The organism is Thioalkalivibrio sp. ALJ24, assembly GCF_000377785.1.
Lineage (GTDB): Bacteria > Pseudomonadota > Gammaproteobacteria > Ectothiorhodospirales > Ectothiorhodospiraceae > Thioalkalivibrio.
Map to the genome: position 1 here is coordinate 1 of NZ_KB898730.1, position 54,647 is coordinate 54,647.

General features: G+C 68.5%; 58 protein-coding genes and 1 pseudogene. 35 read left to right on the top strand and 24 right to left on the bottom strand.

Translation table 11 applies throughout. The features are described 5' to 3' along the window. Positions 1-207 (bottom strand): transposase (locus D571_RS0109890; protein ID WP_018936301.1); only part of this gene is annotated, 207 nt, incomplete at its 3' end. Positions 208-374: 167 nt separating this feature from the next. Between D571_RS0109890 and D571_RS14585 the strand changes: the two genes are divergently transcribed. The 6 genes from D571_RS14585 (at position 375) to D571_RS0109925 (ending at position 5,168) form a co-directional block, all read left to right on the top strand. Further along, a complete protein-coding gene (locus D571_RS14585) occupies positions 375-497 on the top strand; it encodes a hypothetical protein (RefSeq protein WP_369773860.1) in 123 nt (40 codons plus the stop codon). A 310-nt stretch (positions 498-807) separates the two neighbouring features. After that, positions 808-1,941, top strand: a complete 1,134-nt coding sequence (locus tag D571_RS0109905) for a glycosyltransferase family 4 protein (protein ID WP_018936529.1) — start codon at positions 808-810, stop codon at positions 1,939-1,941. Positions 1,942-1,955: 14 nt separating this feature from the next. After that, positions 1,956-2,705 (top strand): hypothetical protein, encoded by a 750-nt coding sequence (locus D571_RS0109910; protein WP_018936530.1) that lies wholly within the window; start codon positions 1,956-1,958, stop codon positions 2,703-2,705. A gap of 23 nt (positions 2,706-2,728) precedes the next feature. Beyond that, positions 2,729-3,379 carry a sugar transferase gene (locus D571_RS0109915; RefSeq protein WP_018936531.1) on the top strand — a complete coding sequence of 217 codons (651 nt, stop codon included), beginning with the start codon at positions 2,729-2,731 and terminating at the stop codon, positions 3,377-3,379. Further along, on the top strand, positions 3,376-4,203 hold the full coding sequence (locus D571_RS0109920; protein ID WP_018936532.1) for an aldolase/citrate lyase family protein: 828 nt from the start codon (positions 3,376-3,378) through the stop codon (positions 4,201-4,203). The genes D571_RS0109915 and D571_RS0109920 overlap by 4 nt, the downstream gene beginning before the upstream one ends. Continuing rightward, positions 4,200-5,168, top strand: a complete 969-nt coding sequence (locus D571_RS0109925) for a D-2-hydroxyacid dehydrogenase (RefSeq protein WP_018936533.1) — start codon at positions 4,200-4,202, stop codon at positions 5,166-5,168. Before D571_RS0109920 ends, D571_RS0109925 begins: the two co-directional genes overlap by 4 nt. Positions 5,169-5,252: 84 nt before the next feature. Here the strand turns inward: D571_RS0109925 and D571_RS0109930 are convergent, their stop codons facing one another. Then, positions 5,253-6,227, bottom strand: a complete 975-nt coding sequence (locus D571_RS0109930; RefSeq protein WP_018936534.1) for a DUF2235 domain-containing protein — start codon at positions 6,225-6,227, stop codon at positions 5,253-5,255. A 303-nt stretch (positions 6,228-6,530) separates the two neighbouring features. Here D571_RS0109930 and D571_RS0109935 point away from each other — a divergent pair, with 303 nt between their 5' ends. Continuing rightward, positions 6,531-7,856: an MFS transporter gene (locus tag D571_RS0109935; protein ID WP_018936535.1), complete on the top strand. Its 1,326-nt coding sequence runs from the start codon at positions 6,531-6,533 to the stop codon at positions 7,854-7,856. A 21-nt stretch (positions 7,857-7,877) separates the two neighbouring features. Here D571_RS0109935 and D571_RS13705 read toward each other — a convergent pair whose 3' ends face one another. The 8 genes from D571_RS13705 to D571_RS0109975 all read right to left on the bottom strand — a co-directional run bounded on the left by D571_RS13705 (position 7,878) and on the right by D571_RS0109975 (position 13,572). Next, the gene (locus D571_RS13705; RefSeq protein ID WP_018936536.1) at positions 7,878-8,282 is read right to left on the bottom strand and encodes a DUF86 domain-containing protein; all 405 of its coding nucleotides are present in this window, start codon (positions 8,280-8,282) and stop codon (positions 7,878-7,880) included. Continuing rightward, a complete protein-coding gene (locus D571_RS0109945) occupies positions 8,275-8,697 on the bottom strand; it encodes a nucleotidyltransferase domain-containing protein (protein WP_018936537.1) in 423 nt (140 codons plus the stop codon). The genes D571_RS13705 and D571_RS0109945 overlap by 8 nt, the downstream gene beginning before the upstream one ends. 24 nt (positions 8,698-8,721) lie before the next feature. After that, positions 8,722-8,988: a hypothetical protein gene (locus D571_RS0109950; RefSeq protein ID WP_018936538.1), complete on the bottom strand. Its 267-nt coding sequence runs from the start codon at positions 8,986-8,988 to the stop codon at positions 8,722-8,724. A 62-nt stretch (positions 8,989-9,050) separates the two neighbouring features. Then, a complete protein-coding gene (locus tag D571_RS0109955; protein ID WP_018936539.1) occupies positions 9,051-9,245 on the bottom strand; it encodes a hypothetical protein in 195 nt (64 codons plus the stop codon). Next, a complete protein-coding gene (locus D571_RS0109960) occupies positions 9,229-9,447 on the bottom strand; it encodes an antitoxin VbhA family protein (protein WP_018936540.1) in 219 nt (72 codons plus the stop codon). The genes D571_RS0109955 and D571_RS0109960 overlap by 17 nt, the downstream gene beginning before the upstream one ends. 79 nt (positions 9,448-9,526) lie before the next feature. Continuing rightward, the gene (locus D571_RS0109965) at positions 9,527-10,954 is read right to left on the bottom strand and encodes a deoxyribodipyrimidine photo-lyase (protein WP_018936541.1); all 1,428 of its coding nucleotides are present in this window, start codon (positions 10,952-10,954) and stop codon (positions 9,527-9,529) included. Beyond that, on the bottom strand, positions 10,951-12,540 hold the full coding sequence (locus D571_RS0109970) for a cryptochrome/photolyase family protein (RefSeq protein WP_018936542.1): 1,590 nt from the start codon (positions 12,538-12,540) through the stop codon (positions 10,951-10,953). The genes D571_RS0109965 and D571_RS0109970 overlap by 4 nt, the downstream gene beginning before the upstream one ends. A 33-nt stretch (positions 12,541-12,573) precedes the next feature. After that, positions 12,574-13,572 carry a MerR family transcriptional regulator gene (locus D571_RS0109975; RefSeq protein ID WP_018936543.1) on the bottom strand — a complete coding sequence of 333 codons (999 nt, stop codon included), beginning with the start codon at positions 13,570-13,572 and terminating at the stop codon, positions 12,574-12,576. Between the two features lie 168 nt (positions 13,573-13,740). Between D571_RS0109975 and D571_RS0109980 the strand changes: the two genes are divergently transcribed. Continuing rightward, positions 13,741-15,663 carry a DUF255 domain-containing protein gene (locus D571_RS0109980; protein WP_051076179.1) on the top strand — a complete coding sequence of 641 codons (1,923 nt, stop codon included), beginning with the start codon at positions 13,741-13,743 and terminating at the stop codon, positions 15,661-15,663. Between the two features lie 34 nt (positions 15,664-15,697). Then, positions 15,698-16,684 carry a succinylglutamate desuccinylase/aspartoacylase family protein gene (locus D571_RS0109985; RefSeq protein WP_018936545.1) on the top strand — a complete coding sequence of 329 codons (987 nt, stop codon included), beginning with the start codon at positions 15,698-15,700 and terminating at the stop codon, positions 16,682-16,684. 31 nt (positions 16,685-16,715) lie between these two features. On the opposite strand, the gene D571_RS0109990 is transcribed toward D571_RS0109985, so the two are convergent. After that, complete coding sequence (locus tag D571_RS0109990; protein WP_018936546.1) at positions 16,716-17,807, bottom strand: GTP-binding protein; 1,092 nt, start codon at positions 17,805-17,807, stop codon at positions 16,716-16,718. Positions 17,808-17,959: 152 nt separating this feature from the next. On the opposite strand from D571_RS0109990, the gene msrP reads away from it, so the two are divergent. The 4 genes from msrP (at position 17,960) to D571_RS0110010 (ending at position 20,575) form a co-directional block, all read left to right on the top strand. Further along, on the top strand, positions 17,960-18,925 hold the full coding sequence (gene msrP, locus D571_RS0109995) for a protein-methionine-sulfoxide reductase catalytic subunit MsrP (RefSeq protein ID WP_018936547.1): 966 nt from the start codon (positions 17,960-17,962) through the stop codon (positions 18,923-18,925). Next, a complete protein-coding gene (locus tag D571_RS0110000; RefSeq protein WP_018936548.1) occupies positions 18,926-19,558 on the top strand; it encodes a sulfite oxidase heme-binding subunit YedZ in 633 nt (210 codons plus the stop codon). A 66-nt stretch (positions 19,559-19,624) separates the two neighbouring features. Then, complete coding sequence (locus D571_RS0110005; RefSeq protein ID WP_018936549.1) at positions 19,625-20,248, top strand: hypothetical protein; 624 nt, start codon at positions 19,625-19,627, stop codon at positions 20,246-20,248. Between the two features lie 12 nt (positions 20,249-20,260). Beyond that, complete coding sequence (locus tag D571_RS0110010; RefSeq protein ID WP_018936550.1) at positions 20,261-20,575, top strand: putative signal transducing protein; 315 nt, start codon at positions 20,261-20,263, stop codon at positions 20,573-20,575. Between the two features lie 16 nt (positions 20,576-20,591). On the opposite strand, the gene D571_RS0110015 is transcribed toward D571_RS0110010, so the two are convergent. Continuing rightward, positions 20,592-21,341 carry a lytic transglycosylase domain-containing protein gene (locus tag D571_RS0110015; protein WP_018936551.1) on the bottom strand — a complete coding sequence of 250 codons (750 nt, stop codon included), beginning with the start codon at positions 21,339-21,341 and terminating at the stop codon, positions 20,592-20,594. A 366-nt stretch (positions 21,342-21,707) separates the two neighbouring features. On the opposite strand from D571_RS0110015, the gene D571_RS0110020 reads away from it, so the two are divergent. Genes D571_RS0110020 through D571_RS0110030 form a run of 3 tightly spaced genes read left to right on the top strand, consistent with a single transcriptional unit; the run spans position 21,708 to position 23,654 of the window. Then, a complete protein-coding gene (locus tag D571_RS0110020) occupies positions 21,708-22,571 on the top strand; it encodes a biotin--[acetyl-CoA-carboxylase] ligase (RefSeq protein ID WP_018936552.1) in 864 nt (287 codons plus the stop codon). Then, positions 22,564-23,430 (top strand): type III pantothenate kinase, encoded by an 867-nt coding sequence (locus tag D571_RS0110025; RefSeq protein ID WP_038047039.1) that lies wholly within the window; start codon positions 22,564-22,566, stop codon positions 23,428-23,430. The genes D571_RS0110020 and D571_RS0110025 overlap by 8 nt, the downstream gene beginning before the upstream one ends. Then, entirely contained in the window at positions 23,427-23,654 is a 228-nt protein-coding gene (locus D571_RS0110030; protein WP_018936554.1) for a hypothetical protein, read from the top strand. The genes D571_RS0110025 and D571_RS0110030 overlap by 4 nt, the downstream gene beginning before the upstream one ends. 33 nt (positions 23,655-23,687) lie before the next feature. Here D571_RS0110030 and D571_RS0110035 read toward each other — a convergent pair whose 3' ends face one another. Continuing rightward, entirely contained in the window at positions 23,688-25,154 is a 1,467-nt protein-coding gene (locus tag D571_RS0110035) for a DUF255 domain-containing protein (protein WP_232196963.1), read from the bottom strand. Between the two features lie 285 nt (positions 25,155-25,439). On the opposite strand from D571_RS0110035, the gene D571_RS0110040 reads away from it, so the two are divergent. The 3 genes from D571_RS0110040 to lysS all read left to right on the top strand — a co-directional run bounded on the left by D571_RS0110040 (position 25,440) and on the right by lysS (position 29,087). Continuing rightward, positions 25,440-26,405, top strand: a complete 966-nt coding sequence (locus tag D571_RS0110040) for a hypothetical protein (RefSeq protein WP_018936556.1) — start codon at positions 25,440-25,442, stop codon at positions 26,403-26,405. A gap of 72 nt (positions 26,406-26,477) precedes the next feature. Then, positions 26,478-27,576, top strand: a protein-coding gene (prfB, locus tag D571_RS0110045; protein ID WP_156815773.1) for a peptide chain release factor 2 whose coding sequence is annotated in 2 segments (ribosomal slippage) — positions 26,478-26,549 and positions 26,551-27,576 — 1,098 coding nt in all. Because the reading frame shifts where the segments join, the coding sequence is not laid out codon by codon here. Positions 27,577-27,593: 17 nt separating this feature from the next. Beyond that, positions 27,594-29,087, top strand: a complete 1,494-nt coding sequence (lysS, locus tag D571_RS0110050) for a lysine--tRNA ligase (protein ID WP_018936558.1) — start codon at positions 27,594-27,596, stop codon at positions 29,085-29,087. 46 nt (positions 29,088-29,133) lie between these two features. Here lysS and D571_RS14450 read toward each other — a convergent pair whose 3' ends face one another. Both D571_RS14450 and D571_RS0110060 read right to left on the bottom strand, forming a co-directional pair. After that, positions 29,134-29,298: a hypothetical protein gene (locus tag D571_RS14450; protein WP_018936559.1), complete on the bottom strand. Its 165-nt coding sequence runs from the start codon at positions 29,296-29,298 to the stop codon at positions 29,134-29,136. Positions 29,299-29,301: 3 nt separating this feature from the next. Further along, positions 29,302-30,348 (bottom strand): folate-binding protein YgfZ, encoded by a 1,047-nt coding sequence (locus tag D571_RS0110060; protein ID WP_018936560.1) that lies wholly within the window; start codon positions 30,346-30,348, stop codon positions 29,302-29,304. A 111-nt stretch (positions 30,349-30,459) separates the two neighbouring features. On the opposite strand from D571_RS0110060, the gene sdhC reads away from it, so the two are divergent. Genes sdhC through D571_RS0110090 form a run of 6 tightly spaced genes read left to right on the top strand, consistent with a single transcriptional unit; the run spans position 30,460 to position 34,824 of the window. Beyond that, on the top strand, positions 30,460-30,843 hold the full coding sequence (gene sdhC, locus D571_RS0110065) for a succinate dehydrogenase, cytochrome b556 subunit (protein WP_018936561.1): 384 nt from the start codon (positions 30,460-30,462) through the stop codon (positions 30,841-30,843). Beyond that, on the top strand, positions 30,840-31,178 hold the full coding sequence (sdhD, locus tag D571_RS0110070; protein WP_018936562.1) for a succinate dehydrogenase, hydrophobic membrane anchor protein: 339 nt from the start codon (positions 30,840-30,842) through the stop codon (positions 31,176-31,178). The genes sdhC and sdhD overlap by 4 nt, the downstream gene beginning before the upstream one ends. Further along, a complete protein-coding gene (gene sdhA, locus D571_RS0110075; protein WP_018936563.1) occupies positions 31,175-32,950 on the top strand; it encodes a succinate dehydrogenase flavoprotein subunit in 1,776 nt (591 codons plus the stop codon). The genes sdhD and sdhA overlap by 4 nt, the downstream gene beginning before the upstream one ends. After that, positions 32,950-33,651: a succinate dehydrogenase iron-sulfur subunit gene (locus D571_RS0110080; RefSeq protein ID WP_018936564.1), complete on the top strand. Its 702-nt coding sequence runs from the start codon at positions 32,950-32,952 to the stop codon at positions 33,649-33,651. The genes sdhA and D571_RS0110080 overlap by 1 nt, the downstream gene beginning before the upstream one ends. A gap of 41 nt (positions 33,652-33,692) precedes the next feature. Next, entirely contained in the window at positions 33,693-33,905 is a 213-nt protein-coding gene (locus tag D571_RS0110085; protein ID WP_018936565.1) for a succinate dehydrogenase assembly factor 2, read from the top strand. After that, a complete protein-coding gene (locus tag D571_RS0110090) occupies positions 33,859-34,824 on the top strand; it encodes a NifU family protein (RefSeq protein ID WP_018936566.1) in 966 nt (321 codons plus the stop codon). Before D571_RS0110085 ends, D571_RS0110090 begins: the two co-directional genes overlap by 47 nt. Positions 34,825-34,830: 6 nt before the next feature. On the opposite strand, the gene D571_RS0110095 is transcribed toward D571_RS0110090, so the two are convergent. The 3 genes from D571_RS0110095 to D571_RS0110105 are packed head-to-tail and all read right to left on the bottom strand — an operon-like array spanning position 34,831 to position 38,824. After that, positions 34,831-36,906 (bottom strand): DUF3488 and transglutaminase-like domain-containing protein, encoded by a 2,076-nt coding sequence (locus tag D571_RS0110095; RefSeq protein ID WP_018936567.1) that lies wholly within the window; start codon positions 36,904-36,906, stop codon positions 34,831-34,833. Then, positions 36,903-37,928: a DUF58 domain-containing protein gene (locus D571_RS0110100; RefSeq protein WP_018936568.1), complete on the bottom strand. Its 1,026-nt coding sequence runs from the start codon at positions 37,926-37,928 to the stop codon at positions 36,903-36,905. Before D571_RS0110100 ends, D571_RS0110095 begins: the two co-directional genes overlap by 4 nt. Further along, positions 37,910-38,824, bottom strand: coding sequence for a MoxR family ATPase (locus D571_RS0110105; RefSeq protein WP_018936569.1), 915 nt, complete (start codon positions 38,822-38,824; stop codon positions 37,910-37,912). Before D571_RS0110105 ends, D571_RS0110100 begins: the two co-directional genes overlap by 19 nt. Positions 38,825-38,949: 125 nt before the next feature. Here D571_RS0110105 and D571_RS0110110 point away from each other — a divergent pair, with 125 nt between their 5' ends. From D571_RS0110110 to D571_RS0110140, 7 genes are read left to right on the top strand one after another with little or no spacing between them, the layout of a single operon-like run. Next, a complete protein-coding gene (locus D571_RS0110110) occupies positions 38,950-40,101 on the top strand; it encodes an ABC transporter permease (protein WP_026287769.1) in 1,152 nt (383 codons plus the stop codon). A gap of 3 nt (positions 40,102-40,104) precedes the next feature. After that, complete coding sequence (locus D571_RS0110115) at positions 40,105-40,899, top strand: ABC transporter ATP-binding protein (RefSeq protein ID WP_018936571.1); 795 nt, start codon at positions 40,105-40,107, stop codon at positions 40,897-40,899. Then, entirely contained in the window at positions 40,896-41,927 is a 1,032-nt protein-coding gene (locus D571_RS0110120; RefSeq protein WP_018936572.1) for an MlaD family protein, read from the top strand. The genes D571_RS0110115 and D571_RS0110120 overlap by 4 nt, the downstream gene beginning before the upstream one ends. Next, a complete protein-coding gene (locus D571_RS0110125) occupies positions 41,927-42,565 on the top strand; it encodes an ABC-type transport auxiliary lipoprotein family protein (protein WP_018936573.1) in 639 nt (212 codons plus the stop codon). The genes D571_RS0110120 and D571_RS0110125 overlap by 1 nt, the downstream gene beginning before the upstream one ends. Then, positions 42,562-43,074, top strand: a complete 513-nt coding sequence (locus tag D571_RS0110130; RefSeq protein WP_018936574.1) for a glutathione peroxidase — start codon at positions 42,562-42,564, stop codon at positions 43,072-43,074. Before D571_RS0110125 ends, D571_RS0110130 begins: the two co-directional genes overlap by 4 nt. Next, positions 43,071-43,598, top strand: coding sequence for a tRNA adenosine(34) deaminase TadA (tadA, locus tag D571_RS0110135; protein WP_018936575.1), 528 nt, complete (start codon positions 43,071-43,073; stop codon positions 43,596-43,598). The genes D571_RS0110130 and tadA overlap by 4 nt, the downstream gene beginning before the upstream one ends. Next, positions 43,595-43,966, top strand: coding sequence for a hypothetical protein (locus tag D571_RS0110140; RefSeq protein ID WP_018936576.1), 372 nt, complete (start codon positions 43,595-43,597; stop codon positions 43,964-43,966). Before tadA ends, D571_RS0110140 begins: the two co-directional genes overlap by 4 nt. Positions 43,967-44,037: 71 nt before the next feature. On the opposite strand, the gene D571_RS0110145 is transcribed toward D571_RS0110140, so the two are convergent. The 6 genes and pseudogenes from D571_RS0110145 to D571_RS0110170 form a co-directional block, all read right to left on the bottom strand. Continuing rightward, complete coding sequence (locus D571_RS0110145; protein ID WP_018936577.1) at positions 44,038-45,294, bottom strand: FAD-binding domain-containing protein; 1,257 nt, start codon at positions 45,292-45,294, stop codon at positions 44,038-44,040. Further along, positions 45,291-46,250 (bottom strand): NAD(P)/FAD-dependent oxidoreductase, encoded by a 960-nt coding sequence (locus D571_RS0110150; RefSeq protein ID WP_026287771.1) that lies wholly within the window; start codon positions 46,248-46,250, stop codon positions 45,291-45,293. The genes D571_RS0110145 and D571_RS0110150 overlap by 4 nt, the downstream gene beginning before the upstream one ends. Positions 46,251-46,256: 6 nt before the next feature. Further along, a pseudogene (locus tag D571_RS13710) lies at positions 46,257-47,031 on the bottom strand (SDR family NAD(P)-dependent oxidoreductase). A gap of 272 nt (positions 47,032-47,303) precedes the next feature. Continuing rightward, positions 47,304-48,203, bottom strand: a complete 900-nt coding sequence (locus D571_RS0110160; RefSeq protein WP_018936580.1) for a histone deacetylase — start codon at positions 48,201-48,203, stop codon at positions 47,304-47,306. A 16-nt stretch (positions 48,204-48,219) separates the two neighbouring features. After that, positions 48,220-48,978, bottom strand: coding sequence for a bifunctional 2-polyprenyl-6-hydroxyphenol methylase/3-demethylubiquinol 3-O-methyltransferase UbiG (gene ubiG / locus D571_RS0110165; RefSeq protein ID WP_018936581.1), 759 nt, complete (start codon positions 48,976-48,978; stop codon positions 48,220-48,222). A gap of 230 nt (positions 48,979-49,208) precedes the next feature. Next, positions 49,209-49,748, bottom strand: coding sequence for a PH domain-containing protein (locus D571_RS0110170; protein WP_018936582.1), 540 nt, complete (start codon positions 49,746-49,748; stop codon positions 49,209-49,211). 247 nt (positions 49,749-49,995) lie between these two features. Between D571_RS0110170 and D571_RS0110175 the strand changes: the two genes are divergently transcribed. The 3 genes from D571_RS0110175 to D571_RS14455 all read left to right on the top strand — a co-directional run. Next, complete coding sequence (locus D571_RS0110175; RefSeq protein WP_018936583.1) at positions 49,996-52,146, top strand: type I secretion system permease/ATPase; 2,151 nt, start codon at positions 49,996-49,998, stop codon at positions 52,144-52,146. A gap of 1 nt (position 52,147) precedes the next feature. Further along, positions 52,148-53,572: an HlyD family type I secretion periplasmic adaptor subunit gene (locus D571_RS0110180; protein ID WP_018936584.1), complete on the top strand. Its 1,425-nt coding sequence runs from the start codon at positions 52,148-52,150 to the stop codon at positions 53,570-53,572. Between the two features lie 74 nt (positions 53,573-53,646). Further along, the coding region (locus D571_RS14455; protein ID WP_018936585.1) for a hypothetical protein at positions 53,647-54,647 on the top strand (1,001 nt) is incomplete at its 3' end.

Here is a 54,647-nt window from a genome sequence, read left to right on the forward strand (position 1 = left end):
CATCTGCTTGAGCCGGCGGTTCTCCTCCTCCAGCTCCTTGAGGCGCTTGAGGTCCGAGGCGGCCATGCCGCCGTACTTCGACTTCCAGTTGTAGAACGTCGGCTGGCTGATCCCGTGCTTGCGGCAGATCTCCTTAACGGACTGCCCGGCATCCGCCTCCTTCAGGATCGACAGGATCTGGTTCTCGCTGAAGCGTGACTTCCGCATGGCTCCCCTCCCGGCGGCTCGACCTCGATTGTGCCAGAGCACTCTAATAACCACTGGTCCTCGTGGATGGGAAGCTTACGGATACGGCGGAGGCGCTCGAGCGATATGCCCTGGAACTGCTGGAAGGCGAGCCGGATGACGGCGCGTAGGATACAATGGAGCCGGTCGTGCCGCACCGGGAGTTCTTGGCGCTGGGCGGCGAGGGCGTGCGTCGCCTGGGACGCGAGAATGCGGTGGTGTTCGACGTGAAGTCGGCTTTGCCGCCCGAAGGGACGGATCCACGCCTGTAGGAACGTGCTTGCACGCAAAACCCGCGTCATCGCGCCGTTCGCGCCCAAGGCCGCTTCCACACGGTGCCGCCGTAGAAGGGGGTTTTGTGAGCATGCCCGCCCCCCCGAACGTTATGTGTCATCAGTGCGGATGCCGGGTTAGGGTCGGCCCAAAGACGAGTGCAATGGACAGGACCGTGTCGACAAGACTAGTTGCTTTTGCGGTCGTCAAGGGCGGATCACTGGGTTCGACCCCGAAATCGGCCAGGGAGGGGGCGTGAGCGATAACAAACATATGGATGGAAGCCAGCCCTCACGGTGCGTTGGGCGCATGGCCGTGGTCTCGGCCCATGCGCGCTCTCTTACGAATTTTCGGGGGCCGTTGATTCGGGCACTCCGTGACGCCGGGGTTGAGGTCCACGCTCTGGCGCCGGAGGTGACTGGGAACGAGGGGGTACGCGCCGAGCTGGAATCGTGGGGTGTTCACCTCCACGAGGTTCCTCTGAGCCGTACGGGGTTGAGCCCGCTTGAAGATGTTCGGGCCCTGTTCAACTTGCGCCGAAAACTTCGGTCGATCGCCCCTGACGCGGTCTTCAGCTACAACATCAAGCCGGTGATCTACGGGACGTTGGCCGGGAGTATGGCGCGGGTGCCGCGTCGTTATGGCCTGATTACGGGGCTTGGTTATGCCTTCTCCGAGAACCCTCGCGGTAAGCGGTTGGTGATTCAGAAAGCGGCTCTGGCGTTGTATAGGTTGGCCGGTGCACGTATCTCGACCATGTTCTTTCAGAATCCTGATGATAGGGATGCGTTTCTGAACTGGAGGATTCTTGATCGGCCGGCGCAGACGTGTCTGGTCAATGGCTCCGGGGTCGATTTGGCGCACTTCACCCCCAGACCACCCGGAACCGGGAAGATCCGCTTTTTGATGCTTGCCCGGCTCCTGGGCGAGAAGGGGGTTCGGGAGTTCGCGGGCGCAGCTGCCCGAATCAGGGAACGGTTCCCGGATGTCGAGTTTCGGTTGGCGGGTGATCTGGACGCGAATCCCAATGCAGTGTCCCAAGCCGAGCTGGATGAGTGGGTAACGAATGGGACGCTAACGTATCTGGGTCGAGTGTCCGACGTGCGCCCCGAACTGGAGGCGGCCACTGTTTTCGTGCTTCCCAGCTACTACCGAGAAGGCACTCCGCGTACGGTTCTTGAGGCCATGGCGACTGGCCGACCGGTGATCACGACCGATGCCCCGGGGTGCAGAGAGACGGTCGAGCATGGTGAAAACGGTTTCCTGGTTCCCGTCAAGGATGTCGATGCCCTTGAGGCGGCGATGGAACGGTTCGTTCTGGATCCGGGTCTGGCCAGGCACATGGGGCAAAAATCCCTGCAGATGGCGGTTGAGAAGTACGACGTACACAAGGTCAATCAGGTCATGCTCCGCCGGATGGGAGTGGAGTCGGCCGAGGGGTGAGAAGGATTTTGGCGATGGGGAGACTCAAGGATCTTGGAACACTGCTGTACGCGGGAGCGATGCTTCCGGCGCTGGCCTGGAGTGTCCGTCACAGGCAGGGACTACACCGGAAGCTGATGCGGCCGTTGTTGACTGGTCCGTACCAGGGAGCGGTCGTTTGGGACATCCAGGACGTGGTCTATGAATACGAACGAGGCGAGCTGTCGCACGAGGCCTTCATCACCAGGGTGAATCAGCGTATGTGCGCTGCCGTGGAGAACGGTGAACTGGATGCGTGGCTGAAGCAGCCGGTCGGGCCCGACGAAAACCGCGACATCGTTCTGGCCCGTTGCCTGGGCTATGCGCCGCTGAGATGGTGGTACCTCAAGGTGCACTATATGGCGAAGGACAATGTCCACGGATTGCATGCTCACCGGAACGTGCTGTCGACACAGGTGGTGGCCAGTGGTTCTCTGCATGTTCAGGAGTTCGATCTTGAGGGCTCTCTGGACGCAAACCCGACGCGACTCCGACAGCGAACGGATGCCGTTGTGGGTGCGGTGAACGGGTTCATCACGACCGATGACGTGTGCAACGTCCATGGATTTGCGCCCGTTGAAACACCGGCGGTCCGTTTTCAGTTCTACCTGAGAGGCCATACCGGCGTGAAAGCGATGCTGCGTCCCCGGCGTGGACGGCTGTACGTCCACCTGGATGGTGAGCCGGCGGCAGATGGGTCCGTCACCGCCACTCTGGGGCGGGCCGGCAAGGCCGGGGAGTCCTGAGCGGGCCTGGGAGAGATGGATTGATGGGTGATGCCGGCAAACGTCTGTTTGATCTGCTGTCCAGTGGTCTGGCGCTGGTGCTGCTATCGCCCTTGCTGCTGGGGATCGCGGTCGCCATCAAGCTGGATTCGCGCGGCCCGGTGCTGTTCCGGCAGCAGCGGGTCGGACAGAGTCAGCGGCCCTTTCGGGTGTTGAAGTTCCGGACCATGGTGGATCGCGATCCCGATGCGATCGATCAGCACAGCGAGCGGGTGGTGAGCGAGGGCGAGGATCCCCGGATCACGCGGATGGGGCGCTTTTTGCGGGCCACCAGTCTGGATGAGCTGCCGCAGCTGTGGAACATCTTCCGCGGCGACATGAGCGTGGTGGGGCCACGGCCGGTGTTGCCGGAACAGGTGGAGGTGGTGCCGAGCGAATTCATGGCGCGGTTTGAAGTGCGGCCCGGCCTGACGGGGCTGGCGCAGGTTCGCGGGCGCCGCACGCTGGGGTGGCTGCAGCAGCTCGAGGCGGATGCGGAATACGTGTCGCGACGCGGAGTGCTGTACGACCTGTGGTTGATCCTGCGTACGATCCATGTGGTCGCGACCGGCCGCGGGGTGTATGGCACGCCCGGGCAGAACTGGCGGGCCTATCGCGACTCGCTGCGACAGGACGGGGGGCGGGACGACCAATGAAGGGCGATCCGTTGCGTTTCATGCTGATCACCGGTGAACCGGAAACCGGGCGGGCCGCGGAGCTTGCCGGAGTGGACCGGGTGTTCGTGGACATGGAAACCCGAGGGAAGCAGGAACGCCAGGGTCACCTGAACACCCATCGGGCCAGTCATACGCTGGAAGACGTGGAACGGGTGGCCGCGAGCGTGGAGCGGGCCGAAGTCATGGTGCGCGTGAATCCGCCCGGCCCGGGGACCCCGAATGAGGTCGAGGCGGCGATCGAAGCAGGTGCGCAACGTCTGATGCTGCCGATGTTTGTTTCTGTCGGCGAGGTCGATGCGTTCCTGGAGCAGGTGGATGGTCGGGTTCCGGTCACATTCCTGGTGGAGACGCCGGCGGCACTGGCGCGGCTGCCGCTTTATCTGGATCGCCTGGGCCCGCGCGATCACGTGCATATCGGGCTCAACGATCTCAGCCTGGCGGCCGGACTCGATTTCCTGTTCGAGCCGCTGGCGGGGGGCATGCTGGAAGAGCCGGCGCGCCTGTGTCGTGAGGCCGGGGTCGTGTTCGGTTTTGGCGGGGTGGGGCGCATCGGCAATGGCGACGTGCCGGCGGAGTGGATCCTCGGTGAACACCTGCGCCTGGGTTCGAGCTGGGTGATCCTGTCGCGGAGCTTCCGCGGGGCCGATGGAGAAGGAGACCGTCGGCCAGAACCGGAACGACTGCGCGAAGAGCTGCAGCGGCTGCGTGACTGCGAGGCTGCCCTGCGCCGCGAAGGTCCCGACTTCTTCGAACAGAACCGGACCCGCCTGCGCGACCGGGTCTTTGCACTGGCGGCGGCATGAATATCCGGCGGATCCTGGTGTTGCAGAAGGCCGAGGTGCTGGAGGGGCAGGCGGAATCGATTCGCCGGCACCTGGAGCATGCCCTGCCGGATGCGCAGGCCGTGATGGCCGGGCGTCCGGAGGACGTGCCGCAGGGGGAATCCTTTGATGCGGTGATCGCGCCCACGCTGCCGTGGCTGGCACCGGCACTGAATCGCCTGGGAGGGTATCGGTGGATCCATTTTCTCTCGGCGGGGGTGGAGAAGATCTGGGACATGCCCTTCGACCGGCAAGGCGTGATCCTGACCCGCAGCAGCGGCGTCCATGGCGCGCCCATGAGCGAATACGCGCTGGGGGCGATGCTGCACTTCGCCAAGGGCTTCGATCGCTTTGTGGAGCAGTCCCGGGAGCATCGCTGGGAGCGCGCCTGGCTGGACGAGCTGACCGGCCGCACGGTGATGATCCTGGGGATGGGCCATATCGGGGAAATGGTGGCCCGCCGCGCCGGTGCCTTCGATATGCGGATCATCGGGGTGCAGCGCCGCCCTCGCGCGTCGGAGGCGGCGGAGCGGGTGGTTGCGCTCGACGAAGCGGGTGACTGGCTCGGGGAGGTGGACTACCTGGTGGTCTGCCTGCCGTTCACGGGGGCAACCCGTCATCTCGTGGATGCTGGCTTCCTCGCCCGGCTGCCGGCCCACACGGTGCTCATCGACATCTCGCGGGGCGGGGTAGTGGATGACGGTGCCGTGGTCGAGGCCCTGGATGCCGGGCGGCTGCGCGGCGCCGCACTGGATGTGTTCGAGGAGCAGCCCCTGCCCCCGGAGTCGCCCCTGTGGGCGCGGCCGGACGTGCTGCTGACGCCCCATGTCTCGGGGACCTCGCCGCACTACATGGAACGGGCACTCCAAGTCTTCGCCCGCAATGCCCGCGCCCTGCAGGCAGGGGAGTCGCCGGTCACGCCGGTCGACCCCGAAGCCGGCTATTGATCCTGCTCCGGGGTTGCGGCGGAGGCCGCTTCTGCATCCCGATCCGGTACCAGGTTCGGGCCGATTCGCCAGGGGGCGGGCCTCCTACGGCGGGGTGTGCTGGGTGAAGAGCTCGGGGCGGTAGTCGAGGGCCTGGTGGCGGGCTTTGGCGGAGGGGTGCAGGGCGTCGGGCGGTACGTCGCGCGGGCGGTCGCCGAGGTGCAGCAGGCGCAGGGTGCGGCCGGCCCAGGTGTTCCAGGGTTCGTGGATGGGGCCGGCGGGGTCGGGGGCGACGGGGGGTTCATGGGCGTCTTTGACGATCAGGCCGGCCTCGGCGGCTTCTTCGAGCATCCATTGCAGGGCGATCTCGGCGAGCTGGCGCTGTTCGTAGCCGCCGCCGACGTCGGCGTGGGCGCCGGGGAACCAGAGTTGCTTGAGGGTCTGCCCGGGCTCGGCGCGGGATTCGTCCCACAGCAGCGCCTCGAACTTGGGGCGGCGTTCGTCGATGGCCAGGGCGTGGCGGGCGTGGGTGACTTCGGGGCTGAGCCGGGTGTCGAAGAAGCGGCGGTTGCGGTAGAGGTAGCCGAGTGAGCCGACGGTGTCCCAGGCGCCGATGAAGTGCACCGGGCAGGGTCGGGTGTGCTGCTTGCGAAAGCGTGCGGCCGCGTCTTCGTTGTCGTGCCCGGTGTACAGCTTCGAGGCCTCGGCGATGAGATCTTCCCGCCCGGGATGCAGCAGCCCGCATTTGCGCAGCATGCCGGAGAGCGCGCGCACGGCATACGCGCCGCGCGAGAAGCCGAACAGGTACACCCGGTCCCCTTCCCGCACCTGCTGCATCAGGAAGCGGTAGCCGTTCTCGATGTTGGCGGTGAGTCCGTGGCCGAACAGCTTGCCCAGGCTGGTGCCGATGATGTTCTCGCGCCGCATGCCGAACGGGGAGAAGGTGCCCACGCCGGGCTCGTAGGCCGAGACCTGACAGGCGGTGGTGGGGATGCGCCGGATCAGGTGCACCACGTTGGTGTTGACCTTGCCCTTCTGGTTGGCGGTGCCGTCGCAGCAGAAGACGATGTTCCGTTCCATGGAAACCCTCATGCGGTGTGTGTCATCAAGGGGGATTGTAGGTCAGGATGGGTGGCGCTGGGGGCGTCCGGCGAGGCGGATCGGCCGGGGGCCGGCCTCCTGCGGGGGGTAGGGCCGGCGCTTCGGCCGATTGGGCGTGGGCTGGCATTCATGACGGCGGCGATTTGTTAGGATCCGGGGGTGTTGCCGGCCCGAGTGGATGTCCATGCAACCCATGCAGGCGTTGATTGCAGCCCGAGCGTCGGGCCGCGTTGCGGTGGCCGGCGGCGATGAAGCCCCCGCGCCGGCGCGTCGGGTGTTTCCGTGGCGCTGATCCGGCGCTATCCGCCGAAGGCTCCGGCGCCCCGCCGGGAGATCTTCGGCTGGGCGATGTTCGACTTCGCCAATCAGGCGTACACCCTGCTGATCATCACCGTGATCTTCGGCGATCTGTTCACCCGCGTGATCGTGGGGGACGGGCCGGATTACCGCCTGGGCAACCTCCTGTGGAGTGTGGCGCTGGCGGTGAGCTACGGGATGGTGGTGGTGCTGGCGCCGCTGGCGGGGTCGATCATGGATGCCACGGCCACGCGCAAGCGCTTCCTGCTGGCTTCCTGGGCCCTGACCGTGGTGACCACGGCGCTGCTGTATTTCGTCGAGCCGGGGCTGATCTGGTTCGGCATGGCGCTGATCATCGCGTCCAATTTCGGTTACGCCATCGGCGAATCGTTCATTGCCAGTTTCCTGCCGGATCTGGGCCCGCCGGAGCGGCTGGGCTGGATCTCGGGGCTGGGCTGGGGTCTGGGCTATCTGGGCGGGCTGGTGGCCACGGCGTTTGCGCTGGGGCTGCTGGGCGAGGTGAGCGAGGAGAACTTCGACCGCATCCGCTGGGTGGGGCCGTTCGCCGCGGCGTTCTTCCTGGTCTCGGCGTTGCCGACCTTCCTGTTCCTGAAGGAGCGCGGCACCCGCCGCGAGCTCGCGCGTCGGGTGCAGCTGGGGCTGGGCTGGCGCCGGGTGGTGCTGGCCCTGAAACGCCTGGGCGAGGACCGCGCGCTGCGCAGCCTGTTCGTGTCGATCTTCTTCCTGATGGCGGGGATCTACATCATCATCGCCTTCACCTTCATCTACGGCTCGCAGGTGATCGAGTGGGATGAATCCACGCGAGTCACGATGTTCGTGATCACCCAGATCACGGCGATCGTCGGGGCGATGGGGTTCGGCTGGCTGCAGGACCGAGCGGGGCCGGTGCGGATCTACCGTCTGACGCTGATCATGTGGTGCCTGGCGGTGCTGGCGATCTACGCCACGCCGACGGTGGCGGACGCCCTGGCCGCGCTGCTCGGCCGCCCGGTGGAGGCGCAGGAGGTGTTCCTGGTGGTGGGGGCGGTCGCCGGGCTGAGCCTGGGGGCGGCGCAGTCGGCCGGCCGCGCGCTGGTGGCGATCATGTCCCCGCCGCGCGAGGCCGGGCGCTGGTTCGGGTTCTGGGGGCTGGCGGCCAAGGCGGCGGCGATCTTCGGCCTGCTGGGGCTGGGCCTGCTGCAGACCTGGCTGGGGCTGGCCAACGCCATCCTGTTCTGCCTGGTGCTGTTCGTGATCGCCCTGATTGCGTCTGCCCCGGTGCGCACACCCGACCACATCGCCGGCGTGTAAAGCACTGCGGGGCGAGGGGCCTCAAGACGGATCGATCATCCGCCGGCCGAATTCCAGCAGCACGCGGTATTTGCCGGTGGTCACGACTTCGGCGATCCGTTCCGGGTTCAGGTCGAGGTAGTCGTGGATCAGCGCATTGCGCATGCCGACGATGCGGTTCCAGTCCGCGTCAGTGGGGTCCAGATCATGGGTGCGCAGGCGCGAAAAGACCCGCCGGGCTTCGGTGGGCACTTCGGCCCCGTGATCCTTGAGCGCCCTGCGTGCGATCCCGATGCAGGCCTCGATCAGCAGCTGCAGATTGCGTTCCGTAGCGCGGTAGAGGATGGCCGAACGTTTCCCCTCCTGCAGCTGCCCCGCGATCTCCTCGAGTTCTTCGGCCAGCTGCGCGAGATGTTCGCGCATGGCGTCGCGATAGGGGTCATCCATGGCGCTGTTGTTGCTGGTATTGGTGGTCGAGTTCCCACATGGATGCGATCCGGTTTTCTTCGCGGGCCAGGCGCAGCGGGTCGCGACAGAACAGGACCTGACCGCCGGTCACGATGGCACGCGCCAGCGGCAGGGGGGCCTGGTTGATGTCCACCACGGAGAGCCGGTCGGATGGCAGCTCCAGCGCCTCCGCCCAGTCCATCGCCAGCAGTTCCGGCTGCAGACGACGCTCCCAGGCATCCTCCGGAAACTGGTTGAAGGCGACCGCAAGGTCGTAGTCGCTGTCCGGGCGCGCCTCGCATCGGGCGCGGGACCCGTACAGCCAGAGGATATCGACCCGCGGGTCGTCGTCGGCGAGCCGTTCGAGGGTCCCGGCGTCAAGCGTTCCGGGGTCGATCAGGGGCGTGGGCTCCATCGGGCCGCGGTCGCGGTGTCCGGCTCAGTGCGCGTGGTGGCCCTGGTGCAGGTATTCCACGCCGTCGAGGCTCTGCAGCTGGATCTCGCGCACCGGGATGAAACGGTTGCTGCCGGGGGTCACGATCTCTTCGGTCACGCGCACGCGATAGGGCGGCTCGTGGTTGAGCAGCTGGCCCACGTAGCGCTTGCCTTCGGCCTCCACGCGCACCGGGGTGGTGTCTTCGTACTGGCTGAAGTTGTAGGTGACTTCGCGCGGGTACTGCAGGTTGCCTTCCGAAAAGGTGCTCATCGCCGGATTCTCGCTGTTGGGTGAGTGAGATGGCGCTACTTTACCCGGCAAGAGCGGTGTTGTCAGGGCCTGAAGGCGCCATGGGGCCGGTTCTGTTCGAGGTCGAATGTGGCGGGGCGGTGGGGTCGATCCCGGTACTCTTCGATGCGGACCCAGGTGAGGGATGCTTCGGCTTCGGCAAGTTCCCGGCGGTCTTTCAGGCCGAGGTGGTTGATGTAGACGTTGGTGCCGGGCCAGGTTTCAGGTTCGACCGGCATACCAGGAACGGATCTCGCCAACGGCCTTGTCGGCATTGATCTCCCCGCGAGCCATGGCGGCGACCAGGGCTTCGGTCCGCGGGTCGGCTTGCAGTCCCTCAAGGCGGATGTTGGCGCGGGATCGCCGCACGCGCTCAACCGGGTCGTGTGGCCCGAGGGGCTGCAAGCTAAGGCGCGGTCTCTTGATCGGCTTCATTTCCATTCTCAATCCAGAAACACTCTCTAACGGTTCAGTGTAGCACCGTGCGTTTCGCCCGGTCTGCCATGACGAGGACGGTGCCTCAACCATGGTCGGGCCTCGGCGGGTTCTTGATGGTGGCGAAGGCATCGAGGGCGGCCTGGCGGCTCTGTTTCAGGTCGACCATGGGGGCGGGGTAGTCGACGGCGAGGCCGGGGCGCAGCTGGTGGATGTCGCGGGCGGGGGCGCGGGCGAGTTCGGGGACGAAGCGCCGGATGTAGGCCGCGTCGGGGTCGAAGCGTTCGCCCTGGCGCTGCGGGTTGAAGATGCGGAAGTAGGGCGCGGCATCGGCGCCACAGCCGCCGGCCCATTGCCAGCCGAGGGTGTTGGCGGCGAGGTCGGCGTCGACCAGGGTGTCCCAGAACCAGCTGGCGCCCGCGTGCCAGTGCAGCCGCAGGTTCTTGGTCAGGAAGGAGCCGACGGCCATGCGCATGCGGTTGTGCATCCAGCCGGTCTCCCACAGCTGGCGCATGGCGGCGTCGATCACCGGGATGCCGGTACGACCCTGCTGCCAGCGCTCCAGGTCTTCCGCCGACTCGCGCCAGGGGAAGGCCTCGAAGCGCGGGTTCAGGGGCTGCTCCGGGGTGTGGGGGAAGTGGTAGAGCACGTGGTGGGCGAAGTCGCGCCAGCCGAGTTCGCGCACGAAGGGCTCGGCCGGGCCGTCGGTTGGCTCGTGCCCGGCCTGGCGCAGGGCGCGCAGGATCTGCGTCGGGCTGATCTCGCCGAAATGCAGATGCGGTGACAGCCGTGAGGTGCCGTCGGTGTCGGGGCGTTCGCGGCGTTCGGTGTAGGCGCCCAGGCCGCGTTGGATGAAGCCCTGCAGACGTTCCAGAGCGGCGCGCTCGCCGGGGTCCCAGGCCGCGGCCAGCCCACTGTCCCAGCGGATGCGCGGCAGCAGGTCGAGGGCCTCCAGCGGTTCCGAGGCCGGGGGCGACGGTGGCGCGGGGATGCGGCTCGGGGCCGGCAGCGGGTCGCGTTCCACCCCGCGCTTGCAGGCGGCGCGCCAGTACGGGGTGAAGACCCGGTAGGGCGTGCCCTGGCCGGTGGCCAGTTCCCAGGGTTCGTGCAGCAGGGCGGCGGCGAAGCTGTGCACCTCCAGGCCGTCCTCGCGCAGCGCGGCCTTGATGGTGGCGTCGCGCGCGGTGATCACCGGTTCGTACAGGCGGTTCCAGTAGACCGCGCCGGCGCCGGTCTCGCGCACCAGCGCGCGGAGCTGTTCGAGGCTGGAGCCCCGGCGCAGGGTCAGCCTGGCCCCCAGGGCTTCGAGCTCGTCCCCCAGCGCCTGCAGGCTGTGATGCAGCCACCAGCGTGACGCTGCGCCGGGGGCCCAGGGCGCTTCTTCGTGCGGGGCGTGGATGTACACCGGGATTACCGGGCCGCCGCGGCTGAGGGCGGCGTGCAGCGCGGGCTGGTCGGCCAGGCGGAGGTCGCGGCGCAGCCAGACGAGGGCGGGGGACGACGGGGTACTCACAGGCGGTCTCCTTCGCGCAGGCGCCGGCGCAGCTCGCCCGCGCGGTCGCGGATCTGCTGCAGGCGCTCGGGGTCCATGCGTTCGACGTGCTTCCACTGCAGCGCGGTGCGCGGGTGGCGGGCGAAGCGCTCGCGGTGGCGGTCGAGGAAATCCCAGTACAGGGTGGTGAACGGGCAGGCACGCTCGCCGGTGGCCTCGCCCGGGTCGAAGCGGCAGTGGCGGCAGTAGTTGCTCATGCGCTGGATGTATCGCCCGGTGGCCACGTAGGGTTTGGAGGCCATGCGCCCGCCATCGGCGTACTGCGACATGCCGAGCACGTTGGGCAGCTCCACCCATTCCACCGCGTCCACGTAGATGCCGAGATACCAAGCGTGGATCGCGCGCGGTTCCACGCCCAGCAGCTGGGCGAACAGCCCGGTCACCATCAGGCGCTGGATGTGATGGGCGTAGCCCAGCCGCAGGGTCTGGCCCACCGCCTGCGCCAGGCAGGTCATGTCGGTGTCGGTGTCCCAGTACAGCCGTGGCAGCGGTTCGTGGGCGTCCAGCGCGTTCCAGGCGTGCCAGTCGTCGCCGAAGTGGAAATACAGACCGCGCACGTACTCGCGCCAGCCGAGGATCTGGCGGATGAAGCCCTCCACCGCCTCGATGGGCGCGTGTCCGTCGTGCCATGCGGCCTCGGCCTCGCGGATGGCCGCGCGTGGATCCAGCAGGTGCAGGTTGAGCGCGGCGGAGATCCGCGCGTGGTAGAGCCACGGCGCATCGGTCCACATCGCGTCCTGCCAGGTGCCGAAGGCGGGCAGGCGGTTCCGGATGAAATCCTCCAGCGCCGCCTGCGCGTGCTCCGGGGTGACCGGCCAGTCGAAGGCCTCCAGCTCGCCCGGCAGGTGCGGCAGGTGGGTGCGCACGTCGTCGATCGCCCCCCGGGTGATGGCATCGGGCGTGAAGCCCATCGGCTCCGGGATCAGGCCGGGTCCCTGACGGCCGAAGCTGCCCCGGTTGCTGGCGTCGAAGTTCCACGCGCCGCCGGCGGGCGCTTCGCCGTCCATCAGGACGTCGTGCTCGCGGCGCAGCTTGCGGTAGTAGTGCTCCAGGCGCAGCTCGCGGCGCGACCCGGCCCAGCGGCCGAAGGCCTCGGGGGTGTCGATGAAATGCGGGTCCTCGCGGATCTTCAGACGCAGCCCGTGACGAGCGGCGGCGTTTTCCAGGCCCCGCTGCACGCGCCGTTCGCCGGGCTGCAGTACGCACAGGTTCTGTGGCTGCAGGTACGCGAGGTCGTGTTCCAGCGCGCCGCCGAGGTGTTCCTGTTCCGGGCCCTGAGCGGAGTCGAACGTACGGTAGTGCACGGTCAGCCCGGCCGCGCGGCGGCGCTCGGCGAACTGGCGCATGGCCGCCAGGAACAGCGCGCTGCGGGCCCGGTGTGAGGGGACATGCGTGGATTCCGCGGTGACCTCGGCCATCCACAGGGCATCCTGTGCCGGGTCGAGGGTTGCGAGGACCGGGTGTTCGGGGGAGAGCTGATCGCCGAGGACGATCAGCAGGGTGCGTGGCCGGTGCGCGGCGGTCGCCTCGTCGTGGCAGGGCGTCATCGGCGGTGACGGGAGCGCGGGGACACCGCGGCCTCAGCCGCGGCCGAGCCGTTGCCACAGCAGGTCGGCGGCTTCCAGCGGCGCGCCGGGCAGGACCTCCACCGGGCGCTGGCTCTCGACCTGAGCGAGTTTCGGTGCGGCGGAGCCGGCGATATAGACCGGCACGCCGGGGCTCTTCAGGATCGCCTCGACCTGGTTGAGTTCGGGGCTGCGCAGCAGCTGCGAGGAGCCGTGCAGGATGACCCCGCGTGCGGAACGGGTCTGTACCAGGGATTCCAGTGCCTTCGCGCTGGTCGCGTCGAACAGCGGCAGGGTGGACAGTCCGCGCCGCGCGCAGCTGACCTGCAGCAGCATTCCACCGACCTGCTGATGGCCGCCGCCCAGGACCAGGCAGGGCGCTGCCGGGCCTTCGCAGGCGCGCAGGGCGGTGCGCAGCTGGTCGGCCAGGGCCGCGGTCGCCCAGGCCGAGAATACCGCCAGGCGCACCTCGCCTTCCGGCGTGTGGCGGGACTCCTCGCGCAGCTGGCGGTAGACCTCGAGGAACGCACGTTCGTGTACCCCCTCCCAGCCGTGGCGCATCACCAGCCGCGTGTAGGCGCGGTCCAGCTGTTCGACGTCCAGCGCATCCACCGCGTGGCAGAGGGCGTTGGCGATCGGGTCGGCGGTGTGCGGAGCGACGCCCGGTCCGCTGACCGCCGGGCGGCGACCGGGGGCAGGGGAGGAACCGTCGTCGGCGGGGGTGTCGTCGGCCTCCGCGGTCGCGTCCTCGTCTTCGCGCTGGAGTACGCGATGGACCTGCGAGACGGGGATGCCCTGATCCAGCAGTTCCATGATCCGCTGGATCCGCTGGATGTCTTCCTCGCTATAGAGACGATGCCCCTTGGGCGTGCGCATCGGGCGGATCAGCCCGTACCGACGTTCCCAGGCGCGCAGGGTGACATCGTTGATGCCGGTCTCCGCACAGACATGACGGATGGGATAAAGCCCCGCCTGCGGATGGGTAGTGGCGTCGTTCTCGGTCGCGTTAGCCATGCTCCGGACTATACAGGAACTGTACAAATCATGTACGAAAAGGCGGCAGATCGGCCCGGGGCTTTCGTCATGGAATGGTTGGGTCGCGTTAATGGTCTCACAGATACGACTCGTTCTGGTGCAGAGGTGCCCATGATTTACGGCGATTCCCCGCACTCCGGCCTGCACATGGGCCTGCGCATTGGCAACCGGATGCGGTCCGGGCTGCTGGCGGGCCTGATTCCCGGTCTGATCCTGGGTCTGGCCGCGGCCGGTCCGCTGGCCGCGGAGCCGAAAAATCCGGAGATGGCCGACAGCATCTCCCCGTATCTGCGCCTGCACGCGGAGGACCCGGTGCAGTGGCGCGCCTGGGACCGGGATCTGCTGGACCAGGCCCGCGAGAGCGGCCAGCCTCTGCTGATCTCCAGCGGCTATTTTTCCTGCCATTACTGCCACGTGATGCACGAGGAGAGCTTCCTCGACGAGGGCATCGCCGAGCGGCTCAACGAGCACTTCATCCCGGTCAAGCTGGATCGCGAGGTGCACACCGCGCTGGATACCTATCTGCTGGAGTTCCAGCGCGCCACCGGGGGCAGCGCCGGCTGGCCGCTGAACGTGGTGGTGATGCCCGAGGGCCATGCACTGACCGGGATCGTCTATGCGCCGCGGGATGGCTTTGCCGACTTCCTGGATGGGGTGGTCGAGCGCGTGCGGGCGGACGAGGAGCGCCTCGCGGAGCTGGCTGCGGCGGGCTCGCGCGAGCTGCAGGAGCGGCTGCGCGCCGACGAGGAACCGCTGTCGACGGAGCGCGCCGGGCGCCTGCCGGATGTGCTGTGGAACCGCATGGAGCGCGAGGCCGATGATCTGGGCGGCGGTTTCGGGCAGGAGACCAAGTTCCCGCACTCCCCGTATCTCGAAGCGCTGCTGGACGCGCACGCGACCGACCGCGCGCCGGCGTGGACGGAAGAATTCCTCGCGGTGACGCTCGAGGAGATGGCCGGTTCCGGGCTGCGGGACGTGCTGGGCGGCGGCTTCTTCCGCTACTCCGAGACCCCGGACTGGGGCACCCCGCACTTCGAGATCATGCTGGAGGACCAGGCGCAGCTGGCGCGCGTGTACCTGCGGGCCGGCGAGCAGTTCGGACGCGGGGACTGGACGCGCCTGGGTCTGGAGACCCTGGATTTCGTCGGTCGCGAGATGGCACTGCGCGAATCCGACCCGGGCACGGTCGAGGCCCCGGAAGGCGATTTCCGTGGGTTTGCCTCCAGCCTGTCGGCGCTGGATGACGAGGGCCGCGAGGGCGGTGCCTATCTGTGGCCGGGCTCGGAGCTGGAGGCCGCGCTGGAGGATCATCCGGAGCCGGACCTGGTGCGAGCACGCTTCGGCATGGACGGCTCGCCGTCGTTCAGCGACGGTCACCTGCCGGCCGATGGCACGGATACCGCGGCGCTGGCCGAGCGTTTCGACCTCGACCAGGAGCGGGTGCGCGAGTACGTCGATCGGGGCCGCGAGGCGCTGATCGAGGCGCGTCAGGAACGCGGCCTGCCGCGCGACGAGAAGGTGCTGACCGGCGCCCACGGCCTGCTGCTGTCGGCGCTGGCCGAGGCGGTGCGCCAGGACCTGGGCGAGGAATACGAGGCCATGGGCCGTGACGTGCGCGACTGGCTGGCGGCACGCGCCGACGCGCCGGAGGATCTGCCGGCGCTGCTGGGCCTGCCGGCCGAGGAGGCCGGCCCGGCCACGCTGCCGGATTATGCGTACGTGGCCCGCGGCCTGCACGACTGGGACGCCGCCACCGACAGCGGTGACGGCGAGCGGGTGCGCGCCCTGCTGCGTGCCGCCTGGGAGCGCTTCGCCGGCGAAGACGGCTTCCGCACCACCGAGGACCCGCCGCTGCCGGGCATGATCGCCGAGCGTTTCCATCCGGCCGTGCACCGCCCGTCGGGTACCACCGCCGTGCTGCAGCTGACGGCCGAACACGCCGCCGCGGATGCGGATCTGGAGACGGCGCTGGCGGACTATGCGCTGGAGCCGGGACAGGGCATCGAGAGCAATCCCCTGCATCACGCGGGCCTGATCCTGTGGCTGGAGGAACGCCGGGACGAAGGCTAGACTGCGCGTTTTCCACGCAAGCAGGAGTGCGCGCATGTCCGCCCAGCCCACTGCGCTGAAATCCGTCACCTTCCACGGCCTGGAGCCCGGGCCGCGCCTGATCGTGCTGGGCGCGGTGCACGGCAACGAACTGTGCGGCACCGAGGCGACCGAGCGGCTGCAGGCGGAACTGGAGGCCGGCGAGCGCGAGCTGCTGCGCGGTACGCTGACGCTGGTGCCGCGCACAAACCCGCTGGCGGTGCAGCGCAACCAGCGCATGGGCGAGCGCAATCTCAACCGCAACCTGCGGGTGACCGAGGATCCGCAGGACTTCGAGGACCGCATCGCCAACCGGCTGTGCCCGCTACTGGCCGCGCACGACGTGCTGCTGGACCTGCACTCGTTCCACACCGGGGGGCAGCCGTTCATCATGCTCGGCCCGCGCGACAACAATGGCGACCTGGAGCCGTTTGCGCAGGCCGCCGAGGAGCAGGCGCTGGCGGCCTGCCTGGGGCCGCGGCGCATGGTGGAGGGCTGGCTGGACACCTATGCGCGCGGGGTGGAGAAGCGCATGAAGAACCCCAACGCGAGCCACCGGGCGCAGATCCTGTCCACCGATCCGAGCTACGGTATCGGCACCACCGAGTACATACGCAGCCAGGGCGGCTACGGGGTGACCCTGGAATGCGGCCAGCACGACGACCCGCAGGCGCCGGAGGTGGCCTACAACGCCATCATCAACGCGCTGGCCCAGCTGGACATGCTGCCGCAGCGCGCCACGCCCGGGCAGGCCGAACCGGAGGTGCTGCGCCTGGTGGAGGTGATCGACCGGGATCATCCGGACGATGCCTTCGCCCGCGAGTGGAAGAGCTTCGATCCGCTGACCCGCGGTGACCTGATCGGTGTGCGCGCCGATGGCACCGAGGTGCGCGCACCGGAGGACGGTTTCATCGTCTTCCCCAACCCCAACAGTCTGCCGGGGAACGAGTGGTTCTACCGCGCGGAGTTCAGCGACCGCGAGGTGCCGCCCGGTCCGCAGTAGGCCCCGAGGCTGCAGCGGGCCCCGGAGCGGCTCAGTCGCCCGCGGGCAGTCCGGCGGCGCGCTGCAGGGCGCGGTCCATGGCGTTGAGCGCCTCGAGCTCGTTACGGCCGCCACGGTCGCCGCTCTCGGCACGAATCAGTTCCAGGCGGGGCGGGGTGGTGTCCGGGGGCGCCGCCAGGGCTTCGAGGCCGCCATCGCGCTCCACCCGGTTGATCTGCTGCCAGCCGCGTTCGGTCTGCAGCACCCCCTTGAGGCGGTCCGCGTCCTGGTCCCGGATCAGGGCCTCCAGCGCCGCGTGATCGAACACGGTGGAGGCCGGGAAGCGCCATGAACGGCCGACGAATCCGTCGCCGCGGTTGTCGATCACGACCCAGTCACTCGCGTCGGATGCGGGCGCATGGCCGTGTTCGTGCTCATGCTCGTGTTCGTGGCCGTGGTCATCGCCATCGTCCGCGTTCGCGGACAGGTACGCCCGGGCTTCCGGGAACAGGGCGCCGCCGTGCTCCAGCCGCGCGGCATCCAGCAGCGCCACGTCGATGTGCCCCTTGCGGGTCTCGATCACCTGCGGGCGCGGGGCGGGAAGACTGGCCACGAACGCATGCAGGGCCTCGCGGTCGGCCTCGCTCCAGGCGTCGGCCTTGTTCGCGATCAGCACGTCGGCCACCGCGATCTGGTCGTTCCAGTTGGGGTGCTCGCGGTGGCGCGGCGAGGCCAGGTGGCGCGCGTCCATCACCGTGACCGTCGCGCGCAGATCCAGCGCGGTGTCGTAGGGCGGGGCGGTCAGCGTACGGATGATCTCGGCCGGATGCCCGAGGCCGGTGGGCTCGATCAGGATGCGGTCGGGGCGCTGCTGGCGGATCAGGCGGTTCAGGCCCACGGTGAACATCTGCGCGGAGACGCAGCACAGGCAGCCGCCGGGGATCTCCTCGGTGCGCACGCCGGTGTCGGCCAGCAGGCCGCCGTCCACGCCGATCTCGCCGAACTCGTTGACCAGTACCGCCCAGCGTTCGTCCTGCGGACGCTGCGCCAGCAGCGCGCGGATGGTCGTGGTCTTGCCGACCCCGAGGAAGCCGGTGACGAGGTTGACCGGGATGTCCCGGTGGGCGGGTTCTGCGCGGCTCATGGCGGTCTCCGTGGTGCGACAGTGATACATGATAACAGGGGTGGCTGCCGATCCCCGATGCATGCTGGTTCGGGACGGGTCGCACCCGGGCGCCCGAACTCCGTCGCCGCTGCGGGGTCGATTGGTTCAGATCCCCGGACGAGGAGTGCCCCATGCTGATTCGTGTTCGCCGGCGCAGTGACATCCCGCGCAGCGAGGTGACCCCCGAGGCGGTCTACCGGCGCCGCCGCGAGTTCATGAAGGGCGGCCTGGCGCTGGGGGCGGGGTTCGGCCTGGGGGCCCTGGGGCTGGCCGGACCGGCGGCCGCCGACCTGCGCGACGAACTGGAGCCGCTGGAGGCGGAGCCGGGCGAGTTCTCCACCGACGAGACCCTGACCCCGTTCGAGGACGCGACCACCTACAACAATTTCTACGAGCTGGGGACCGGCAAGGAGGATCCGCATCGTCTGGCCGACCGGCTGCAGACCGATCCCTGGAGCATCCGCGTGGAGGGGCTCTGCGACAACCCCGGGGAGTATGCGCTGGAAGACTTCATCGATCCCTGGTCGCTGGAGGAGCGGATCTACCGCCTGCGCTGCGTGGAAGGCTGGTCGATGGTGATCCCGTGGATCGGTTTCGAGCTCAACCGCATCATCGACCGTGCCGAGCCGACCGGCAGCGCCCGCTACGTCGCCTTCGAGAGCATCCACGACCCGGACAACCTGCCGGGGCAGCGCCGCAGCGTCCTGGAATGGCCGTACGTGGAAGGGCTGCGCATGGACGAGGCGCGGCACCCGCTGACGATCGTCTCGGTGGGGATGTACGACCATGTGCTGCCGAATCAGAACGGGGCGCCGATCCGGCTGGTGGTGCCGTGGAAATACGGTTTCAAGAGCATCAAGTCGATCGTGCGCATCCGCTTCGTCGAGGACGAGCCGCCGACCTCGTGGAATCGCATGCAACCGAACGAATACGGTTTCTACAGCAACGTGAACCCCGATGTGGACCACCCGCGCTGGTCGCAGGCCACCGAGCGGCGCATCGGCGAGTTCCGCCGCCGTCGCACCGAGATGTTCAACGGCTACGGCGAAGAGGTCGCCTCGATGTACGAGGGCATGGACCTGACCGAGAAGTACTGAATGGCAGGACGCCGGCGCGCATCGGCCCGCCCGCCGCGCGGGGTGTGGACCCTGGTGCTGGCGGCCTCGCTGGCGCCGGGGGTGTGGATCGCGTTGCGCGCGGCCGGGTGGTTCGGCGGGCTTGGGGTCAATCCGATCGAGCGGCTGCTGGAGGATACCGGCACCCACGCGATGATCGCGCTGCTGGTGGCGCTGGCGGTCACGCCGTTGCGCCAGTGGACGGGTCTTGCCTGGATCAGTGCGCTGCGGCGGATGCTCGGGCTGGTGGCCTTCGCCTGGGTCAGCGCGCACCTGCTGGTCTGGGTCGGACTGGATCTGTTCTTCGACTGGGTACTGATCCTGGACGACATCCGCCACCGGCCCTATGTCACGGTCGGGTTCGCCGCCTGGCTGATCCTGCTGGCGCTGGCGCTGACCTCCACGCGGGGTGCGCAGCGGCGGCTGCGGCACTGGTGGCCGCGTCTGCACCGCCTGGCCTACGCGGCGGGCGTGCTGGCCATCCTGCACGTGCTGTGGCTCACCCGCGGCGCGGACTACATCGAGGTCGGGATCTATGCCGGCGTGCTGGCGGTGCTGCTCGGCTGGCGGCTGTGGCGGGCCCTGCAGCCGGTGCGAAGGCCCCGGGCGGGATGAAAGATCTCCACGCGCCGCGTGCGTGCTGGCTATAATCTGCATCAGAACCTTATTTGGAGCAGCCCCTTGGCCACCTTTACCCTCACCCTGCATGCCCCCGACGCCGAGCAGCCCGAACTGCAGACGGTCTCGGTGGACGAATCCGGCGACGAGCTGCCCGAATACGGGCAGGTCTGGGTGTGGGACATCCTTTACGCTCAGCAGCTGTTCGCGCTGGGTGATACCGGGTCGGCACAGGAACTCAAGGAGATCCTCGAGCTGTGGGCGGTGAACATGTCCAGCAAGGTGTTCCAGCCGCACCAGCACATCCTGAACAAGGGTTATCTGGATCTCTCCGAGAACCTGAAGCTCGTGACCGACGAGGCGGAGCGCCCGGCGCCGGCGGACGGCGACCGTGTGATCGAGGTGCAGGTCACCGGGCAGGTCGGGCAGATGCCGGAGGTTTCCGTGTCGCCCGAGTCGCTGGAGGCGACCGATCGGGTGAATCTGGTCCTGGGACTGGCGCAGCACTTCAACTATGCCAACGACAAGTTCGGCCGCGAACTGCCGATCCATGTGCTGGCGCTGCGCAAGTACCACGCGGACATCCAGCTGCCGCATACCCGCGAGGCGATGGAGGACGGCCCGATGTATGCTATCCAGAAGGCCATGGAGTATTTCCAGGCTGCCAACGAGGGGACGGTCCAGTAGCGCCGGACTGGCATGAAGACCGTCTATCACAACGCCGATCCGGTGATGGCCGAGTTCATCGGCGGCATGCTCAACGATGCGGGTATCCCTGCCCATGTGCATCAGGCCGGGCTCTACGGCGCCTCCGGAGAAATCCCGCCCAACGAGTGCTGGGCGCGTATCGTGGTGGTCCACGAGGAGCAGGCCACCGAGGCGCGGGAAATGGTGAAGGAATACCTCGAGGGTGACCCGGTGGGCGATGCCACCGAATGGACCTGCCCGAGCTGCGGCGAGCGGATCGAGCCGCAGTTCACCCAGTGCTGGAACTGCGGCCGCGAGCGGCGCTGACCCGCCGATCGCGGCCTCAGCCCCCGTCGATCGCCGTGCGCGGATCGGAGCCGTTGTACAGGTTGCCGATGCGGCGCAGGTATTCCTGCGTCTCCGGGTACGGCGGTACGCCCCCGTGCTGTTCCACTGCACCCGGTCCGGCGTTGTAGGCGGCCAGCGCCAGGTCCAGATCCCCGTCGAACAGGTCGAGCATGGCGGCGAGGTAGCGCACGCCGCCGCGGATGTTCTGCACCGGGTCGAAGCGGTCGCTGACCCCCAGCTCCTCGGCGGTGCCGGGCATCAGCTGCATCAGGCCCCGGGCGCCCACGCGTGATACCGCCTCGGCATCGAAGCACGACTCGACATGGATCACCGACAGCACCAGATCGCGGTCCACGCCCTCGCGGGCGGCCGCATCGCGGATGATGTCGGCGTATTCTCCGCCGCCGCTGGCCAGCGCTCGTTCCGCATGGCGGCCGCAGCGGGCGCGCGCCGGTGGCCGGCCGTACTGCGCGACGAGTTCCATGCCCGGACCCTGGTTGCGCAGGTTGGTGACCAGGCGTTCGCCGTCGGGGCCCTCGAATACGAAGATCTCGGTCGGGGACCAGCCATCGTCGTGACCGCCGGCGGAGGCCGAACCCGAGCCGCCGGAGGAACCCGAGGGGTTGGGAACGGCCTCGTAGTCGCCGTGTTCCGGGGGTTCGTCACTGATCACGCGGGAGCCGTCGGCACCGATCCAGGTGTAGTAATCGGCCTGGACGGTCGGTGCCAGGCCGAGGGCCAGCATGCCTGCGGCGGCGAGCAGGGCGGACAGGCCCGGCCGGAACCTCGTAACATGATGGCCCGTGTTCAAGACGACTCTCCCGTCGATGCGACGATCCCTATGGGAAACACTGTTCAATATACACGTTCGCGTTGGTGCCCCGGGTTTTCCGAGACAACGCGCGTCGTGCAGCGGGTAGTGGTTCTACCCGCAAGCGGCGCAACGCCGGATCGGGGAACCCGGGGCGCCAACCCCGAAGGGGCTCGGCCGCTTTTGAGCGTGCCCGGCGTTGCGGCTCCCTTGTGCAGAATGACTGCACCGTGGTCACCGCGCCTTGTTCGCACGCAAAAGCGACTCGAGCGCGAACGTGTAGATTGAGCAGTGTTTCCCATGACCGCGCTTCCCTCGACTGCCGACATTATGGCGCCGGAAACCCCGCTGCTGGAAGGCCTGTTGCGGGATCGGCTCGCAGCCGACCCGGCCGGGCCCGATACCGGGCCACGCGTCGAGGTGTTCGCGCGTCTGGCCTCGACCAGCCGTCACCTGCTGGAAGCCGTCGCCGACGACGATTTGCCGGCCCCGGGGCGGGTCTGCGTGGCGCACGAGCAGACCGCCGGGCACGGCAGGCGCGGGCGCAGCTGGCGGCTGCGTCCCGGGGACGGTCTGGCGCTGTCCGTGGCATGGCCCCTGAAACCGGGGCAGCGGGTGCCGCCACGCTGGCCGGTGGTGGCGGGCCTCGAGCTGAGCGAGGCGCTCCGCGAGCTGGGCTACCGGCAGGTGGGGCTCAAGTGGCCCAACGATCTGGTCGCCGACGGCGCCAAGCTGGGCGGGATCCTGGTTGAGCAGCGTGCGCCGGGTGGCCCGGGCGGTCCGCGCGGGCGCCTGGTAGTCGGTGTCGGAATCAATCGGGCCGGTGCGGCACGGCTGGGGCTGGAGCGTGCGGTCACCGATCTCTCCGCACTGCGCCCGGAGCCCCCGCCGGACTGGCTGGAGCTGGCCGCCCTGGTGGCGGCCCGCCTGATGCGGGTGCATGTCCGGGTGATGGCAGGCGGGCCGTCCGATCTCGCCGCCCGCCTGCCAGCGGTGGACCGGCTGGCGGGGCGGGCGGTGGAATGCATGGAGAGCGGCCAGGGTTTTCACGCCCTGGGCATCGATCCCGTGTCCGGGACCCTGCGGGTGCGTCCGGAGGACGGCGGGCCGGAGCGCGCGCTGCATTCGGGCGAGGTCCGGCTGCGTGGACGAGACGATGGCTGAGAGGACGCCGGACCTGTACTTGCTGCTGGATCTCGGCAGCAGTCGCCTGAAATGGTCGCTGCGCGATGCCGACGGACATGAACGTGCGCGCGGGGCCGAGGCCGGGATCGCGACCGGGGTCGCGCGCATGGTCCAGGACGTGCCCCGTGTGCCGGCCGGCGCGTGGCTGGCGCGGGTCGGGGCGCCGGAGCGTTCGCAGCGGTTGCGCGAGGCGCTGGCTACCGCCTGGCCCGGACTGGAGGTGCGCGAGGTCGCGCCGCAGCTGGTGCCGGCGCCGGACGGTACGGACGCCGAGGGGACGTTCGGGCCGGAGAGCGGCGCGTTGCGTTCGGCCTATGCCGACGGGCAGCTCGGCGTGGACCGCTACTGTGCCCTGCTGGCGGCGCGCGCACGCTGCCCGGGGCGGCCGGTGGTGCTGGTGGACGCGGGAACCGCGGTGACGGTGGACGTGCTGCGGGCCGACGGCGTGCATGCCGGCGGCTATATCCTGCCGGGGCTGTACATGGCCCGGGAGCGGATGCAGCGGCTGTTGAGCGACCGTGTGGCCCCGCTGGCGCCGGGCGAGGGTTTCGACCCCTGGCCGGTCACGGATCCCGGACGCAACACCACCGAGGCCCTCGACCGGGGCTGGGCGACGGCCTGGGCCGGCGGGGTGGCCGCGGTGGTGACGCAGGCGCGCGCGGCTGCGCACACGGCCGGGCCGGTAGCCTGCCGCCTGGCAGGGGGCGACGCCGCGGCGCTGCGGGCGTATCTTGATGCCCCGGTGACGGACGACCGGGGAGCGGTGCTGGACGGGCTGGCGGTGCTGGCCGGTCTGGCGCTGCCGGAGACCGGGGAGGGGGAGGACACCGATCCATGATGCGCTGGACCATCTACGCGCTGCTGCTGGCCAACCTGGGCTATCTGGCCTGGGCCTGGCAGGACGGGCAGCTCAATCCCGATCCCTGGGCGGATGCCCCGCCACCCGAGGCGGGCGGCGGCTCGATCGAGGTGCTGGAGGTGCGTACCGGTGCCGATGCGCAGGAACTGCGTGAACGGCTGCGCGAACACGAGGCGGATCCCGCCGAGCCGGTTCCGGAGTAGGATCGGGCGGAACAGGCCCGGATCCGGAACGGCTCATTCCTCCCCGGGGAGGCCGCGTTGCAGGGCGAAGAAGCCCAGCGCGACATCGTCCGGGTCCGCGCCGGGCCGTATCTGCAGCTGGGTCCGGACGGCTTCGGGGTCGACGTGGCTGGCCGCGACGTCCTCCGCCGGCAGGTAGTGCAGCCACCAGGCGAGCGCCGCCTGAGTCGGGACCTCGGTCCACGGATCGAGTTCATCGTCCAGCCGTTCGGCGTGGGCGTTCAGGTCCTCGTCGAAGAACGCTTCCAGACGGTCGAGCCGGCCCTGAGGGTCGAGGTTCGCGGCGGCGGTGTCGGCCGGGTCGCGGTCCAGCGCACGGGCGGCCTTGTGCAGCTCCTGGCGAGCGATCTCCGGCCAGATCTGCGCGGGCAGATAGCCCTCCATCTCCTGACGGCCGTCCGCATCCACCGCGTGCAGGAAGCCGGCAGGGAGGCCCAGATAGGCGTCCACCCCGCGCAGTGCGGTGTTGGCCAGCTCCAGCCAATCCTCGTCCTCGAAGATGCGCGCCCCGGCGGCCAGTGCCGCGATCGCCTGGCCCGAGGTGTGGGCGAAGGTCGTACGGTCGACCCGCGGCGGGTCGGTCGCTTCGCGCTCCTCGGGATCCAGTCGGTAGTACTCGTTGTCGGCGTACTGCGAGTTGCCGAAGCGGCGCTGGTCGGGGTCCCACATCTGCTCGCGCATCCAGCGGGCGATGTCCTCGGCGATGTCGCGGTAGCGCTCCTTGCCGGTGGTTTCCCAGGCGCGGGCGAACATCCACAGGAAGGCCGCGTTCTGGTCCAGGCGCTTGGAGGTCTCCAGTGCCCGGTCGGGGTCGCGCTGGTCGAAATCGAAGAAGAAGAAGAAACCGCCGTCCACCGGGTCGAACAGGTCATCGGCGACCTGATCGAGCATGCCGGGCATGCGTTCCTGCCATTCCTCCTGCGTGAGCAGGAAATGGTAGGTCCAGGGCTGCGGGCGCTTGCTCAGGGTCCCGAACAGCCCGCTGCCGCTGAGCCGGTCATCGTCGGCGACGTAGACCTGATCAAGCATGTCGAGGAAGCCGTCGATCGAGTCGATGGGCTCCTCGTCCGGGGTCTCCTCGCGCCCGGTGACCGACACGACCCGCTGACGCTCTTCCAGGATCCGGTAGAGGGAATCGGCGCGGATGTGGCCGGTGAAGCGGGAGATCACGTCGTCTTCCGGGGTGGTGATGACCACGAACGGCAGCCCGCGGCCGCCATAGCGGGTGAACAGATCGGCGCGGCGGTCCAGATCCACCAGTATCGGGACGTACTCCTCGTTGAGCTGTTCCACCACCATCGGGTTTTCCAGCGATTCGTTCTGGAAATCGATGCACCAGGTGCACCACTGGCCGTGGAAGTAGAAGAACAGCGGCCGGCCCTGCTCCTCGGCCTCCTCGAACAGCTCGGAATCGAACTCGTTCCAGTCGATCTGCGACCCCTCGGGATAGTCCTCGGACATCGCGGGTGCGGTCAGCAGCCACAGCGCCGCGGTGATCAGGGTGGCCAGCAGCCCCCCCGGGTGACGGTGAACGCAGCGGTGGCCTGAGATGCGGAACATGATGCCTTCCTGTCGCGTGGGCGCGCACGTTTTCTTCGAATATAGACCCCGCGTACAGGCCTCGCTGACAGGGCCGGGATGGTCTCTCCATCGACGGCGGAGCAGCTGCTACCATGCGGTTTCCCGTCACGGAGGTCTTTCCATGTTTGACGAAATCGGGCCCGGCGGTGTTCCGGGGTGGCCGGCATGAGCGAGGTGCGGATCCTGGTCCCGGGACTGCGTGATGCACTGGTAGCCGCGCGCGCGGCTACCGGCGGCGGGCTGGCCCTGCGCCTGCTGCGCCAGCTGCTGGCGCGTTCGCAGCCCGGGCCGGCGCCCGAGGGTACCGCCTCCGACCGGCCATCGGGCTGGGAGCCTGTGCTGGCGCAGGCCCTTGGATATCGTCCGCCTGCGCCGGATGCGGCGGCCTCCGCGCGTACGTGGCTCGCCAGCCCGGTGGCGCTGAATGCCGGGATGCAGGATCTGACCGCGCAGCCGGTGGACGGCATCGATGACGCGGACCGCGAGGCCCTCTGGGCTGCGGCCGAGCCCGAGCTGGAGGCCCACGGGGCGCGGCTGGAACGCTCGCCGCAGGGACTGTGGCTGCTGACCATGACCGCGGCCGGCCCGGATGGCACGGCCAGCCCTTCCGCCGGCTGGGGCCGGCCGATGCCGGCCTCATCGCTCGACAGCGAGGCCGCCCGCAGCCTGCAGGTGCTGGGCAACGCCATCCAGATGGCCTGGTTCGATCACCCGGTCAACCAGCGTCGCGCGGAACACGGGCAGGCGCCGGTGCAGGGCCTGTGGTTCTGGTCGCCGGGCGAGGCGCCGGCCACCGCACCGGCGCTGCGGGTGGCCGGCGGCGGGATTCACGGCCGCTGGCTGGCGGAAAGCGCCGGCGCGCAGTGGGAGCCGGATCCGGCGGCCGGCGGCGACGTGATCGTGATGGATGCGCTGCAGGGGCCGGCGACGCCGGAGCGCATGCTGGAGCTGCTGACCTCGCTGGTGCTGGAGGTGATGGCGCCGCGCGCCGCCGGCCTGCGCTTCGGCCGCATGCGCCGGCTGGAGATCGAGGACCCGCTGCTGCCGCCGTCCGAGGCACCGCGCCGGGTACTGCGCGGACGTGACACCTGGGCGCTGTGGCGCCGTCGCGCGCCCTGGCCGGGACTGTGAGCGTCGCGGCCGGATACCACCGGCCGGCCCCGGATTGATATACTCCTTCGCTTTTTCCGCAGGGGAAGAACCATGGAACTGAGTCCGCTGTACAGCCGGATCGAAGACCTGCAAGGCCGCATCGACGGCCTGAGGGGGTACCTTTGACTATGCCGGCAAGGAAGAACGGCTGGAAGAAGTCCAGCGCGAGCTGGAAGAAAACCCCGACATCTGGAACGACCCCGAGAAGGCCCAGGCGCTGAACAAGGAGCGCGCCCAGCTGGAGGGCGTGGTCCTCAACATCCGCGAGATTACGGATGCGCTGAACGACAGCTACGAGCTGCTGGAGATGGCCGAGGCCGACGAGGACGCGGAGACCGTGTCGTCGGTGGAGGCCGATGTGGCCGGTCTGACCGCGCGGGTCGAGGCGCTGGAATTCCGCCGCATGTTCTCCGGCGAGATGGACGAGGCCAACGCCTACGTCGACATCCAGGCCGGCTCCGGCGGCACCGAGGCGCAGGACTGGGCCAACATGCTGCTGCGCATGTACCTGCGCTGGGCCGAGAGCAAGGGCTTTCGCACCGAGGTGACCGAACTCTCCGAGGGCGAGACCGCGGGGATCAAGAGTGCGACGGTGCGCGTGGAAGGCGATTACGCCTTCGGCTGGCTGCGCACCGAGACCGGCGTGCACCGCCTGGTGCGCAAGTCGCCGTTCGACTCCGGCAACCGCCGCCACACCTCGTTCGCGTCGGTGTTCGTCTCGCCCGAGGTGGACGAGAACATCGAGATCGAGATCGATCCCTCGGATCTGCGTGTGGATACCTACCGTTCCTCCGGGGCCGGCGGGCAGCACGTCAACACCACCGACTCGGCGGTGCGCATCACCCACGAGCCCACCGGCATCGTGGCCGCCTGTCAGGCCGGGCGCTCGCAGCACAAGAACCGCGAGATGGCGATGAATCAGCTGCGGGCCAAGCTGTACGAGCAGAAGATCCAGGAGCAGAACGCGGCCAAACAGGCGGCGGAAGAGACCAAGGCCGACATCGGCTGGGGCAGCCAGATCCGTTCCTATGTGCTCGACCAGTCGCGGATCAAGGATCTGCGCACCAGCGTGGAGATCGGCAACACCCAGGGCGTGCTCGACGGCAACCTCGATCCCTTCATTGAAGCCAGCCTGAAGAGTGGGCTGTAACCCCCGGGAAACCCTCGATGACCGAAACCACCGACGAGAACAAGCTGATCGCGCAGCGCCGCGCCAAGCTGGACGCGCTGCGCGCCGATGGCCAGGCGTTCCCCAATGATTTCCGCCGCGACGCGCTGGCCGGGGAGCTGCACGCGGCCCACGGCGAGACCGACGGCGAGGCGCTGGAGGCCGAGGGCATCGAGGTCCGTGTGGCCGGGCGCATGATCGGCAAGCGCGTGATGGGCAAGGCCAGCTTCGTGCGCCTGCGCGACATGAGCGGCGACATCCAGCTGTTCGTGCAGCGCGATGCCCTGCCGGAAGGGGTGTACACGGCGTTCAAGCAGTGGGACCTGGGCGACATCGTCGGCGCGCGCGGCACGCTGTTCCGCACGAAGACCGGCGAGCTGACCGTCAACCTGAGCGAGTTCCGGCTGCTGACCAAGGCCCTGCGGCCGCTGCCGGAGAAGTTCCACGGCCTGACCGACCAGGAGGCGCGCTATCGCCAGCGCTACGTGGACCTGATCACCAGCCCGGAATCGCGCGAGCTGTTCCGGCGGCGCTCGCGGATCCTCCGCTTCATCCGCGACTACTTCGAGGATGCGGGCTTTCTCGAGGTGGAGACCCCGATGATGCAGGTGATCCCGGGCGGGGCCGCGGCGCGCCCGTTCGTCACCCACCACAACGCGCTGGACATGCCGCTGTACCTGCGCGTGGCGCCGGAGCTGTTCCTCAAGCGCCTGGTGGTGGGCGGGTTCGAGAAGGTCTTCGAGATCAACCGCAATTTCCGCAACGAGGGGCTGTCCACCCGGCACAACCCCGAGTTCACCATGCTGGAGTTCTACGAGGCCTTCGTGGATCACCACGCGCTGATGGATCGCACCGAGGCGCTGCTGCGCGGGCTGTGCGAACACGTGCTGGGGACCACCACCGTGGAATACCAGGGCGTGACCTACGAGTTCGGCCGGCCGTTTGCGCGCATGACCGTGCGCGAGGCGATCCTCGCCCATAACGACGACATCGCGGATGCCGACCTCGACGACATCGAACGCGTGCGCGCGCACTGCGAGCGCAAGGGTATCGAGGTGAAGCCGGGGGTCGGGCTTGGCAAGCTGTGGACCGAGCTGTTCGAGGCGACCGCCGAGAATCAGCTGCACGATCCGACGTTCATCACCGCCTATCCCACCGAGGTCTCGCCGCTGGCCCGGCGCAACGACGACAACCCGTTCGTCACCGACCGCTTCGAGCTGTTCGTCGGCGGGCGCGAGATCGCCAACGGGTTCTCCGAGCTCAACGATGCCGAGGATCAGGCCGAGCGGTTCCGCGAGCAGGTCGCGGAGAAGGAAGCGGGTGACGACGAGGCGATGCACTTCGACGCCGACTTCATCCGCGCCCTGGAGCACGGCCTGCCGCCCACCGCCGGGGAGGGCATCGGCATCGACCGTCTGGTGATGCTGCTGACGGATTCCAGCTCCATCCGCGACGTCCTGCTGTTTCCGCACATGCGCCCGGAGGCCGGCTGAGCCGGCCCGGACGCCGGCGGGGCGGCGTCAGTCAGTCACCCCGTCGTCATATCACCCCGTCGAGCCGCAGGTAGCCGATCAGGAACAGGACTGCCAGCACCCCGGCCAGGGCGTACAGCCAGTTGGACAGGGTGGGGTTGTTGGGGCGGCTGAAGAACGCCGCCCACAGCGCGAGCAGGATCAGGACGAAGAAGAAGAACAGAAAGCGCATGCGTCAGGCCCCTTCGGGAACGTCGTAGGGGAGATCGCACAGCGTGACCGGCGCGCCGTCCGGGGCGCCGCAGCGCAGTTCGGCCTCGGCTGCGTCCACCTTGAGCACCGCCAGGGCGGAATACTGGCCGTCGGGATGCAGTTCGGCGGCCACCAGTTCGCCGTCGGACTGGTCCGGGCTGCCATCGGCGCGGAACAGCGGCGTGCCCGGGGTCGGGCGTTCGCCGGCCCGGATCGCGATGCGGAACATGCGGCGCTTGAGCTTGCCCAGGTAGTGCATGCGCGCCACCACCTCCTGTCCCGGATAGCAGCCCTTTTCGAAGCTGATCGCGCCCAGCGCGTGCAGGTTCAGCATCTGCGGCACGAACATCTCGGTGGTGGCCTCGACCACGCTCGGGATCCCGGCGAGGATGTCCAGCAGCTGCCATTCGTGCGGGCCCACCGGGGCGCCGCGCACGTTGAGGGCGTCCCACAACCGGCGCATCGCATCCAGCCCGCCGAACAGCTCGAACCGCGGGTGCATGCCGTGCACGCGCATGGCGGTGACCCCGTCCTTCTCCAGCACCTCGTGGATCTGCGCGGGGCAGGCGCCCAGGGCGTTTTTCAGCTCCTGTTCGGCATCCGGGCCGGACAGGCCGAAGTGGATGCGGCTGTCGCCGGCCTGTTCGATGATCACGTCGGAGCGCAGCACGAACATCTGCAGCCGTTTGGCGACCGGCTCCACGCGGTCCGCCGGCATCTCCAGCAGATAGCCGTCCTGGGTGGGCAGCACCCGGAACACCGCGTAGGCGCGGCCCTTGGGGCTGGAATAGCTGGACAGCTGGGCGTGGGTGGCGTCCACCTGCGCGATGTCGTTGCCGAACTGTCCCTGCAGGAATTCGGTGGCGTCGGCCCCGCGGACTTCCAGCAGTCCGCGATGGGACAGGTCGCAGATCACGTCACCATTGACGGCGACCCGCCGCTCGCGCTCCGGATTGCCGTAGTGGACGAGGTCGTCGCCTTCGAATTCGGCGCCGGAATCGACGAGGTGTTTCTTCCAGTCTTCGCGCATCACGCATCTCCTGTGGCCACGGTGGCGGCATTTCACTGGCGGCAAGATAGTAGACGAACGGCGTGTCGGGTGTCAGGATCCCTTATATTGCCCATCCGCGCGAGAGGTTCCATGGCCCGGCCGCCGGCTCGACCCGTCTTCCTGGATCTGCGCAGGATCCGCTTCCCGCTCAACGCGGTGGTGTCCATCCTGCACCGCATCACCGGCGTACTGCTGATCCTGGCCCTGCCGGTCCTGCTCTGGCTGCTGCAGCTCTCGCTCTCGGGTCCCGACGGCTTCGCCCGCGTGGCCGGCTGGGTCGGCCATCCGCTGGGCCTGCTGGTGCTGCTGGGGGTCCTGTGGTGGCTGCTGCATCACCTGTTCGCCGGCATCCGCTATCTGGCGATGGAATTCGGGATCGGCGAGGACCGCGAGGGCTCGCTGCGCACCGCGCGCCAGGCTCTGATCGCGGGGATCGTCGCCACCCTGATCGTCTGGGGAGGACTGTGGCTGTGAGACTCCTGAGCGGACAGCGCGCCTGGCTGCTGCAGCGGATCACCGCGGTGTATCTGGGTGTGTACAGCGTGCTGATGCTGGGCTACTTCATCTTCTTCGCGCCGGCCGATCACGCCCGCTGGGTGGCCTTTGTCGGGCATCCGCTGGTGGGCCTGCTGACGGCACTGGGTGTGGTGGCCCTGCTGCTGCACGCCTGGATCGGCCTGCGCGACGTGATCATGGACTACGTCCATCCCTTCGGCATCCGCCTGACGGTGCTGATCCTGTCGGCCACCGGCCTGCTGATCCTCGGCCTGTGGGCCTTCGCAATACTGTTCAAGGCATGGCTTTCATGAACGTGACCCGGCGCAAGTTCGACGCCCTCATCATCGGGGCCGGCGGGGCCGGCCTGCGGGCGGCCCTGCAGCTGTCCAACGCCGAGGCCAAGGTGGCCGTGGTGTCCAAGGTGTTCCCCACGCGCTCGCACACCGTGGCGGCCCAGGGCGGGGTGAACGCCGCGCTGGCCAACGTGCTGCCGGATTCCTGGCACTGGCACATGTTCGATACGGTGAAGGGCTCCGACTACCTCGGCGATCAGGACGCGATCGAATACATGTGCCGCGCCGCCTCCAAGGTGGTCTACGAGCTGGACCACTTCGGCGTGCCGTTCTCGCGCCTGGACAACGGCAACATCTACCAGCGTGCGTTCGGCGGGCAGAGCCAGAACTTCGGTCAGGACCAGGCCGCGCGCACCTGCGCCGCCGCCGACCGCACCGGCCACGCGATCCTGCACTCGCTGTACCAGCAGAACCTGCGCGCGAGCACCCATTTCTTCGACGAATATTTCGCGGTGGACCTGCTGCGCGATGCCGAGGGCCACGTGCTGGGGGTGCTGGCGTTCGAGATCCTCAGTGGCGAGCCGATCGTGATCGAGGCCAAGACCACGCTGATCGCCACCGGCGGGGCGGGACAGCTGTTCCGCACCACCACCAACGCGCTGATCAACACCGGCGACGGCATGGCGATGGCCCTGCGCGCGGGGATCCCGCTGGAGGACATGGAGTTCGTGCAGTTCCATCCCACCGGGATCGCCGGGCGCGGGATGCTGATCACCGAGGGCGCGCGCGGCGAGGGCGGCTATCTGATCAATTCCGACGGCGAGCGCTTCATGGAGCGCTATGCGCCGAACGCGAAGGATCTGGCCTCGCGCGACGTGGTCTCGCGCGCGATCGCCACCGAGGTGCGCGAGGGCCGCGGCTGCGGGCGCAACGCCGATCACGTGTTCCTCGACCTGCGTCATCTGGGCGCGGACACCATCATGCAGCGCCTGCCGGGCATCCGCGAGGCCAGCCAGACCTTTCTCAACGTGGACCCGATCGACGCGCCGATCCCGGTGTTCCCGACCTGTCACTACAGCATGGGCGGGATCCCCACCAACCGCGTCGGGCAGGTGGTCGCGCCGGTCAAGGACTCGCCCGAGGACCCGGTGCCGGGGCTGTATGCGGCCGGCGAGGCGGCCTGCGTGTCGGTCCACGGGGCGAACCGGCTGGGCGGCAACTCGCTGCTGGACATCCTGGTGTTCGGCCGCGCGGCGGCCAATCACATCCTCGAATACCTCGAGGAGAACCGCTATCACCGTCCGCTGTACGAATCCGCAGTGGAGCAGGCCATGGCGCGGCTGACCCGCTGGGACCGGCGGGATTCGGGCACCGGCGAAACCGAGTCGGTGGACGGGCTCAAGCGCGAACTGCGCAAGGTGATGGAGGACCACTGTTCGGTGTTCCGCACCGACGAGGTGATGCGCGAGGGCGTGGAGAAGGTGCGCGAGCTGCGCCGGCGCCTGGAGCATGCGGTGATCCATGACCATACGCCCACCTTCAACACCGCGCGGGTGGAGGCGATGGAGCTGGAGAACCTGATGGACTGCGCGATCGCCACCATCCGTTCCGCGCTGGGGCGCGAGGAAAGCCGCGGCGCGCATTCGCGCGTCGACTTCCCGGAACGCGACGATCAGCGCTGGCTGCGTCACAGCCTGTACTCGCTGGAGGACGACAGCCTCGACTACAAGCCGGTGCGGACTCAGCCCAATACCGTGGCCTCGTTCCCGCCGAAGGAGCGCGTGTACTGATGGAATTCTCGATCTACCGCTTCAATCCGGAGACCGACACGCTGCCGAAGATGCAGCCCTTCACCCTGCCCGACGACCAGGTGGAGCCGGGGATGATGCTGCTGGATGCCCTGCTGCTGCTGAAGGAGCAGGATGATTCGCTGGGTTTCCGGCGTTCCTGCCAGCACGGGGTCTGCGGTTCGGACGGCATGAACATCAACGGCACCAACGGGCTGGCCTGCGTGACCCCGCTGGAGGAGCTGGACACCCCGGTGACCCTGCGTCCGTTCCCGGGGATGCCGGTGGTCCGCGACCTGATCGTGGACATGACCAATTTCTGGGACCAGTACCGTGCCGCCGAGCCCTGGCTGGTGAACGACAGCCCCGAGCCCGAGGTGGAGCGCAAGCAGGACCCGGCCGACCGCGACGAGCTGGACGGGCTGTACGAGTGCATCCTGTGCGGCTGCTGTTCGGCGGCCTGCCCGTCGTACTGGTGGAACCCGGACAAGTTCCTAGGCCCCGCCGCGCTGCTGCAGGCGGCGCGCTTCATCAAGGACACCCGCGACGAGGCCACCGAGCACCGGCTGGACCGGCTGGACGATGCCTGGAAGCTGTACCGCTGCCACACCATCATGAACTGCACGCAGGTGTGCCCGAAGGGCCTCAACCCGGCGAAGGCGATCAGCGACATTCGCCGCACCATGCTCAAGCGTTCGCTGTGACGGAACCCGACAGCCGCATTCGCTGGCGCTGCCGTCGGGGCATGCTGGAGAACGACTGGCTGCTCGGGCAGTTCCTCGCGCACGGATATGCGCAACTGGACCAGGAGGGTCGTGATGCCTTTGATCGGCTGCTGGATTATCCGGACAACGTCCTGTTCGCGGTGGTCATGGGTCGCCAGACAACCGCGGATGCCGGGATAGCCCGGCTTGTGCCGCTCATCCGCGCCGCCGCTGCGGCTGCGCCTGCACCCTGATCCACGGCTCGAACGGGCGATCGCGGCCGGGCAGTACCTGCTGGGCGGGGCCGTGCTGGCGTATGCGCTGATCCATGCCGAGTGGTGGACCGGGCCGTTGGTGTTGCTGCTGATCGCCATCGCGCTCGGTTGGGGCCGTTACCGGCCGCAACCGCGCTTCGACTGGCTGGGCTGCACCGCACACGGGCGCTGGTGGCTGGCTACCGCCGACGGACTGCGCCAGGAACGCATCCACGATATCGAGATCCTGCCGGACACCCGGGTGTTCGCGTGCCGGGTGCTGCTGCGCTGCCGTCCTGCGGCTGGCGGGCGGCCGCTGACCCTATGGCTGTACCCGGGGCGGATGGATGCGGAAGACCTGCGGCGTCTGCGCATGCGGCTGCGCTGGCCCGCGCCGGGTCCGGCGGAATCCGGGGAGCCGGTGAGGCCTCGCGACGTGATCGCGCGCGGCGTTGCTATACTTGGCGCACTGCGAGCAAGCGGAGGCCGGATCATGGCGGGAGACCCAACGCGTCCCGACAACGCACAGGTCATGGTGGACGTGTCGCACCTGCTGAGCGACGACCCCGATCACGTCTACAGCGAGGAGGAACTGGACGCGATCGAGGAGCTCGACCCCGAGCTGGCGCTGCGGCTCGACCGGGCCCAGACCCACGCGGAGCGGGAACAGGCCGACGTGCCGGCCGACGGCCCGATCGACGAGGACGCGGTGCGCGCGGCCATCGAGGAGGCGCGGCGCATCCTGATGCAGGACGGCGGCGATATCGAGTTCGTCGAACTGGACGGGCGCACGGTGCGCGTGCGTCTGAAGGGCGCCTGCGTTGGCTGCCCGCGTTCCACCCTGGACCTGAAGAACGTGGTCGAACGCCTGGTGCGCTCGCGCGCCCCGGGCGTGGCGTCGGTCGCCAACACCTTCTGAAGACCGTCAGCGGTCGCCGGCTGCGGCGGATGCAGCTGCAGCGGGCGCAGCGCCCGTGCCGGTATCCGGGCGGCGCGGGATGCGCGCAACGGCGGCTTTCAGCGCCTGGCGGTGGTGGCGCCGGCCGGTCTCGTCCAGCGGCGCGAAGCGCAGGGCGTTGTAGTGCCGGGCAAAGTCCTCCAGGGCCTCCTGGTCCTGCGGCCGTGCCGCGGCCACGCGCCGTACCCAGGCATCCACGCTCTCGTGCGCAGCATGCGCCAGGCCCGCGCGACGCAGGCGGCGCGACAGGCGCAGCAGGGCGCGCTGTGCCGGATCGCGGCGTTCGCGGCCGCGCAGCAGCATCCACAGCGCGACCCCGGCGGCCAGGGTGCCGAAGCTGACCCCCAGCGCGATCAGCACGCTGCGCCAGTCCCGCGGATCGAGGCCGAAGCGCTCGAACAGCTCCCGCTGGCGTTCCGGGGTAAAGGCCAGCACCCAGGTCTCCCAGCGGAACCCGATGAATTCCCGCCAGTCCTGCAGTTCGAAGCGTAACTGCTGCAGCCAGGGCAGCCCTTCGCGGTCGAGAAACGCCGGGCGTTGTTCGCCCTCCGAGGGCGACAGGCCCTGCAGGCCCTGTTCGATGCGTTCCGGAGCGATCGCGCCGGTTGGGTCGACCCGCATCCAGCCATGACCCTCGATCCAGACCTCGTTCCAGGCGTGCGCATCGGCGTTGCGCAGACGCAGGTAGTCGCCGCGGTCGCGCCATTCGCCGCCGAGATACCCCACCACCACGCGGGCGGGGATGCCCGCCGCGCGCATCAGCACCGCGAAGGCCGAGGCGTAGTGCTCGCAGTACCCGGCATGGGTCTCGAACAGGAAGGCATCGGTGGGGTCACCGTCGGGAACCGGTGGCTGCAGGGTGTAGCGATAGGGCTCGCCGGAGAAGCGCGTCAGCGCGGCTTCGACGATGGCGCGCGGATCGTCGTGGGAGGCCGCCCAGAGCTGTGCCTGGGTACGTGCCTCTGGCGCGGTGTCCGGGGGCAGCGCCAGCGCACGCTCGCGGGTCTCGGAATCCAGTTCCGGGGTGTTTTCCTCGCTGCCCGGATGGGCCGACAGATCCGCCGCGGCGGAGTACTGGATGCGCGAGGTCACACGCTCTTCGCGAATCACCTGATGGTTGTCCCGCAGCACGGCGTCGTCGGGCAGTTCGGCCGGGTAATCCAGCACCGGCAGGTAGCGTGCCCGGGTCGGCTCGAGGGTCACGGTGTAGGCCACGGTGTCGCCGTCGGTCTCCGGCACGTCGATGGCGGAACCGTCGCGGTCGGCCCGCCACTGGCGCCCGTCGAAATCCGTCATCACCATGCTGCGCCAGTACTGCTGGCGCGGCGGCGGGACGTCGCCGTCGAACTCGACCCGCGCGGAGACCGATTCGTCCTGCAGCAGTTCGGCGATGTCGCCGGGGTTCATCTCGTCGGACAGCCCGGTCCGCGCGGTGTCGTCCCGGTCCTCGCGATCGCCCCACAGCGGCCCTTCGATGCGCGGGAACACGATGAACAGGATGATCATGAACGGCAGGGCATGCACCAGCATGGCTCCGGCGCGGCGGGCGAGAAACTGCGGCGACAGCGGGCGGGCGGCGTGCAGCTGCACCAGGGCCGCCGTCAGCAGCAGCGCCCCCAGCAGCGACCACAGTCCGATCCAGAAGGCCTGGTCGAAGAAATACGTGGTGACGATCACGAAATAGCCGAGGAACAGTGCGATGACTACGTCGCGCCGGTTGCGGGCCTCCAGCAGTTTCAGGGCGATCATCACCAGCAGCAGGGCGCTGCCGGCCTCCTGACCGAACAGCGTGCCGTAGTGCCCCAGAGTCAGAGCACCCGCTCCAACGGCCAGCACGCTCATCACCCACAGCGAGGGCGCGCGCGTCCCGCGCCAGTGCACCCAGGCGCGCAGCAGCACTGCCAGCGCCATCAGCAGCGTGACCCAGGCGGGCTGGTACCAGGCATGCGGCAGCGCGGCCACCGGCAGCGCGATCAGCGCGATGCCCAGCCCGCGCAGTTCGCCGGGCGGCGGCGCGGGGCGGGTGAGCCAGCCGTCCGTCACGCCGTGACCTCCGACGGCAGCGGTACCGGTTGCGTGCGGAAGCGGGCCAGCGTCTGCAGGCAGTGATCGCGGTGTTCCGGCCCCTGAGCCGGGTCGATGTGCCGGCCCGGCAGACGCAGGCCCCAGGTGCGTTCCTGCGCATGGGCCTCCAGGACCTGGTGGCAGAGCATCGACAGGCGGGTTTCGGTGTCGCCATGGGGCAGGGCGTCGTAATCCAGCCAGACATCGTTCTGCACGCCGCCGGGGCTCTCGCGCACGTGCAGCTTGCCGCTGCGGGCGAAGGCCTTCCAGATGATGCGCCCGGGCGGGTCGCCGGGCCGGTAGGGACGGATGTGGTCGGGTGGTTCCTCGGAACGTCCGCGGGCCCCGGTCTCCTGGTCCCCGTCGTCCTGGCCGCTGGCCGTGTGCCCCGGGTCCAGCGGTCGCGGGTAGACCAGGATCTCGGTGTCCAGATTGAGCCAGCTCCAGGCCTCCAGTACGCCCAGCGGGAAGCGGGTGTCCACGCGCTGGCGCGGCAGGTGGTAGACCCCGCGCGGCAGGGCCGGCAGCGGGATGCGCGCATCGGCGTGGCCGCCGGCCGGGATTGCTACGGGGGCACCGGCATGTCCGCCGATCCGCGCGTAGACCGCTTCGCGCGCACGACCGTCGGTTTCCGCAATGCGCAGCCGGGCCTCCCCCGGCGTCCCGGCGAACATCGGGTCCACCGGCAACGGGCGTATCTCCAGTCCCAGCAGGTTGCGATGGGTGTACCAGATCGCGTTGTGGCCGATGCCGGCCAGCAGGAAGGTCAGCAGGAACGCCATGTTGTTGGCGTAATTGATCGACCCCAGCAGCATGATCAGGATGATGCCCAGCAGGGTGTAGCCGGCCCGGGTCGGCAGGATGTAGATGCGGTCGCGGCCGAGGCGTGCGTGATCGCCATCATGGGCGTGGCGGCGGTTGATCCAGCGGATCGCGTCGTCCCGCAGGCGCTGCCAGGCGCCGCGCAGGCGGTCGCGCCGGTTCAGCGACTGGGTACGCATTCCAGCAGGGCCTCCACGGTGCGGGCGGGATCCTGCGGGTCGCGCGCGCGGACGCGGTGGCCGGCCACCGCCGGCAGGATCCGGGCGATGTCGTCGGGGGTGATGTAGTCGCGGCCATCGAGAAACGCGTGCGCCCGCGCCGCGCGCAGCAGGCCCATGCCGGCGCGTGGCGACAGGCCGTGGGCGAAGCGCGCGGTGTCGCGGCTGGCACTGATCAGTTCCTGGAGATAGTCGAGGACCTTGGGGTCGGCATGCACCGCGTCCACCGCGGCCTGCCACTCGGCCAGCTGTTCCGGGGTTGCCATCGTCTCCGGCGCCGGGTGCCCGGTGTCGCCGCGGCGTTCCAGCAGGTCGCGTTCGGCCCGCGGGTCGGGGTAACCCAGTTCGATGCGCATCAGGAAGCGGTCCATCTGCGATTCCGGCAGCGGGTGGGTGCCCACCTGTTCCTCGGGGTTCTGCGTGGCGATCACGAAGAACGGCTCCGGCAGGTCACGGGTCGCGCCTTCCACGCTGGCCTGGCGCTCCTCCATGGCCTCCAGCAGCGCGCTCTGGGTCTTCGGAGGGGCGCGGTTGACCTCGTCGGCCAGCAGTACCTGGGTGAAGATCGGCCCGGGGTGGAAACGGAACTCGCCGCTGCCCTGTTCGAACACGGACACCCCCAGTACGTCGCCGGGGAGCAGGTCGCTGGTGAACTGCACGCGCCGGTAGTCGAGGTTCATCGCCCGCGCCAGGGCATGCGCCAGCGTGGTCTTGCCGACCCCCGGCAGATCCTCGATCAGCAGGTGGCCGTTGGCCAGCAGGCAGGTCAGCGCCAGGCGGATCGCCCGCGGCTTGCCGAGTAGGATCCGGTTGAGGGCCTGTTCTACCCTTTGCAGGGCATCCGTTCCCGTTGTCATGGCGTTCTCGGGTTTCGTGTTGGGTCTGCAGAGTATGTGGCGGGCGGAAGGTTCCCGTTCATTTATGGAGTGTCCCCGCCCCGGTTGCACGGATACCATGGGCCGACATCCGCCGGAAATACGCCATGAATCCAGCCGCAGGGGGGCAGCGCGCACCCTTCCAGCATGATGCCACAGACGGGGACCCACCCGGTCTGAGGTTGTCGGGCACCCTCGACATCGCCGCCGTGGAGCGGGCCTGGGGCCCGCTGCGTGAGCGTGTGCGCGCACTCGCGCGGGAGGCGGGTGACGGCGTCCTGCGGGTCGATGTTTCGGCACTGGAATTCTGTGACGGAGCGGGCGCGGCGCTGCTGCATGCCCTGCAGCGGGATGCCGCCGCCTGCGGGGTCTCGCTGGAACTCGACGGTGCCGGCCACATGATCGAGGAACAGCTGGTTCCCTACCGCGAGCTGGAGGAGGTGACCCCGGTGCGCGGTGACCGCCGGGCCGGCTGGCGCCACCGCACGGTGCAGGCGGTGGGGAAGGTGGGGCGCGCCGGCTGGGAACAGATGGCCTTCATCGGCGAGCTGGGGCGCGCTCTCATGCGGGCGTTGTGGCATCCGCGCCAGGTACGCTGGAGCGACACCCTGCGGGTGGCCGAGGCGGCCGGATTCCGGGCTCTTCCCATCGTGTCGCTGATCGCCTTCCTGATGGGGGTGATCCTCGCGTTCCAGTCGGCGATCGCGATGCGTCAGTTCGGCGGGGAGATCTTCGTGGCCAATCTGGTGGCGGTGTCGCTGTTCCGTGAGCTGGGCCCGCTGATGATGGCGATCCTGCTGGCGGGACGCTCGGGGGCGGCGTTCGCCGCCGAGATCGGCACCATGAAGGTCAACGAGGAGGTCAATGCGCTGCAGACCATGGCCCTGGATCCGGTGCGTTTCCTGGTGGTGCCCAAGGTCCTGGCCGGGATCCTGGTGGCCCCGCTGCTGGCACTGTACGCGAACCTGATCGGGCTGCTGGGCGCGGGGCTGGTGCTGCAGGGATTCGGCATCCCGTGGGTGGCGTTCTTCAATCAGGTCACCGGGGCGGTGTCGCTGTCGGACCTGTTTTCGGGGCTGTTCAAGGCGGGGGTGTTCGGTCTGCTGGTGGCCAGCGTGGGCTGCCTGCGCGGTCTGCAGACCGGCAACGGGGCGGCCGCGGTTGGCAGCTCGACCACCAGTGCGGTGGTCACGGCGATCATCCTGATCGTGGTGTTCGACGGGCTGTTCGCGGTCCTTTTCTATCACTTGGGGGTCTGACCGATGACGGCTGCGGAGGCGGAACCGGTGATCCGGGTCGAGGGCCTGACCATGGGCTTCGATGATTTCGTGCTGATGCGCGATCTGAACTTCGAGGTCCGGCGCGGCGAGATCTTCGTGATCCTGGGTGGCTCGGGCAGCGGCAAGAGTACGCTGCTCAAGCACATGATCGGCCTGTATGCGCCGCAGGCCGGGCGGATCTGGATCGGCGGCGAGGACATCGCTCACGCCGACGGGGCCCGCCTGGAGACGATGCTGCGGGGCATGGGGGTGATGTATCAGATGGGCGCGCTGTTCGGCTCGATGACCCTGCTGGAGAACGTGCGCCTGCCGCTGGAGGAGCACACCTCGCTGCCGCGCGCGGCGATGGACGCGGTGGCCCGCGCAAGGCTGCAGCTGGTCGGCCTGGGGGCGTTCGCCGATTTCGTGCCCTCGGAGATCTCGGGCGGCATGCAGAAGCGCGCGGCCATTGCCCGGGCGATGGCCCTGGACCCGTCGGTGCTGTTCCTGGACGAGCCCTCGGCGGGTCTCGACCCGATCACCTCGCGCGAGCTGGATCGGCTGATCCTGCGGCTGGCCCGCAGCCTGGGCATGACCATCGTGATCGTCAGCCATGAGCTGGCCAGTATCTTCGCCATCGCCGACCGGGTGATCATGCTCGACAAGGAGAGCCGCGGTATCGTGGCGGACGGCGATCCACGGCGTCTGCGCGAGGAGTCCGCGCATCCCTGGGTACGGCGCTTTCTCGGCGGCGAGACCGGGGGAGCCGAAGTGGATAATCAAGAGGTGTCCGCATGAGTTCCCTGCAGCATTTCCGCCTGGGCCTGTTCATTCTGGGCGGGCTGGCCTCGCTGGTGATCATCCTGCTGATCGCGACGGCGGGCACTTTCTTCCGGCCGTCGATGATGATCGAGACCTACATGGATTCTTCGGTGCAGGGTCTCGAAGTGGGTGCGCCGGTGAAGTTCCGCGGGGTGCAGATTGGCGAGATCACCCAGCTGGGGTTCACCTCGGTGGAGTACGAGCAGGACGTGCCGCCGGCCGAGCGCAAGCGCTACGTGCTGGTGCGGGCCCGGCTGTGGCCCGACCGCTTCGCCACCACGCCGCAGGAGGCCCTGTTCGAGGACGACGTGCTGGAACAGCTGGTGGACGCCGGGCTGCGGGTGCGCATGGCGGCCCAGGGGATCACCGGGATGAACTATCTGGAGGCGGATTTCAGCGATCCGGAGGAACACCCGCCGCTGGACCACCCCTGGGACCCCGAGTACACCTACCTCCCGTCGGCCCCCAGCATTGCCATGCAGTTCATTGAATATGCCGAGAACCTGCTGGAGCGCATCGACGAGATCGACATCGAGGGCGTGATCGGGAATCTCAACAGCCTGCTGGTCAATCTCGACGAGACCGTGTCGAGCATTGACGTGGAGGGCATTGCCGGGCGAACGGACGACCTGATTGGCGAGCTGGAGACCACGGCGACCAGCGCCGAGCGCATCATGGAGTCCGTCGAGAATCTCCTGGACCATCCGGATACGCAGGCCCTGCCGGGCGAGACCCTCGAGACCATGCGTCAGCTGCGGCGCACCGCGGAGCAGGCCGAGATCGGCGAGCTGGTGGAGAAGATCGAGGGGATGGTGGATCGGCTGGATCGCGGCGTCGAGGTGAACGAGGCCAAACTCACCGAGACCCTGGAAGAACTCCAGAACACCACGCGCAGCCTGCGCAGCCTGTCGGATGACGTGCGCCGCAACCCGGCGGGGACGCTGTTCGGCGCACCGCCGCCGCGCAGTACCATGGATCGAGACAACCGGGACGAGGAACGCTGATGATGCGCGTGGTATTGCTGGCGGTGCTGGCCGCCTTCCTGCTGGGCGGCTGCGGGCTGCTCGCCGAACGCGAACCGGTGGACCGGGCTTGGTTCCTGCTGGAATTGCCGGAGGAATCCGATGCGCAGCTCGCCGACGACGCAGCGGCGCCAGTGGCGGTCGAACTGGGATCGGTACGGGTGGCGCCGGCCTACGCCGACAAGGGGCTGGTCTACCGCCTGGGGCCGCACGAATATGAGTCGGACTACTACAACGAGTGGTTCCTGCGCCCGGCCGAGCAGGTGGAGCAGCTGCTGCGCGAGCGCTGGACGCGCGAGGACGGCGACGTGCGGCTGGTGGATGATGCCCGGGCCGAACGTGCGGCCGGGCAGCCGGTGATCGAACTGCACGTGCTGGTCACCGCGCTGTACGGGGATCTGGACGCGGGGGGCGAAGAGGACATCGCGCGGGTGGGCCTGCGAGCCCGGCTGGGGGGTGCCGAGCGAGCCGAACTGGCGCACTTCGAGGCGGGCGAACCCCTTGATCGCCGCTTGCCGCAGGCGCTGGTGGCGGCGTTGTCGCGCGGGATGGGGGATACGCTGCAGGGGCTGGAAGCGAAGCTGGAAGCCTTCGCCCGGGCCGAGGCAGAAGCGTCATGACGGCGGCGGTCACGGTCCACGACTTCGAGGTGACCCGGGCCGACGGCGCCCGCCAGTCGCTGGCCGAGTACCGGGGCGAGGTGTTGCTGATCGTCAATGTCGCCTCGCAATGCGGTTTCACCCCGCAGTATGAAGGCTTGCAGGCCCTGCAGGAGGCGTATGGCGAGCGGGGTTTCCGGGTGCTTGGGTTCCCCTGCAATCAGTTCGGCCGGCAGGAGCCCGGCGATGCCGATTCGATTCGCGTCTGCGGGCTGCGCTATGGCGTGAGCTTTCCGGTGCTGGCCCGCATCGAGGTCAACGGTCGGGGTGCCGATCCCCTGTTCGCGCACCTGCGGTCGGCGTGTCCCGGAGCCCTGGGCACCCAGCGCATCAAGTGGAATTTCACCAAATTCCTGGTGGGGCGGGACGGCCGGGTGATCCGCCGCTTCGCGCCCATGCGGCGCCCGGAGGAGCTGCGCGCCGCCATCGAACAGGCGCTGGACGAGCCCGCGCCGGCCCGTGCCGAATGAGCGATCGGGATGACCTGCACTGGATGGAGCAGGCGCTCGCACAGGCCGAGGCCGCAGCCGCAGCCGGCGAGGTACCCGTGGGCGCGGTGCTGGTGGACGCGGATGGTCAGCTGCTGGCCGCGGCCCACAACGCGCCCATCGCCAGCTGTGATGCCACCGCGCACGCCGAGGTCCGCGTCCTGCGCGAGGCGGGGGAACGCCTGGGCAACTACCGTCTGCCCGGCACCACGCTCTATGTGACCCTGGAACCCTGTTCGATGTGTACCGGCGCCATCATCCACGCCCGCGTGGCGCGGCTGGTGTACGCCGCGGCCGATCCACGCACCGGGGCCACCGGCAGTGCCATCGACCTGATCCATCATCCGGCCCACAATCACCACGTGGAGGTCACCGGCGGCGTGCTGGCCGAATGCGCCGCGACCCAACTGCGTGACTTCTTCCGCGCCCGTCGGCGCAACACGCCGGCCGTCGGGGACGACGATAAGGCACAGCCCGAACCCGATCCGCAAAGGAAAACTTCATGATCCGAATCCGCCACATGCTGCTGGCCCTGCCGCTGGCTGCGGGCCTGCTGGTCACGGCCGTTGCCGCAAACGAGATCCATAGCGTGGAAGCCCTGAACCAGGCACCGGAAGAGCTTGAGGGCGAGACGGTGCGTCTGGAAGGTATCATCGCGCAGGTCAGCGAGGACATCATGGGCCGCAATTTCCTGCGGCTGGTGGATGGCACCGGCGAGTCCGGTGACTTCATCACCCTCACCAGCCAACAGACCGCCGAGCCGGGTGATCGGGTGCGGGTTGAAGGGGTCTACGTGCTCGAAAGGGACTTCGGAGCCGGTTATGTCTACCCGGTCCTGATCGAAGAGGCCCGCCTGAAGGATATGGACGACTGACAACATGCCACCGCGACGGTGCTGACGCGATGTGAAGGCATCGAACAACCGCGCTGTCGGGTTGCCTCGCGCTACAGGCCGTTCCGGGCGAGCAGTTCCGGGATCCGGCGCTTGAAGCGGAAGAAGCCGTGGGTGGCATGTGGCCAGGCGAGTTCGTCCCAGGTCCGGCGCAGTGGAATGACATCGATCCCTTCTTTCGCCAGCTCCCGGGCGACGATATCCAGGGCCTCGGCCAGGGGGCCGACGGGCGCCTCGGGTGTCGCGATGGTGGTCACGCCCGCGGCGGCGCACTGCACCCGGAGTTGCTCTGCATGGATTTGCGGGAGAACGGTTGCGGGCTGCTGCAGGGCCTCGCCCGCGTGGCGCGCCGCATCCTCGGCCAGTGTGTCGACCCAGTGGGCGGTCGTGGCACCAAAGGGCCAGGGGATGTCGGGGTGGCCGCGTCGGGCGACGGCGATTGCCGCCACGTCGGTTCCCGCCGGCAATACTTCCTGACCGCTGAAGTCGTCGCCATGCAACAACAGGAGCACGCGCCGTCCGCGCGGCAGGGTTCGCGGGCCCGGGAGGGCGCTGGCGGGAGGCGCTGTCTCGTCGCGGATCGCGGGCGCTTCGGACGCCAGACCCTGCGGGCCGAACCGATGGTCGGTAAAGCGGGCAATATTGTCGGTCGTCGCGAGGTAGGTCTTGCCCGGCGTCTGGATGCCGGCGACCCAGCGCCAGCCCAGGGTGTTGGAGGCGGGATCGGCGTCGAGCAGATGGCGCAGGAAGAAGTCCGCCCCCAGTGTCCACGGCAGCCTCAGGGTGAAGATCCAGATCGAGGCGAACCACATGCGCGCGTGGTTGTGCAGATACCCGGTTGCGACCAGTTCGCGGGCCCAGTGGTCGAATCCTTCGACTCCGCTGCGTCCGGCCTCGGCCGCGGCAACGCGCTCGCGCAGGCCATCGTCTTCGGCAAGGCGTGACCGTTCGATGTCACGTTCCGCCAGGAAGGCCCGCCAGACCCCGGGGCGCATCTGCAGCCAACCCTTCCAGTAGGTCCGCCAGAAGACCTCCTGAACGAACTTCTCGGCCGCCTCGGGTGCATGCCGGGCCAGCACCCGCGCGATCACCTCGTGTTCGCTGATGGCCCGGTGACGGATGTAGGGCGAAAGCAGCGACACGTTGTCGCGTTCACCGCGTCCGGGATCGTGGTTGCGCCGGGCCGCGTAGTGATGGCCCGCACGCGGGGCAAAATCCGACAGCCGCTCCAGGGCGGCTGCCCGCGACGGCGGGAAAAGGGCGGCGCGACCGTCCGGGGCTTCGCCGTCGGCGTCGACGACGCCGTTCACGAGCCACCCGTTCGCGGGTCGGGAAGGGTTTCCAGGACCGCGTCTGCGAGGGCCCGACCACTGTCGAATGCCGCCTCTACGCGTGGTCCCAGGGCCCAGTCGCCACAGGCACCCAGACGCTGCCCGGCGTCCCAGAGGCACGGCCGCCCGGCGGCCTGCTCGACCCGCGCGTACAGCCATCGGTGGACCTGATGGTGGAGCAGGCGGGCGGAGCCGAGCAGGGGCCGCAGAGCGGTCAGTAGCGGATGCGCCAGTTGATCCGGGTCTTGCTGGATGTGCTCGCGTGACCAGTCGGGACCGGCGTGGGCCACGAGGGTCTCGGATTCCGCGTTACGGCCGGGTTTGGTGCCGTTCCGGGCAACCCATGAAAGTGGCTGACCGGACAATTCGCACGATGTTTCGTGCAGGTCGGTGGAGCCTTCGACGGCGGCCATCAACGCAATGCAGGGGGCATAACGAACGCCCGCGAGCGCCGCAAAGCCCGTTCCGGCGGTGGCCGACAGTTCGGCGGCCTGCGGTGCGGGCAGGGCGAGCAGGACTGCATCGAACGGGCCCTCGAGCCCCGCATGTTCAGGCGTCGACTCGAGCTGCAGATGCCAGGCACCGTCGGAACGTCGAAGCCGCTCGACCCGGGAGTTGCGCCGCACCTCCAGGGGCGCAGCCAGCGCGCCGGCCGGGGCCGTCATGTCGGGACGGCCGACGTACCGGTCGGTTCCCCACGCCGCCACCGCACCCTGGTCCTGCCAGGCGTGCACCTGGTGGCGAAAGTCTGTGCCACGAGCGGTGAAATACTGGGCCCCGTGATCGAAGCTCAGGCCATCCGTGTGCCGCGTGGCCATGCGTCCGCCGAGGCCCCGGCTCTTCTCCAGCACGAGACAGTCATGGCCGGCATCGTGCAGCCGTCGGGCGGCTGCGAGCCCGGAGATCCCGGCGCCTATGATGGCGATGCGTGCCACCACCCCTCAGCCGCCCGTCGGGACCATGGGGCGCACGCGGGAGAACCCGCCGTCCACCGACAGGACCTGGCCGGTGACCCATTCGGCCTCGTCGGACAACAGCCATGTGACGGCCCGCGCGAGGTCTTCCGCCTGCCCGTAACGCTGCAGCGGATACTGCGCTTCGATCTGCGCCTCGGCACGCGGGGAGGCAAACAGCCGTTCGGTGGCGCCCGTCCGTGTCAGCCCGGGGGGCGATCCCGTTGACCCGGATGCCGTGGCCCGCGTAGGTCGCCGCAGCGGCCGGGACCAGGCTGGCGATCGCGCCCTTGGCCATCGCAATCGCCTCGTGATTGGCGACGCCGATCTGGGCGACGACCGAGCTGAACAGAACGGCGCTGCCCCGGGGTTCGTCCGTCTGGAGTCGGGCCTTCACCCAGGCGCGCAGGGTGTAGAAGGCGCTGTCCTGGTTGGCCGCCATGCAGTCGCGATACTGCGCCTGTGTGGTTCGGTGCAACGGGGCCAGCAGCGCGCTGCCGGCACAGTGAGCGAGTCGCGCAGGGGGCTCGCCGAAATGTGCGGCCGCCCGGACCACGGCCTGATCCGCGCCTTCCGCGGTGCTGACATCCGCGACGATGGTGCATGCCTCGAGGTCATCCGGAAGCTGCCCGCGAAGGGCGTCCAGTCCCTCGGCATTGCGCGAGACGAGAGCAACCCGGTCATGGGCGGGATCGAGCGATCGCACAAGCGCGCTCGCCACCCCGCCGGTTGCGCCGGTCACCAGTACTGTTCGTTTGCTCATCTCGCGTGGGTCCTTCGGGGTTTTTTCCGGGTCGATACACAGCGTTCGTCCCGGTTCCGACGGGCGAGTTCAACCGGGGTCTTTGGTGCTCGTCGCGCAGTGCAATCGTCCCGCCTGAATGCGGCGGGGCGGGGCGTCAGGTTCGGCCGATCAGGGCCGGTTCGCTGCGGCAATCGTCACCGATGTCGGTCCAGGCATGCCGCGCGCAGCACGATCCATGATTTCTTGATCCCGGGATTCCCGACTGGGCTCGGGTTCCGGACGCAAGCTTGTCACAGGTAGGCGGCGGTTCGATGAAGAATCGCATGGCGATCCGCCAGGGCCGTGATGTCGCGGTCGTAACCGCCGCCGATCACCGCTGCCACGGGCACGGCCCTCTCGCGACAGACCTGCAGCACATGCCGGTCCCGCGCCTCGAGGCCCGCATCGGTCAGCTCCAGATGCCCCAGCCGGTCCGCCTGGTGCACGTCGACGCCGGCGTCGTAGACCACGAGATCCGGGCGCACGTCGTCGATCAGGGTCGCCAGGGTATCCCGCAGGGTGGCCAGATAGGCATCATCGCCAGTGCCCCGGGCGAGTTCGATGTCGTGGTCGCCGGGCGTCTTGCGCGCCGGGAAATTGCTCCCCGCATGCATGGAGAAGGTCACCACCTCGGGGGTGTCCGCGAAGATGGCGGCGGTGCCGTCGCCCTGATGCACGTCGAGGTCGATGATCAGGACGCGTCGGACCCAACCCCTGGCCCGGGCGTGCGCTGCCGCCACCGCGATGTCGTTGATCAGGCAGTAGCCGCTCGCGAATCCCGCGTGGGCATGGTGAGTGCCGCCGGCGGTGTTCAGGGCCAGTCCGTCGCTCAGCGCGGCCTCCACGGTCAGCAGGGTGCCGCCCGTCTCCAGCCGTACCCGCTCCACCAGCGCCTCCGACCACTGAAATCCGCTGCGCCTCTGGGCAGCCCTGCTGGTCTGGCCGGCGAGGAAGGCATCCAGGTAGGCCGGTGTATGCACGCGGGACAGGGCGTCCCAGGAGACGATATCCGGCTGCACCCATTCGAACGCCGTGTCGGACAGCCCGGTTTCCAGCCGCTCCCGCAGGACCCGGAACTTGGCCATCGGAAACGGATGCCCATCGGGCAGTTCGATCGTGTACCCCGGATGATGGATCAGCTTGAGCGGCATACAGCGAACCGGGCCTTCAGTCGGCGGGCTTTCGTGCCAGCAGCATGTAGTTGACGCTCATGGATCGCGACAGCCACATCCGGCGGGTGAGCGGATTCACCTTCACCCCCGTCTGCGCCACGGGCTCCAGGCCGTCCCGCGCCAGCAGATCGCGTGTTTCGCGGGGCGTGACAAAACGCTTCCACTGATGCGTGCCTCGGGGCAGGATGCGGAACAGGTACTCGGCACCGACGATCGCGACCACGAACGACACCGGATTGCGATTGATGGTGGCCAGGAAGGTGTGGCCGCCGGGACGCAGCATGCGGTTGACGCTCGCCATGAATGCGGGCAGATCCGCTACATGCTCGACCACCTCCATGTTCAGGATCACGTCGAAGTCCTCCCCGCGCTCGGCGAGGGCCTCCGCCGTATTGACCTCGTAGCGGATATCCAGGCCCTGCTCGTCGGCATGCAGCCTCGCCGCGGCGATGTTGCGGTCGACCACGTCCACGCCCAGCACGTCCGCGCCCAGGCGGCTCATGGCCTCGCTCAGCAGCCCGCCGCCACAGCCGATGTCGAGCATGCGCAGGCCGGTCAGCGGACGCTCGGCCTTCGCGTCCCGTCCGAGCGAGCGGCAGAGCTGGTCACGGATGTAATCGCTGCGCAGGCCATTCAGCACGTGGAGCGGCCAGAGTTTTCCGTCCGGTTGCCACCACATCTGGGCCAGAGCGCGGTAGCGTTCCACCTCGGCGGGATCAACGGTTCGGTCGTGTTCGGGATGGGGGGAGGTCATAGGCTGCGTTGCTCGCCATCGGCATCAAGGTCTCTGTCTGACCATATGACGACGGTTTTGATCGCATCCGCTCGTGCACAGGGTACCCGCCCCGGAAAAAAGAGCGGATATCCGGGGTCCCGGGCGCCGGAGCGAAGCCTGACCGGGAGCTTGTCGGGAGTAAAGAGGCCCCGAATCTCGGGTCAGGTGATAGATCACGCTTGCGAAGCGATCTGTAGAGCCCCGGCTGATCAATTCCGGGCGCGGGCGGCCTCGATGCGTTCCATCAGCAGCCGCTTGAGGCGTTTGGGGTTGGAGACATGCTGCATGTGGAACTCGCCTTCGTCGCCCCCGCCGCTGGATGACACCTCCAGTGACCCCACCAGCAGCAGCCGGTCGACGATGCCGCGCCGGATGGTCGGAATCCGCGCGTTCTCGTAGTACATCGCGCGCTCCTTGTTGGCCACGAGACCAATGGAGGCGTGCATGTAGTCCGCATGCAGGGTCCAGGTGAAGTAGTAACGGGACAGGGTGATCCACAGCGCGACGATCAGCGCCCCCAGGATCCCCGTCGCCATCCCCAGTACGCCGACGCCGGTCTCTCCCAGCAGCGGGAGCTCCAGGCTGGTGGCCGCGATCCGCTGCAGGAATTCCGCGTCCTGATCGGCCAGCCACGAAACGCCCGCGGGCGCGGCGAGTCCGCCCGCCAGTAACAGGAACAGCACGATCAGTCGGCCGTAAAACGCACGGACGGCGGGCCGGATCACGATGGTTTCGGAAGTATCGCTCACGTTTTATCCTCTCTCCGTTGCCGCTACGCGGGAAGCGCTGTCGCGAGTGCGGTGCGTCATAATGTGCATCACCCTCGATCCTCGAGACCAGCGGGGCTGTGCGGTGCTCGACCGAAGGATTTCGGTTGGGGCACACTGGATCCGACAGCTAGTTAGTACTGTTTTCTGCGAGTACCATGATCTGCAAGCTCGGCATTCTCGGTATTCGCCCTGTGAATCAGATTAATAAGCGACCAAGCCTTGAGGATTGACCGAGGTGACCGAAAATGCCGAGCCTCGCGCGAATGATGAACTCCTGACCGCACTGGGGCTTGTGGCGTCCTTTCACGGGCGTCGTGTAACGCCCGAGGCACTGGTCGCCGGTCTCCCGCTGGACGGGGGGCAACTGACCCCCTCGCTGGTGGAGCGTGCCGCGGAACACGCGGAACTCTCGGCCCGCCACACCCGTGCCCCGCTGGCGCAGATGGAACCCGCCTGGCTCCCGGCCCTGATCCTGCTGGAGCCGGGTCGGGTCTGTGTGCTTCTGCGCCTGGATTTTCACAATGATCGCGCCACGGTGCTCTGGCCGGAGTGGGGCGATGCCGAATCCGAGGTCCCACTGAGCGAGCTTGAGGCCCGGTACGGTGGCCATGCGATCTACATCCGGCCCCGCTTTCAGCTGGACGCCCGGGGCACGGAAGTGGAGCCGCGGCATCGCCACCACTGGTTCTGGGACGTCATCCGCGAGAACCGTCGGCTGTATCGGGATGTGATCGCCGGATCCGTCGCGATCAACCTGTTCGCGGTGGCGATGCCGCTGTTCGTGCTCAATGTCTATGACCGGGTGGTACCGCACCACGCGACCGAGACCCTGTGGGTGCTCACCAGCGGGATCCTGATGGTGCTGGTGTTCGACCTGGCGCTGCGGCTGCTGCGCAGCCGGTTCGTGGATCGGGCCGCCACCCGGGCCGACGTGAAGCTGTCCTCCCGACTGATGGGCCATGTGCTGGGCATGCGCATGGAGGCGCGACCGGCAACGACCGGGTCTTTTTCGGCGGTTCTGCAATCCTTCGAGTCGGTGCGTTCGTTCATCGGCTCGGGGACTGTGGTGGCCCTGGTGGATCTGCCTTTCGTGCTGATGTTCGTGGCGATCATCGCGCTGATCGGCCCGCCAATGGCGATCCCCGTCATCGTCGGGATCGTGTTCGTGCTGCTTTATGCGATGGCGACCCAGCGCAAGCTGCACGAACTTTCGGAGACCACCTGGCGGGTGGGCGCGCAGCGCAACGCCACGCTGGTGGAGTCGGTCTCCCAGCTGGAAACCCTCAAGGCCACACGCGGTGAATCCCGGGTCCAGAGTATCTGGGAGCAGGCATCCACTTATCTGGCGCGTATCTCGGCGGAGCTGCGGGTGCTGAGTGCCTCGGTGTCCAGCGTTGCACTGTGGGCGCAGCATACGGTGGCGGTCAGCGTGGTGGTGGTGGGCGTGTACCTGATCATGGATGGCGCCCTCACTCAGGGCGGGCTGATCGCTGCGTATCTGCTGTCTTCGCGGGCGATGGCCCCGATCAGCCAGGCCGCCGGTCTGCTGGCCCAGTACCACCAGTCCTCCACCGCGCTGGAGTCGCTCAACTCGGTGATGGAGTCGCCGCTGGAACGCCCGCAAGGCAAGTCCTTCGTGGACCGCCCGGTGGTCGAAGGGCGGATCCGGTTCGAAGGGGTGGGGTTCAGCTATCCGGACGCGGGGCGCGAGGCGCTGCGCGACGTGGATCTGAGTTTCGACGCCGGTGAGAAGGTGGCCCTGCTGGGGCGCGTCGGATGCGGCAAATCCACGCTGGCGCGGCTGCTTCTCGGTCTGTATGTCCCCGCGGCCGGGGCGGTACGCGTGGATGACGTCGACATCCGGCAGATCGATCCGGTGCGGCTGCGCAGCCATATCGGCTACGTGCCGCAGGAGCCCGGGCTGTTCTACGGCACGCTGCGCGAGAACATCGTACCGGCCAACGGGGCCGCCGTGAGCGACGCGGCGCTGCTGCGCGCGATCGAGCTTGCCGGCCTTGGAGATCTGGTCAACGCCCATCCCGAAGGCGTGGAGCTGCATGTCGGAGAAGGCGGGCATCGTCTGTCGGGTGGGCAGCGCCAGGCCGTGGCCATCGCGCGGGCCCTGGTGCACGAGCCGCGCATCCTGATGCTGGACGAGCCGACCAGCGCGCTGGATCAGTCCGCCGAGGAAGCGTTGATTCGGCGGCTGAAGGACGCAACGGCCGACTGCACTGTCCTGGTGGCCACCCACCGCCAGTCGCTGCTGGCCCTGGTCGATCGCGTCGTGGTTCTGGACGCCGGTCGGGTGGTGGCGGATGGTCCGCGCGACGAAGTGCTGACCGCGCTGCGCGAAGGCCGGATCCGGAGGGGGAGCTGAGATGGCCGGCTCGGACAGGCGCAGCGCGGAGCAGAAGGGGTTCGAGGCCGTCGGTCGCGCGTCCGGCCGGGGTAGTCGTCCCCTGCGCCCGCTCGTGGAACGCCTGTTCGGGGGACATGCACGGCAGGTCTCGCTGGAACGCGACTGGGAAAACGACGCCGAGTGGGCCCGGGTGCAGCAGGAGCCCGTGCGTGCGCGGCGGTTCCTGTATCTGGTGCTGGCGGTCTTCGCGGCGCTGGCGGTGTGGTCGTACTTCGCGATGATCGACGAGGTGACGCGCGGGACCGGTCAGGTGATCCCCTCCAGTCAACTGCAAAGGATCCAGAACCCGGATGGCGGGGTGGTCCAGGAGATCATGGTGCGCGAGGGCCAGCGGGTGGAGGCGGGCGAGGTCCTGATGCGCATCGACCCGACCCGTTTTGTGGCGGATTTTCGTGAAAACCGCACGCAGTCCCTGGCGCTGGAGGCCCGCGCGGCCCGTCTGCGCGCACTGATTCGGGAGGAGCCCTTCCAGCCTTCGGAAGAACTCCTGCGGGAAGCGCCGGGCATTGTTGCCGAAGAACGCGATGCCTATGACAGTCGAAGGGAAGAGCTGCGCGAGCAGCGCCAGGCCCTGCAGGAACAGCTGATGCAGCGGCGCGAGGAACTGCGCGAGGCCGAGTCCCGGCACTCGACGGCCGGACGCGAAGTGAGTATGGCCAGCCAGGAACTCGAGCTGACCCGCCCGCTGCTGGAGAGCGGGGCGGTTTCGGAGATGGAAATCCTGCGCCTGGAGCGGGAGGTCTCCGTGGCGCGGGGCGAGCGCGAGCAGGCGGGAGCCGCCGTATCGCGGCTGGAAGCCGCGGTGGAGGAGGCGGAGACGCGTCTGCGCGAGCTGGGTGCCGAGCGCCGCGCGCAGTGGCGCGATGATCTCGTCCAGGTGACCTCGGACAAGCAGGCACTGGACGAGTCCGGCGCCGGCCTCGCGGACCGGGTCCACCTGACGGAGGTGCGCGCGCCGGTGGATGGCATCGTGCAGCGCCTGCATGTCACGACCATCGGTGGGGTGGCCCAGGCCGGCCATGATCTGGTCGAGATCGTCCCCGTGGACGACCAGTTGCTGGTGGAGGCGCGCATTGCCCCGCAGGACATCGCGTTCCTGCATCCGGGGCAGGAAGCGACGATCAAGCTGACCGCCTACGACTTCAACATCTTCGGCGGTCTCGACGCCGAGATCGAGCATATCAGTGCCGACACCATCACCGACGATGACGGTGAGAGCTTTTATCTCGTGCGTTTTCGAACCCGCGAGGAAGTGGATGGACGGATGGAGGTCATTCCCGGGATGACCGCCGACGTGGATGTCCGAACCGGGGAACGTACGGTCATGCAGTTCCTGCTCAAACCGTTGTTGCGGGCGTGGTCCGACTCGCTCGGGGAACGCTGATTGTGCGTTTCAGAGTATTCTGTGATGCGTATCACGTTTTTGCGCTGGCATAAGGCCGGCGATGGAGAGGAACCATGATGACGGCCAAAGTGATTTCGATGGTAGGCGACGCCTGGGTGCGGGATGCGGAAGGTAACCTGCACGAGTTGCGCCCCGGGCAGACCCTTCAGGAAGGGGAGACCGTCGTCACGGCCGATGGTGGCCGGGTGGTTCTGGATACTGAAACGCACACTGCGGTGGTGGTCGTGGGCGGGGCGGATGAGCTGACGCTTACACCCGACATGATGGCGGATTCGGAGCAGGCAACCGGCTCCGCAGAAGAGACGGATGAACTCGACCCTGAAGACGTCGAGCGGATGATCGACAGGCGAGTCGAACTGGAGGGTACGCCAGCCGCCGAGCTCGAGCTGAGCGACACCGGGGAGCCGGACGACGCCGGTCCCGAAGAACCGGAAGTGGAATCGGATCCGGATGAGGACGGCCACAATTGGGTGCGCCTTGATCGCGTCGGGGACGAAACCGAGCAGAGCTATGTCTACCGAGTGGGTCGTGTGGCCGATGAGACCGAGCAGTTCTACGCCTACGACGGCTATGAAACAGACGATCGCGAGTGGGAAGCCCGCGGGGGCGAAGAGGGCGAAAGAAGCTCCCTGCCCGATGGCTCGATCACCGTCAGCCTTGCAGCCGTGAATGCAAGCAACATTGCGGATGCGCCCATATCCGGCACCACGACGGGAGTAAACGAGGGACAGTCCGTAAGCCTCGTCATCAGTGACGGCAACCCGAATACCGACGATGTGCTCGCGACGGCGACCGTTGGAGAGGACGGCACCTACAGCACCAACGCGGATCTGAGCGGTCTGCAAGAAGGGGATTTGACGGTCACCGCGACCGTTGAAGATCAGGCGGGTAACGATCAGACCGCGACGGACTCCTCGATCCTGGACACCACACCACCCACCGTCGAGGTGATGCTGGACGATGAGGGTGCGCCGCTGGCTGCAGGCGAAGAGACCTCGATCACGATCGACTTCAGTGAAAAGGCGTTTGACGTCGACAGTGGAGAGGCGCTGAC

What these genes read in the sequence shown, in the direction of transcription:
- sdhA (WP_018936563.1), top strand. Translation starts at nt 31,175, where the DNA reads ATGAACGTGACCCGGCGCAAGTTCGACGCCCTCATCATCGGGGCCGGC.
- D571_RS14450 (WP_018936559.1), bottom strand. Translation starts at nt 29,298, where the DNA reads ATGCGCTTTCTGTTCTTCTTCTTCGTCCTGATCCTGCTCGCGCTGTGG.
- D571_RS0110080 (WP_018936564.1), top strand. Translation starts at nt 32,950, where the DNA reads ATGGAATTCTCGATCTACCGCTTCAATCCGGAGACCGACACGCTGCCG.
- D571_RS0110130 (WP_018936574.1), top strand. Translation starts at nt 42,562, where the DNA reads ATGACGGCGGCGGTCACGGTCCACGACTTCGAGGTGACCCGGGCCGAC.
- D571_RS0109905 (WP_018936529.1), top strand. Translation starts at nt 808, where the DNA reads ATGGCCGTGGTCTCGGCCCATGCGCGCTCTCTTACGAATTTTCGGGGG.
- D571_RS0110180 (WP_018936584.1), top strand. Translation starts at nt 52,148, where the DNA reads ATGGCCGGCTCGGACAGGCGCAGCGCGGAGCAGAAGGGGTTCGAGGCC.
- D571_RS0110000 (WP_018936548.1), top strand. Translation starts at nt 18,926, where the DNA reads ATGGCAGGACGCCGGCGCGCATCGGCCCGCCCGCCGCGCGGGGTGTGG.
- D571_RS0109970 (WP_018936542.1), bottom strand. Translation starts at nt 12,540, where the DNA reads ATGACGCCCTGCCACGACGAGGCGACCGCCGCGCACCGGCCACGCACC.
- ubiG (WP_018936581.1), bottom strand. Translation starts at nt 48,978, where the DNA reads ATGACCTCCCCCCATCCCGAACACGACCGAACCGTTGATCCCGCCGAG.
- lysS (WP_018936558.1), top strand. Translation starts at nt 27,594, where the DNA reads ATGACCGAAACCACCGACGAGAACAAGCTGATCGCGCAGCGCCGCGCC.
- D571_RS0110110 (WP_026287769.1), top strand. Translation starts at nt 38,950, where the DNA reads ATGAATCCAGCCGCAGGGGGGCAGCGCGCACCCTTCCAGCATGATGCC.
- D571_RS0110040 (WP_018936556.1), top strand. Translation starts at nt 25,440, where the DNA reads ATGAGCGAGGTGCGGATCCTGGTCCCGGGACTGCGTGATGCACTGGTA.
- D571_RS0110025 (WP_038047039.1), top strand. Translation starts at nt 22,564, where the DNA reads ATGGCTGAGAGGACGCCGGACCTGTACTTGCTGCTGGATCTCGGCAGC.
- D571_RS0110020 (WP_018936552.1), top strand. Translation starts at nt 21,708, where the DNA reads ATGACCGCGCTTCCCTCGACTGCCGACATTATGGCGCCGGAAACCCCG.
- D571_RS0110125 (WP_018936573.1), top strand. Translation starts at nt 41,927, where the DNA reads ATGATGCGCGTGGTATTGCTGGCGGTGCTGGCCGCCTTCCTGCTGGGC.
- D571_RS0110115 (WP_018936571.1), top strand. Translation starts at nt 40,105, where the DNA reads ATGACGGCTGCGGAGGCGGAACCGGTGATCCGGGTCGAGGGCCTGACC.
- D571_RS0110035 (WP_232196963.1), bottom strand. Translation starts at nt 25,154, where the DNA reads ATGTCCGAGGACTATCCCGAGGGGTCGCAGATCGACTGGAACGAGTTC.
- D571_RS0110120 (WP_018936572.1), top strand. Translation starts at nt 40,896, where the DNA reads ATGAGTTCCCTGCAGCATTTCCGCCTGGGCCTGTTCATTCTGGGCGGG.
- D571_RS0110030 (WP_018936554.1), top strand. Translation starts at nt 23,427, where the DNA reads ATGATGCGCTGGACCATCTACGCGCTGCTGCTGGCCAACCTGGGCTAT.
- D571_RS0110140 (WP_018936576.1), top strand. Translation starts at nt 43,595, where the DNA reads ATGATCCGAATCCGCCACATGCTGCTGGCCCTGCCGCTGGCTGCGGGC.
- D571_RS0109950 (WP_018936538.1), bottom strand. Translation starts at nt 8,988, where the DNA reads ATGAGCACCTTTTCGGAAGGCAACCTGCAGTACCCGCGCGAAGTCACC.
- D571_RS0109955 (WP_018936539.1), bottom strand. Translation starts at nt 9,245, where the DNA reads ATGCCGGTCGAACCTGAAACCTGGCCCGGCACCAACGTCTACATCAAC.
- D571_RS0110085 (WP_018936565.1), top strand. Translation starts at nt 33,693, where the DNA reads ATGCTGGAGAACGACTGGCTGCTCGGGCAGTTCCTCGCGCACGGATAT.
- D571_RS0110015 (WP_018936551.1), bottom strand. Translation starts at nt 21,341, where the DNA reads ATGCTGGCCCTCGGCCTGGCACCGACCGTCCAGGCCGATTACTACACC.
- D571_RS0109920 (WP_018936532.1), top strand. Translation starts at nt 3,376, where the DNA reads ATGAAGGGCGATCCGTTGCGTTTCATGCTGATCACCGGTGAACCGGAA.
- D571_RS0109960 (WP_018936540.1), bottom strand. Translation starts at nt 9,447, where the DNA reads ATGGAAATGAAGCCGATCAAGAGACCGCGCCTTAGCTTGCAGCCCCTC.
- D571_RS0109925 (WP_018936533.1), top strand. Translation starts at nt 4,200, where the DNA reads ATGAATATCCGGCGGATCCTGGTGTTGCAGAAGGCCGAGGTGCTGGAG.
- D571_RS0109945 (WP_018936537.1), bottom strand. Translation starts at nt 8,697, where the DNA reads ATGGAGCCCACGCCCCTGATCGACCCCGGAACGCTTGACGCCGGGACC.
- D571_RS0109980 (WP_051076179.1), top strand. Translation starts at nt 13,741, where the DNA reads ATGGGCCTGCGCATTGGCAACCGGATGCGGTCCGGGCTGCTGGCGGGC.
- D571_RS0109910 (WP_018936530.1), top strand. Translation starts at nt 1,956, where the DNA reads ATGGGGAGACTCAAGGATCTTGGAACACTGCTGTACGCGGGAGCGATG.
- tadA (WP_018936575.1), top strand. Translation starts at nt 43,071, where the DNA reads ATGAGCGATCGGGATGACCTGCACTGGATGGAGCAGGCGCTCGCACAG.
- D571_RS0109930 (WP_018936534.1), bottom strand. Translation starts at nt 6,227, where the DNA reads ATGGAACGGAACATCGTCTTCTGCTGCGACGGCACCGCCAACCAGAAG.
- sdhC (WP_018936561.1), top strand. Translation starts at nt 30,460, where the DNA reads ATGGCCCGGCCGCCGGCTCGACCCGTCTTCCTGGATCTGCGCAGGATC.
- D571_RS0109915 (WP_018936531.1), top strand. Translation starts at nt 2,729, where the DNA reads ATGGGTGATGCCGGCAAACGTCTGTTTGATCTGCTGTCCAGTGGTCTG.
- D571_RS0109975 (WP_018936543.1), bottom strand. Translation starts at nt 13,572, where the DNA reads ATGGCTAACGCGACCGAGAACGACGCCACTACCCATCCGCAGGCGGGG.
- D571_RS0109985 (WP_018936545.1), top strand. Translation starts at nt 15,698, where the DNA reads ATGTCCGCCCAGCCCACTGCGCTGAAATCCGTCACCTTCCACGGCCTG.
- D571_RS0110105 (WP_018936569.1), bottom strand. Translation starts at nt 38,824, where the DNA reads ATGACAACGGGAACGGATGCCCTGCAAAGGGTAGAACAGGCCCTCAAC.
- D571_RS13705 (WP_018936536.1), bottom strand. Translation starts at nt 8,282, where the DNA reads ATGGATGACCCCTATCGCGACGCCATGCGCGAACATCTCGCGCAGCTG.
- D571_RS0110100 (WP_018936568.1), bottom strand. Translation starts at nt 37,928, where the DNA reads ATGCGTACCCAGTCGCTGAACCGGCGCGACCGCCTGCGCGGCGCCTGG.
- D571_RS0109990 (WP_018936546.1), bottom strand. Translation starts at nt 17,807, where the DNA reads ATGAGCCGCGCAGAACCCGCCCACCGGGACATCCCGGTCAACCTCGTC.
- D571_RS0110060 (WP_018936560.1), bottom strand. Translation starts at nt 30,348, where the DNA reads ATGCGCGAAGACTGGAAGAAACACCTCGTCGATTCCGGCGCCGAATTC.
- D571_RS0110160 (WP_018936580.1), bottom strand. Translation starts at nt 48,203, where the DNA reads ATGCCGCTCAAGCTGATCCATCATCCGGGGTACACGATCGAACTGCCC.
- msrP (WP_018936547.1), top strand. Translation starts at nt 17,960, where the DNA reads ATGCTGATTCGTGTTCGCCGGCGCAGTGACATCCCGCGCAGCGAGGTG.
- D571_RS0110010 (WP_018936550.1), top strand. Translation starts at nt 20,261, where the DNA reads ATGAAGACCGTCTATCACAACGCCGATCCGGTGATGGCCGAGTTCATC.